The following is a 55,242-nucleotide window of genomic DNA, read 5'->3' as shown; positions in this document are numbered from 1 at the left end:
ATAGTCGTTTCAAGCGCTTGTCGCGCTGGGCTTTGAGTGACTCGATGAGTCGCTGCTGGGCCGCGGCTTCTGCAGGGTCATCCTCGCGGAATTTCTCCTCTGACTGGATGCGCATCTGCAGTTCGCCGACACTGAGTCGTTTCCCGAATTTCTTCTGGTTCTTACGAAGCTCCTGCATGAATGTCGTCACGTGTCCCTCCGTTTGCAGAATAGCTCGAAAAATAATACCATGTACCTGTGAAAAATCAATCTCCGTTCACCCTCACGAGCGACTACGAACCCTCCGGCGACCAGCCGCAGGCTATTTCAGCCATGATGAAAGGGCTTCAGGAGGGAAAGCGTGATCAGACGCTCCTCGGTGTCACCGGTTCCGGAAAGACCTACACGATGGCGAACGTCATCGCGAAGCACGGAAAAGCCACACTGGTCATCGCCCACAACAAGACGCTCGCCGCGCAGCTCGCCGCCGAGTACCGCGAATTCTTCCCGGACGCGGCGGTCCACTACTTCGTCTCCTACTACGACTACTACCAGCCGGAAGCGTACGTACCGGTCACCGACACCTATATCGAGAAGGAGGCGATGATCAACGAAGACATCGAGCGTCTGCGCCATGCGGCGACGCAAGCGCTCCTGACGCGTAAAGACGTCATCATCGTGGCGTCCGTCTCGTGCATCTACGGTCTCGGTAATCCGCAGGAATACGCGAAGTACATCGTGAAATTGGAGAAAGGCGAAGCGATGACGCGCGCCCATCTCACCCGCAAACTCATCGCAATGTATTTCGAACGCACCACGGGCGATCTCTCCCCAGGGACCTTCCGTGCACTCGGTTCCTACGTCGAATTCATGCCCGCAGGGGAACGCATCATCTACCGCATCGATCTTGCGGGCGGAAAGGTCTCGAAAATCGAGGTGATGGACCACATCACCCGCGCGATTACCGAAGAACTGCCTGAGCTTTTCCTCTTTCCGGCGAAACAGTACGTCACGCCGAAGGATGTTATGGATGCGGCGGTGAAGGATATCGAGCACGAATTGAAAGAGCGCCTCAAGGAGCTCGATCAGGAAGGGAAGATCCTCGAGGCGGAACGTTTGAAGCGTCGCACGCGTCAGGATCTCGCGATGATCAAGGAGTTCGGTTTCTGTTCGGGAATCGAAAACTATTCGCGCCACTTCGATCGCCGCGCACCGGGCGAGCCATCGTATTCCCTCCTTTCGTATTTCCCGCACAAAGCCGACGGTACGCCGGATTACCTCACCATCATCGATGAAAGCCACGTCACCGTGCCGCAGTTGGGAGCGATGTATGCAGGTGATCGTGCACGTAAGCTCACGCTCATCGAGCACGGCTTCCGCCTCCCCAGCGCGGTCGATAACCGTCCGTTGAAATTCGATGAGTTCCGCAAAGAAACAGGGCAGACCATCTATACCTCCGCGACACCAGGTGAATTCGAGATCAAGGAAGGCGGGAAGCCGGTCGAGATGATCATCCGCCCGACCGGTCTCATCGATCCGGAGATCGAAGTGCGCCCGATCGTGGCGAAAGACGGCTACGAAGGTCAGGTACGCGATTTCATCAAAGAAGCGGAAGTCGTCACCAAGCGCGGCGGCCGCTCCATGGTCACCGTCCTTACCAAGAAGATGGCCGAAGATCTCACGGAATTCCTGAAGGAGAAGGACATCAAGACGCGCTACATCCACTCCGATGTGAAGACCATCGATCGCATCGAGACGCTCACCGATTTCCGGAAAGGCGCGTTCGATGTCCTCGTCGGCGTGAACCTGCTTCGCGAGGGACTCGATCTTCCTGAAGTCGAACTCGTCGGCATCCTCGATGCCGATAAGGAAGGCTTCCTCCGTTCGGAAACGTCACTCATCCAGACCATCGGTCGTGCCGCCCGCAACGTCCTCGGCCGCGTCCTTCTCTATGCTGATATGCAGACCGGCTCCATGGAGCGCGCGATAGGGGAGACGAACCGTCGTCGCGAAATCCAGATCGCGTACAATAAAAAACACGGCATCACGCCGAAGACGGTCGCCAAGAAGATCCACGACATCATCGGGGACATCCAGAAGATGCGTGATCGTACCGTTGCGACGCTCGCCGAGAGCGACATGGCAGCGGCCGGGGGAGACATCAAAAAACTCATCAAGCAGAAGCGTATAGAAATGCACGAAGCAGCCGATCGCTTGGATTTTGAGACTGCCGCACTCCTCCGTGACGAAATATCGAAACTGGAGACGCGTAAAAAATAAAACTGGCTGCCAAGAGGGCAACCAGTTGAGGATGTTCAGTAATTATTTAGAGCTTCTTGGAATTCAGTATCCAAGTGTATGCAAGGTATTTTAGGAGGATCAGCATAACCAAGACAGATGCCGCGATTTTCATGGTGGTCACCCAGTCCGTATAAAAGCTGGCAGTTACCATGACGATTATGGCTGCAATGGAAGAGGTTACCATCATTCCTACCCAGACTTCGATGGGGATTTTTTTTACCATCACGTACTCCTTTGTCCCTTGGCTGATTTCTGATATAATAATAGCATCAAAACGTGTAAATGTCAATATGTTAGAAATCCTTAATAATAAGCCACTTTTTAGTCTCACGACCTTCGAGATCGGCGGGCCAGCAAAACACTACGTCGAGGTGAAAACCGAAGAGGAAATCCGTGACGCGCTCGGTTGGGCACGTGAACATGACGTTCCGTTCTTCATCCTCGGCGGCGGAAGTAATCTCCTCATTCCTGATGAAGGCTTCGACGGCCTTGTCATCCACATCGTGAGCAACCATTTCGGATTTTCCGGTGACATTCTTGAAGCGGACGCAGGATGCAATTTGCTCTCACTCATCAGCTCAGCATCTGAACAAGGTCTCGGCGGCTGGGAGAAGCTCTCCGGCATTCCAGGCAGCCTTGGCGGTGCGGTGCGCGGCAACGCAGGAGCCTTCGGTCCTGAGATAAAGGACTTCCTCGTCTATGCGCACGCAATCAATACTAAAACCGAAGACACGCACGAATTCGCGAATGCAGAGTGCGAATTCGCGTACCGACAAAGTTATTTCAAGAAGAACCCTGAGTGGATCATCACAAAGGTGCACCTGAAGCTTGAGAAAGTCGATCCGAACGAAAGCGTTGCAGCCATTGAGGCGACCATCCATGAGCGTGAAAAGCGCCACATCCAGAATGTCCGCGCTGCAGGTTCCTATTTCATGAATCCCATCGCACCACAGGCGATCGTCTCCATGTTTGAAGAAGAGAAGGGTGTCCAAAGCCGCGGAGGAAGAGTACCTGCAGGCTGGCTTATCGAGAAGGTAGGTCTCAAGGGAGCACAGATCGGTGGTGCACAATCGAGTGAGCAGCATCCCAACTACCTCGTAAACACCGGCAACGCAAAAGCGAGCGAAGTCCGTGAACTCGCCGATCGCATCAAAAGGGAAGTGAAAGAGAAATTCGATGTCGAGCTCGAAGAAGAAGCAGTTATCCTCAGGTAGATCAAAATGAAGCACCGCTCAGGCGGTTATAGTACGCGCATCGTTCGAAAGGAGGATCTTTCATGGACGAAAACGCAGACGGATCGACGATCCCGAGGCGTGGTACGTTGGCGAAGCATCATCGCGGCATGCCGCAGGTCGCCAAGGTAGGAGCACGTGTCGAGGTGGTCGATTCTGAGGATGTTGACGGCATAGAATGGTTTGCCGTCAGATTCGAGGGATCGATCATCAATCACTGGCTCCCGTCAGAATGTATCGCGAGCACTCAGGAACAGGCCGCCTAGGAAACCAGCGAGGACTCTTCCAAGGGTCCTCGTATGCTATAGTGGTCCCACGTACCCCCTATCTCAGACAGGGGGCCGTTTCGGGTATGGAAAAGAACAAGAAACACACTACGGAAGGCAGCATCATCGTGAAGGGCGCCCGCACGCACAATCTCAAGAACGTGAGTGTGGAGATGCCGCGCGGCACAATGATCGTATTCACCGGCCTTTCGGGCTCGGGGAAGTCATCACTCGCGTTCGATACCATCTTCGCGGAAGGTCAGCGCAAGTACGTCGAATCGCTCTCCGCCTACGCGCGACAATTCCTCCGCCAGATGCAGAAGCCGGATGTCGACGAGATCAGCGGCCTTTCACCGGCGATTTCCATCGACCAGAAGTCCCGCTCCAACAACCCGCGATCCACGGTCGCGACCATCACCGAAATCTACGACTACCTCCGCGTCCTCTACTCGCGCGTGGGTCATCCGCACTGCCCGATCTGTGATCGCGAGGTCCGCAAGCTCACGAATGAAGAAATCCTCGATTCCATCTTGAAATCCGTCGAGAAGACCTCGAAGGCACTCAAGAAAGCGAATCCTGAAGCGCTTACGTCAGGAGTTTCCAAGGCAAAAATCCGCATCGCCGCACCGATGGTCGTCGGCCGTAAGGGCGAGTACTACCAGCTCCTTTACGATATGCTCAACAAGGGCTTTGAGAAAGCGATCATCGACGGCAATGAGCACTCTCTCCGTCAGAGAGTGGAACTGAAAAAGAACTTCAAGCACGACATCGACATCATCGTCGATGAGATCTTCGTCAGCGAATTCAATGACGATCCGAAGGGAACCCGCGAACGCGCCTCCGAAGCGATCGAGCGCGCGCTCCACGAGGCCGAGGGGCTCGTAAAGATCTATGAGCCGGGAGGCGAAGGCAAGATCGTCTCCGCGAAGTTCATGTGCCCGTACGATGGCTTCTCATTTCCGGAAGTCGAACCGCGTCTCTTTTCATTCAACTCGCCGTACGGCGCGTGCCCGACCTGTAACGGTATCGGCACCAAGTACATCTGGAGCGATGAGCCGTGCGAGACCTGCAAGGGCGCGCGTCTGCGCAACGAAGCGCTTCACGTCTACCTGTACACGAAGGGGAAGGAGGAATCCCGTAAGAACATCGTCGAAGTGAGCTCGATGTCGATCGAGGACGCAAAGAAGTTTTTCGATGCGCTTCAGTTGAGTGAAAAAGAGATGGAGATCTCGAAGGCGGTCATCAAGGAGATCTCCAGCCGCGTCCAATTCATGCTCAACGTCGGCATCGAGTACCTCACCCTCGATCGTAAGGCAAACACCCTCTCCGGCGGGGAAGCGCAGCGCATCCGTCTTGCGTCACAGCTCGGCTCCGGTCTCGTGGGAGCGCTCTATGTCTTGGATGAGCCGACCATCGGTCTCCATCAGAGAGACAACGATCGCCTTATCGAGACACTCAAGCGTCTGCGCGACTTAGGAAACACCGTCCTTGTCGTCGAGCACGACGAAGACACCATTTTCGCCGCTGATTACATCGTGGATATCGGCCCCGGCGCCGGAACGCACGGTGGCAACATCGTCGCCGATGGGTGGCTGGAAGATCTCCTTACCGCGAAGACGAACAAATCCGGCTCGCGCACGCTTGCATACCTACGTGACGAAGTCCGCGTCGAAGTCCCGAAGGAGCGCCGCACGCAGGATAAGGGAAAGATCAAGATAAAAGGCGCGACGAAGTTCAGCATCCAGAATCAGGATGTCGAGATCCCGCTCGGCAAACTCGTCGTCATCTCCGGCGTCTCCGGCTCCGGTAAATCCACGTTCCTCTACGAGATCCTCCATCGCAACCTGCAGGCCCGTTTCGATAAGCGCTTCCGCACCGCGAAGCAGTACAACGTTGCAGAGTTTTCCGGCACCGAGTACCTCGGCCGCAGTATCTTGATAGATCAATCGCCGATCGGCCGCACGCCGCGATCGAACCCTGCTACCTACACCGGCGCATGGACGCACATCCGCGATCTCTTCGCGATGACGGAGGAGGCAAAAGCACGCGCATGGGGTCCGTCGCGATTCTCATTCAACCGCAAAGGCGGCCGCTGCGAAGCGTGCGAAGGGAACGGTATGGTCGCGGTGGAAATGCACTTCCTCCCGACGGTCTACGTCACGTGCGATGTCTGCAACGGCAAGCGATTCATGAAAGAGACGCTCGATGTGAAGTTCAAGAAGAAGAGCATCCACGACGTCTTGAAGATGACGGTGGAGGAAGCGACCGAATTCTTCCAAGACATCCCGGCAATCTCTGATCGTCTGCAGACCCTCATGGATGTCGGCCTCTCGTATCTCGAGCTCGGGCAGAGCGCGACGACGCTCTCCGGCGGAGAAGCGCAGCGCGTGAAGATCGCGTCGGAACTGTATCGTCCGCACCAGACGAAGACCATGTACCTCCTCGACGAGCCTACCGTGGGATTGCACTACGACGACGTCGCGAAGCTCATCGAGATCCTCCAGCGTCTCGTCGATCGGGGTAATTCCGTGGTCGTCATCGAACACAATCTCGATGTCCTGAAATCCGCCGACTATCTCGTCGATTTCGGTCCTGAAGGCGGTTCCAATGGCGGCAGGATCGTCGCGAAGGGCACTCCGGAGCAAGTCGCGGAAAAAACAGGCTCCCACACTGGCACGTACCTCAAGCGCGAGCTCGCGAAGCGTACGAAGAAGAAAAAATAAAAGGCCCGCTAGCGTGCGGGCCGCGGGCCTAGGACTTATTTCCTCCTATTAGGTTCAGATGAGTGTGCCCACGAGAGCTGTGATGCGTATTTGACCGCGATCCCAGCACCGATCATGGTAACGAGGATGTCCGGTCGGCTGATGTACGCGAGCCAGGTGTAGACCGGTGCCATCGACAGGACGCCCTTGGGCGTCAGGAACTGTCCGATGAGTATCACCAGGAAGACGCCTGTTGCGTACACGACGAGTCCGATGGCGACATCCCTCGCTCCTTCGAGCAGATTATTCATCTTTTTCCTCCGTTGGTTAGTCCCGCTGGCAGCATATGCTTCGCGCAGCCGTTGTCCAGCGGTACCTTGAAAAATGACTGCAAGCGGGTATAGTGCATTTTTAGATTGCTCCTACAGGGAAAGGGACCGCAGATGTCAGCAATCACGCTTGAAGACCCCCGGCTTTTGACGCCGATCCCGGAAATCCTCGCGTTCCTGCGAGGCGAACTGAGCGCGGTGTCAGACGAAGATGTGTTCATCAAGGCGTTCGAGAACAATCAGGTCTCCGAAGGCCGCGCTGCATACCGTATCTTCGTTGCCGGCGGATGCGCGTATCTGCCGCCGAGTGTCCAGTGCGAGTATCTTAAGCACGTACCGCTCGCGACTCTATGAGAAACGCCCGCAGCACTGCTGCGGGCGCGTCTTTTTCAGGCCGGTATGTACTGCTTGCCCCACGGGGCGACGAAGTACATGACGAGCGCGCTTACGAGCGCGACGCCCCAGTGCCACATCGTGAAGAGCGCAAGGACACCACCGCCGGCGAGCAGTCCGTATGCGCCGAAGAGGACGCACATGACGAGCAGCCACGCGATCCAGTCGGCCGATCCGGTCTCGAACTCGATCGTCATGTCCGGCGCCCACGCGATGACGAGTGCGCTCAGGAGCGCGACCAGCCACCAATCCGTGAGGAGTGCCATAAAGCCCATGCCGCTCCACATCGAGTAACCGAAGCCGAGCACCACGAGCGTTACCGCCCATACCAGCCATTTCTGTAGGTCCATTCCAATCTCCTTGGACGTTTACGGTCGTTCCCACTTCGGGACGACTTCTGCCGCAGATATACGCCCGCACGCGATTGGCGGCAAGTGGGGGATGTGGATGGTGAGCGCTAGAGCCGGAAAATGAAGATTCTGAAAAATAAGGTAACGCTTGATGTGCGGCGTCAAGTGTTGCACACTGAGTCGTCATGCAGAAAGATGACCTCCAAAAATTCGACCTTCCGGAAACACCGGGCATCTACCGCTTCCAGAAGGGCGGGAAGATTTTGTATATCGGCAAGGCAACGGTGCTGCGCGACCGCGTGCGCAGCTATTTCAATGCCGGCCTTCAGGAATCGCGTTCCACCGCCATCGCGGCCATGGTGCAGGAAGCCGACACCATCACGTGGGAAGAAGCGGATTCCGTACTCGAAGCGATGATCCTCGAAGCGAATCTCATCAAGAAGCACACGCCGCCCTACAACATCATCGACAAGAACAACCGCAGCTTCAACTACCTCGTGGTGACCGAAGAAGCATTCCCGCGCCTGCTCGTCGTGCGTGGTCGTGAATACTTCACCAACTGGCAGGGAGGGAAGGTGAAGCAGCTTTTCGGCCCGTTTCCGCAAGGCCTCGCGCTGCGCGAAGCGATGAAGCTCGTGCGTCGCATCTTCCCGTATCGCGATGACAAGTGCACCCCATGCTCGGAACAACTCAAGTCCGGCAAAGCCAATTGCCGTCCCTGTTTTAACAGGCAAATAGGGCTGTGCCCTGGCGTCTGCACCGGAGAAACCGATGCGCAGGAATACGCAATCACTATCCGCAACATCTGCCTTCTTTTCAGCGGCAAGAAGAAAACGCTCGTGAAGGAGCTCGAGAAGGAAATGAAAGTGGCTGCCAAAGAAGAACGATTCGAAGATGCCGAACGCGCACGCCGTCAGGTCGGCGCGCTGACCCACATCAACGACATCGCGCTCATCAAGGATGATTCCCGCATCTCCAGCGGCGGCAACATCCCGCAACGCGGCGCACGTATCGAAGCATTCGACGTCGCCCACACCTCCGGCACCGAAACGGTCGGCGTCATGGTCGCCGTCGAAGAAGGGGAACCGCTCAAAAGCGCCTATCGCAAATTCAAAGTGAAGGGATTCACCAACAACGATCCGGGAGCTCTGACTGAAGTCTTGTCGCGCCGATTACTTCATCCTGAATGGCAGTATCCGCGCGTCATCGTCGTCGATGGCTCGACGGCACAGATGAATGCCGCCAAGAAAGTGCTCTCCAAAGCGGGTATCACCATTCCGCTGGTGGGTGTCGTAAAGAACGAACGCCATCGTCCGGAACGTCTCATCGGCAATCTCAATGCCATACAATCGTTTGAACGTGACATCCTTCTCGCCAATTCTGAGGCGCATCGTTTCGCGATTACGTGGCATCGTAAGCGACGACAAGCGACCAGCATCGTCTAGGGGAACTATATAGATAGCTACCCTTAATTCCAATCGCATGAAGATTGTTGTATAGTCCGAATCCGCGTGGATAACTCTATTTACCGCATGTACCACCTTCGTCTACAATGGTGGTAATCGGAAACGATTTGAAAGGGGGAACCGCGGGATCGTTCAATTACTAGCAGTCGTGCGCGACAGTCAGATAACTGGCTGTTGTTTATGGTCTTTGAGAGTTGATATTTGCGTCCGACGGGACTTGAACCCGCAAATCCGAGGGGATGGTGGATTACAAATCCACTGCGTTTACCTAGTTTCGCCACGGACGCATGTATCACCTTTTGAAGGTGATCGCGGAAGCCCGCGAGGGGGAGGCACTATAAAACGTGTCAGCCGTACAAGTACTTGTTTTCGAAGACTTTAGGCCTAAAGTCGCAATAATAGGTTCTGTACCGGGATTCATGTCGTCCCGCCCTATCCGTTTTTAGGAGAGGCAATCCAGACCAACTACGCTAATGCCCCCACTTCGGGGGTATTCGCTTTTCCGATATTCAAAAAACCTATCCCTTACTCCCGGCGCAGGCGCTTGCACCTTTCGGTGGTTACGCCTTATCGGCGCATGGTCTTTTGGATCCTGTGCCGAGAGTAAGAAACAGGTTGTCTGTTTCGGTGCAAGCTATGACAACGGAGGTAGGCGACCAAGCCGCTCCGCAGCTGTCTACCAATATCGTAGCAAGGCTCTTTCGCTTGTATAGAGGGGGTTTATCCACAGGCAGAAGCGATATTTATTTCCAGCACTTGACAACCCTAAAGCGGGAGTATAGGATGGGGCTATGAATAACTTTAAGACCCTCGCCCAGTTCATGGCAGCTTTCCCCGACGAGGCGGCGTGCCGCGCCTACTTTGAACGTATGCGCTTTGCCAAGGGCGACTACTGCCCGCACTGCAAGCACAACCAAATCATGCGCTTCTCCGATGGCATCCGCTACCGCTGCCACAAGTGTCGTAAGGACTTCACCATCAAGACCGGTACGCTCTTCGGAGAGAGCAAAATCCCGATGCGTTCATGGTTCATCGCCATCTACCTCCTCACAACCCGCAAGAAGGGCATCTCCAGCATCGAACTCGCCTCACATGTCGGCGTTACGCAGAAGACGGCATGGTTCATGGATATGCGTATCCGCGCGTCTTTTAAGCAGTCCAAGGCTAAACTCCTTGGCGTTGTCGAGGTGGACGAAACGTACCTCGGAGGCAAGCACAAGCGCAAAGACGGCTTCCGCAAGAAGCAGGTGCTTATGGGCATGACAGAGCGCGGTGGCCGTATCCGCGTTGTTGCCGTTCCCGATCGTGGGACAGAAACCCTTTTGCCGACAATCCGCAAGCACATCCATCCTAAGACGAAGATTATGTCCGACGAGGCTCGCGTGTACTCGAAGCTGCCGAAGCTCGGCTATCAGTGGGGATATATCAAGCACGGGAAGAAGCACTGGGTACGCGGCACCGTCAGCACCAACTCTATCGAGTCATTCTGGGCGCTTTTCAAGCGTAACTATCACGGTACCTATCATTCGATGAGCAAGAAGCACCTCCAGCGATACGTCGATGAGGTGGCGTTCCGGTTCAACCACCGCACCAGCCCTATGCAGACGATATTCGAGGATACGACACGACGTATCGCCAAAAGTGGTAAAATGCCTTTGAGGAAACTCACGGCATGAGCAAGAAAGAAACACGCGGCCGCAAGCCCAAAATCCATAAACCCATTCCCGCCTCATTCGATGAGGTGCTTGGCGCACTCGCCAAGTCAGGCTATAAGAGCAAGAAGCAATTAAAAGGTAAGAAGAAATGATATGCAGTGGCTACTGTGGATTTTTGCAATTGTCGCTTTTATCGGTTTCTTAGCGCACCGCGCTGCGCTCGGCAGCCTTTCTGACCGGATAGACGATCTGGAAGAGAAGATAGATAAGCTTAGTAAGCCAAAAGAGGGCTACGACGAATTTGGCAATAAATGGACGCAGGAACGTAAGTAATTTATCGTCTAGGGTAGATAGGTATATAGTTCCCTCGTCTAGGATATTGACAAAATACGCCGAAATGGTGTATAATTATCCTAATGTCCACTGAGGGCAGGGATCCAGTGAATGGAGGCCGTAATGGCAACCACGCATGACATCGCAGTTCGCACCGCATTCGATCGCCTCACCGAAGAGGAGAAGGCGCTCGTCAAAGCGAACACCCCGCTCTACGAACAAGCGAAATTCAGGCTCGGTATGCTGATGGCGATGTCGCCGTCACAGATCGAAGCGTTCGATGCTCACGCCGTGCGGCGGCACTAAGCATCACGGACCGGTCGACATTCGACCGGTCCTTCTTTTTTGTGGGGTATACTTTAAAACGTGATCAGAATTTTCTAGATACGAGGCGCGGGAAGACAGGTGAGGAGGCGTACAAAATGTACGATGACGAACCTGGAGGGACCCGCAACGATGTAGATGGGAAATTCTGGCGCGTTTTTCATGGCTCGCACGGTTGTTGGCGTTCTAAGAGGTGGCGCATCAAGCGAATACGATCTCTCGCTGAAAACGGGAGGCGCGGTTTTGAATGCGCTTCCGGAAAACGAGTACGACGTGCGCGATATCTTCATCGACAAGAAAGGCTACTGGCATTCCCGTGGCATGCCGACGGAACCGCTCCGCGCCGTCACGCAGGTGGATATCGTCGTGAACGGTCTCCATGGTGGTGCCGGTGAAGACGGTCGTGTACAGCGCATCCTCGATCAAGGGTACATCCCGTATACCGGTTCCCGCGCCGCACCCTCCGCGCTCGCGCTCAATAAGATACAGAGCGCGCTCGTCTTGAAGCGTGCGGGCATACGGATGCCGCATTCGATCGGATTCACGCTCTCACAGCAGATGGATACGGGGGAAATGGCGAAGAAGGTCTTCTCACGGTTCGGTCCGCCCTACATCGTAAAACCAGGCAACGAAGGTGCATCACACGGTATCGCGCTCTCGGCGACGATCGTCAGTCTTCCCGACGTGCTCGCGGATGTCTTGGATGCATTCGGTTCCGCATTGGTAGAGGAATTCGTCATCGGCGATGAGGCGACCGTGGGAATCATCGAAGGTTTCCGTGGCGAAGATCTCTACGCGCTTCCGCCGGCACGTGTCGTCTATCCGGAATCCTCGCAGTACCTCCATTTCGATCATCACCGCTCGAGCGAGATCCGCCACTTGGTACCGAGTGATTTCACGGAGATGGAAAAACGAGCGCTCATGGATGCGGCGCGTGCGGCGCACCGCGCACTCGGCCTCAGGGATTCATCGCGTTCCGATTTCATCGTCACCCGCCGCGGTCCGTATCTCTTGGAAGTGAATTCGCTCCCCGGCTTGTATGAAAATGCAGCCATGCCACGGCTCTTGGAGAGCGTAGGGGCAGGCGTGAAGGATTACCTCACGCATCTCATCCATCGGTAACAAAAAACCGCAGGCATTGCTGCCTGCGGAGTTCTTCCTTACTCGCTGTGAGTGATCGTACAGTTGCTGGGGCTCTCGCCGAGTTTCTCGGCGGCGTTCCGTTTCGCCTGAGCGAAGCTGTGCTCCGAGCCGGCGACGGCACGCGAGCCGCCGCACTTGATCGCCACGATGTACCACGAATCCACGCGGACCGAGACCGAGTAGGTCTGGTCGTCCTCGCAGGTCCTGCTGGTGTTCTGCTCACATCGATCGATGGCCGCATTGCGGGCGCCGACCTCCGAGCTGCCGTAGGCCTTGCCGAAACCGAAATCGTTCACGGCGTAGCCGACCCACTGGGCATTCGCCGCGCTCGCAGCGAAAGCAGAAAGCATGAAAGCGGCCGAGGCCGCGATCAGAGTCTTCATCGTTTTTCTCCTCAAATGAACAACCAGAAGAAAACGTGTCCCTCTCCTGGCTGGGCGAGAGAATAGCATTTTCAGGGGAAGAATCAAGCCACATACAGGAAGATGCCGCAACCTCATCGGTTGCGGCATCGGGGCTAGTGCAAGAGCTCGAGCATGCGGGTCTGTCGCTTCGTTGCGCCGTCCTCGGCTTCGACGTTTATGTAATCGATACCGAGGCGCGCGCTGAAGACCGACAGTGATCCGTCGTCCGTCGGACGGCGGCTCTGCAGGACCACATTCACATCCGCGGCCCGCAGTTTCTCGAAGGTCTCCCGCTTCGTGACGAAGAAAAGATCATCAGGGTCCATGTCGGGATTCACATGATGATCAGATGCATCGCGGACATAGCTGCCGTGCGTGTACTGATCGATCGAGTAGCCGCCGCCGTCGCTGTTGTTATGCAGCGCGACGAGCGTGTTCCCGTTGAGATACGGCAGCCGCAGCTGCTGCAAAAGCGTATCCGCGAAACTGCGCAGAAGCATATGGGCGAGGATGGGGTAGTCCCCCCGTGCCGTGCCCAGGACCTTCCCGATACCCGCTTCCGTGAAGATGCGGTTCGGGTCGAACGTGTACGTCCTGCCGTCCAGTTGGAACGAGATGTTCCGCGCACCGTCGTGCTTCAGCTCGACGAGGCGTCCGCCGTATTTCCGGACCATCGCGATGCCGGCGTGGATGCTTTCCTCCTCATCATTGTGCATGCTGAAGTAGGTGTATCCGGTACCTTTCTCGTGCGTGATGATCCGTACCTTCGAAGTCCCGAGCTCGAACACCTGTTCGGTAGTCCGCATCTCGCGCGGCGCTTCCTCCGGCTTGTGGTTGTTCCAGAAGCAGAGTGCGCACGCGAGTACGCCCGTTACGAGGTTGATCATTGGGTGCTCCTCTTTTAGCCTGCGGGAGTATGCCACGGATTCGGGGGGAGGGGAAGGGGAAGGCAGTCCTCGTATATACTTATAGTAATGCGAATATCTGGCTGGATCTTCGGCCTCATCGCGATGCTATTTGCAATCTATTTTGCATTGAGCTTCTTTGATTACGGTCCGCAAAGATGTAAGTGGACATCTTCTGATACAAGAGTTTGCTATGATTCGAGATCACCTGAATATTTCAACGATCCCAAGTTGGAAATCGATACGACTGTACGAAGGTGTGACAAGTATCAGGGCTTTGTAGCGTTCGAATTTTTTGCAAAGCATCTATGCCTTTCTAAGCAGCGGTTTCAGACGGTTGTGTATCCCTTCACTTATCCGAATGAAAGGTGAGACTTGAGGAGGGGAGGGGCAAAGAAAAAGCCCCGCCTGGGTAGCGGGGCTGTAGGTGGACTAGGGTGCGACTTTCTCGACACGATCGAACTCGTAGTTCTCACGCGCATCCCTAGCGAGTTTCTCGACCTCGTCGAACGGCACGTTTTCATCGATGTCGACGGTCTTCGTCGGCACCGTGATTCCGTTGCCTCTGAACGGGTTCTGCGTCAGGTCGCGGTAGTACGCCTTGTACCTGATCTTCCCCTTGGGAGGGTGTTCGGGTAGTCCGGTCATGGGTAGCTCCTTTGTTTTACCGAGGACGAGTATACCTTTTGGGGGTGGTGGGGGAAGGGGGAGGGTGCTAGTGGCGGGTCGTCTGTAGCGCTATACTCATGGCCATGAACTACAGCCTCCCCCGAAAACCTAAGGTGTTCGTGAGCTTTGACTTTGACCACGACGAGGACCTCAAAATTCTCTTCTGCGGCCAGGCGAAGCACGATAAGACGCCTTTCGAGATTACCGATGTATCAGTGAAGCAAGCCCTCTTTGGGGACTGGAAGGAAAAGGCTCGTTTGAAGATTCGTGGGGCTGACCAGGTTGTTGTGATATGCGGCCAGCACACCCACACAGCGACTGGTGTTGCGGCGGAGGTGAAAATCGCGCAGGAGGAGAACAAGCCTTACTTTCTTCTTTGGGGACGGAGCGAGAAAGCCGCGAACAAGCCGACCACTGCACTTCCTACGGATAAGATATACGACTGGACGTGGCCTAATCTCGAAGCTCTTCTAAAGGGTGCCCGATAGTATGGCAAGTGACGACATTCTAAAGCGCCTGTTTGTTTCCGAGAGCGCGAAGTACGGTGACAAATACATCGAGCACCTCTTGGAACAATACAAAATCTACGTCGAATCCTCGGAGAAGATAAGTGACCGACGCCAGAAGTCCAACGAATTTTTCCTCGCACTCAACACAGCTCTCGTCGGACTGCTGGGATTCATGTCGACACGGAGCAGTGAAGACACGGTGCTGATGTTATTGGTGTTCTCGTCGATTGCAGGGGCGGTCATGTGTTATTTCTGGTACGAAATCATCAAGTCCTATCGAAATCTTAATACCGCCAAATTCCAGGTCATTCATGCAATCGAATCTCGACTGCCGCTCTCCCTCTACGATACAGAATGGGAAGCGCTCGGCCGAGGAGAGGATACGTCGAAATACTGGCCCTTCTCACACATAGAGCTGTCGATTCCGTGGATTTTCATTGGCCTTTACGCACTCCTCTTTCTCTCCAGTCTCTGTGCGTAGGACGAGAACCCGTTCAAGGTGATCATGGAAATCCAATTGCGCCGGTTGGATTTCTATGACCCGCTCCGCCTTCCACGAGTGGTCACAGATAATTCGTTTGCCGTCGCAAACGAATTTCCGCGACCCCGACTCGGCTGTTTTGCCTACTGACAAAACATGCCTCCGTCCTCCACAAAAGCGAAAAGACAGTGCGCAGGCACTGTCTTTATCGTCTTTTGTGGACCCTACAGGACTCGAACCTGCCACCCCCTCATTGCAAATGAGGTGCTCTACCAGATGAGCTAAGGGCCCTTCAAGTGGATTTATACCAGATATCTTTCGGAAGGGGAATAGTAGTGGCCGGTGCATTGCTGCACCGGCCGGAAGTTCAGTCTTCTTCGGGATCGAGGTGCTCGGACGAGACCTCCTCGTCGGAATCCGGCTCTTTGATGATATGGCCGTATTCCTCGGCCAACTGGCGCGCTGCCAGTGTCGAAGCGCGGGCGGCTTGATCGGAATCCATGTGCTCAGTTGCCTGAGCGATGGCCTCCTTCATTGCCGCGAGGATCTGTTCCGCCGCCTCGTGATCGTCCGCGTACTCCTCATCGTCTTCTCCCATGGATTCCTCCTTTGCTGGGATATTAATATAATACCATATTTCTAGACAAAAGCAATACGTGGCTTCGCGCACCGAGTGCGCTTGCGCTTTAGGGGAGTTGTCCTATACTTGCCGCGAATGTAAGTTTTTCCCATCTTGTGCAGGTGTCCACCGACGCAGAGGGACGGAGAAGGTTGGTTTACATTTCATACTAGAAGAATTGGACGAATACATGGCGAAGAAACTCTATGTCGGCGGCCTTCCGTACTCTACGTCGGAAGATCAGCTCCGCGACGCTTTCGCGCAGGCCGGATCCGTTTCGTCGGCTATCATCATCATGGACAAGATGACTGGCCGCTCGAAGGGCTTCGGTTTCGTTGAGTTCGGTAATGATGACGATGCCCAGAAGGCAATCGACATGTGGAATGGCAAGGATTTCGGTGGCCGTTCCCTTACCGTCAACGAAGCGCGCCCTATGGAAGCTCGCCCTCGCCGCGAAGGTGGTGGAGGCGGTGGATGGGGCGGTGACCGACGCAACAGCTGGTAATGCCAGTTGATGCTTAGTCTCCTTTCAGAAAAGCCCGCAGCAATGCGGGCTTTTCGCATGCCATCTGTGCGTATCCACTGAAATCATATTCTCCGGGGTCGTGTAATTTTCTGCTGAAAAATCGCTCCGTCACGCATACATCGCTGCTGCGATGTTGCGCGACCCCGCCTCGCAGCCAAGCTGCTCCGGCCTTGCGACGGGGCCCCAACCCCGTCTCACGCGAGGTTCTCACGACGCCATGTCCCATGATGCCTTCACCGTACTATCCACACGCATACAAGAAGAGTGCCTAATGCTCGCTATAATGCATGCAATGAATAGCTGGCTCTATCGGGCACTTGGTTGGGGAGTGGCGATTTACGCGATCATGTATCTCGCATGGTCGGGATTGGTGATCTACGGTTACTCGCTCGGATTCCTTTCGCTCGCTATCCGTCTCGCGATCCTGTTCGGTATCACTTCGCTCGCGGCGAAATCGCTCCGCTTGATGGATTGGAAAGACATCCTTCCGTACTCGGTTGTGTGGGCGCTTACCGCGATCGTGCTTGATGCGATCTATCTCGTACCATTCGCTGGTTGGGCACTCTACGGCACGTGGAGCGTGTGGCTCGGCTACGCACTCATCGTGGTCTTTCCGCTCATCCGTCCGTATCTTCGCGCTCGAGGTAATCAGCGTCTTTCATAACTATGTCTGCTCTGTCGCCCTTTTCGGGCGCTGCATACGAGCGCGGTAACGCGCTCGCGACACATCGGTTTCTCATGCGTCTCGCGATGGGTGCCGGCAACGTGTTCGCGTGGATTTTCATATTCCGTGGCTTCTATCTGGTGAGCGGAAGCACCGAAGCATCGATCTTCGCGGTCGCGATCATGTACGCCTTGATGCAGGGGATCGTATTCATCCTCACGCCGCTCTCCGGTTTCGCGCTGCGCAACGGTATGCGCCGCGCCCTCGCGTACGGCACGCTTATCGCTTCCTTCGCCTTCGCGTGCATGAGCGTCGTCTTCGCGCCGCAGATCGGCTCGGGCGAATTCGCGTTCGGCATGATCGTAAGCTTCGTCATCCTCATGGGGATCCATCGCGCGCTCTATTGGATCCCGTACCGCACCGAGATCGCGGATACCGGTACCTATGTAAGCGCCTCGAAAGGCGAGGAAATCATCCTCGCGTTCGTTCCGCTTATCGCGGGACTCATGATCGAGACGATCTGGCTCGGTCCTGAAGCGCTTCTGGCGCTTGCTGCATTCGTCGCACTTGCCGCCCTCATCCCGCTTATCCGTATCCCTGAATCGTACGAAGGATTCGAATGGGGATTCCTCGAGACCTTCGCCGCGCTTTTCTCACGCTCCAACCAGACGCTCTTTACGCTCTCGCTTGCCGATGGCATCCAGGGCGCGGCACTTCTCCTTATCTGGCCGCTCGCGGCGTTCATCATCATCGGCCAGTCGTTCCTCGGTTTGGGACTCATCCTTACGCTCACGCTTATCGTGACGCCGTTTTTCCGCACCGGCGTCCGCAGGCTTCTCAAGCGTCATCGCGCCGAACGCTCGACACCGATTCTCGCTACATTGGTCTTCTCCAGCTGGTTGCTCCGTCTTGCCGCGGCATCGCCGCTCCAGATCCTGGCGGTCGACGTCTATGCGCACTCCAGCTCCTCGCCGAAGCGCTTCAGTATCGATCATGCCGTACATGACCAGAGCGCCGATGGTGCGCACTATGTCGATGAATACACGGCACTGAAGGAAATGGGACTGGCCCTCGGCCGCATCATCGCATGTCTCATCCTCGCATTCGTGGCGCTCTACGTGCATGCAGCGGCAGCCTTCGGTGCCGTCATTATTCTTGCGGCTTTCGCTTCGGTCGTTTCGGTAGTCATTTCGCAGCGCTCCTCGCGAGCGATATAGTGCGTAAATGCAGCACATTCTCGGGCCGAAGTTCTTCTCCCGCACCGCGGACCTCGTCGCGCCTGATCTCTTGGGTAAATTCCTCGTACGTGAACACGGTGGCAAGCGTGAGGCGCACATGATCACGGAAACAGAGGCGTACGATGGCTTCGATGACAAGGCATCGCATGCCGCAAAAGGGAAGACGCCGCGCACGGAGGTTATGTATGGCCCGCCGGGGCACTGGTACGTCTATTTTATCTACGGCATGTACGAAATGCTCAACATCGTCTGTGACCCGAAGGGGCATCCCGGTGCGGTTCTCATCCGCCGTGTTGAAGGTATCGATGGTCCGGGGAAGCTTACGCGCGAGCTGAATATCACACGATCCCTGAATGCGAAACCCGCTACCAAGGGTAACGGGCTGTGGATCGAAGATCGAGGAATCCTCATCCCGAAAAGCGGCATGCGGATGACGCCGCGCATCGGCGTCGCGTATGCAGGAGATTGGGCCGCGAAGGAATGGCGATTCGTCATGATCTCTCACGACAAAAGAAAAAGGACGCCGAAATAATGGCGTCCTTCCGCAGCTCAATGCTGCTCGTCGACCGATTCGATTTCCTCAGTGGAATCCGTACGGCCAGACTCTTCATTCAAACGTGCTGCTTGTTCCAGTAGCGAACCTTCGGGAATCGAATGTCCTGCTCGTGCTGCCAACACCATGAGTTGGGCAACCACATAGCTGTTCATATCTCACTCCTTTGTCTTGGAACTCGCGGTATCGTACTCCCATTTCCCGATATGACAAGAGGGGAAACGGGTTTTCCCGCCATTTCTGGGGAAAACAAAAGCGCGGACTCAATACGTACCGCGCCTTTCGTTCTCATCAGAACGAGAAACTACGCTGGAACGGTCGGCGGAATTTCTCCACCTGCCGTTGTGCGTAGTCCCGACGGTGCTTAAGAATCGCTTCGACCGCCAATCTTCTAGCGGCTTCGCGACGTTGTGAACTGATTGAGGGAAGCTTTCCCCACCGGGCGTTTATGCTCCATCGAGATACTTCGAAGACCGTCGAGAGGGCGACGTAGTCTTTCGAAGAACAACGGAACTGGATCAGAATCTGCGAATCAGGCAGCTTCACGATTGCCTCGGCACAGTCCACACTTTCTATCGTCGGAAAAAAGTTCATGCGCACCTCCCAGAGGGCTGAAAAACGCGCACTAACGCTTCACTACGACTATAATATCACAAAAATATATAAAGTCAAGCAGCAAGAAAAAGCGCTTAACTAGGCGAAAAGAGAGTCGATGACTTCCTTAACGACAGCCCCGTCAGCGTTACCGCCTAGTTCTTTAATAACGGCGCCCATGAGCTTGCCTTTGCCGGCAGCATCGACATTCATTTCTGCTTTCTTCGCTTCGGCGACTTTGAGGATGTCTTCGCGTGATGCCATCTGCGGCAGGTACGCTTCGATGATTGCGAGTTCCTTTGCTTCCTTTTCCGCCATCTCAGGGCGTCCACCTTTCGTGAATTGATCGATCGAATCCTTGCGCTGTTTGCCAAGCCTCTTGAGGATCGTCATCACCATGGCGTCGTCGATAGGATCAGTCGGCTTCTGGCCCTTGGCCACGAGCTCGTTGGTGCAGGCAGCAATAGCGCCGCGAAGTGTCTGGACCTTGATATCGTCCTTGGCCTTCATGGCCTCCTTCATGTCGTTCTTGATGGTGTCGATAAGCATGCCCCCACAATAGCAGAAAAAAGGAAAACGGCACCCGCATATTGCGGATGCCGCCTGAGTCAGATACGTCCATGCCTCGCCATGAATGGCTTGGCGATGTGTCGGTCGAAGAACTTGATTCGTCGCTTGTTGGCCCGTGTTTCCGAGTGACGGAAGATGATCATCGGAATGCCGAGGGCACGCCGTATTTCCTGCAGGTGTATCCGGGCGGTGCGGCTGTTTGCCTCATCGAACGGATGCAGGAATATCAGCGTGTCGTGGAGTGCGATGGATATCGCATCCCGCTCTTCGAATGATCGCTCTCGGTACCGTATCACTATCCGTTCGACCATTTTCATCCAAAGCCGCAGGTACTTCTCAGGCTGTCCGATGGGAAGGGCGTCCTCGGAATCCTCGAACGGATCCCTGAACGACGATCCGGTGCGGTAGGTGAAGTAGTGCGGGTGGTCACAGATCGCTGCATTGGTTATGGCTGGATGCGTGATCTTTGGATACGAGGAATGGTCTACGTCAGATTCGATGGTAAAGCGTGCGATCTTCAAATACCGATCAAAATACTCCGTGTCGATATCCGGATTGACCTTGCTCAAGAGACAGCTTTCACGTGCGAACACCACCGGATCGATGCGCATATCAGCCCTGCTCTCGGTATTGATATTCATGCCGAGCATCGTAGGCGCATGGCGATCATGGATGAGTCTGAAGTATTCGGTGCGAATGTCCTCCCATTGGGTGAGGGTTTGTCTCTGCAATTCTTCGAGCCGTCGTTCGACTTCTGTCAGCATGATTCCTCCTTGTGAAGAACGAACTGGCTCAACCATAGCAGAGTCCTGATGAAGATGCATCGTGGTAAAATCGCCCCATGGAATTCATCATCATCGCGCTTCTCCTCGTCAATCTGGCCGTGGTCGGCTTCATCTTCCTCCGCAAACCGGCACCGCAGCAGGACTCCCAGAGCATGATCCTCCTCCAGAACCGCATCGACGCCCTCTCGCAATCCATGGATGCGAAACTGGGGGAAGGCACGCGGACGATGTTCGATAGCATGCGGGCGCAGTTCGGCGAGTCCCAGCGTCTCGCGACCGACATCCGCGATCTCGTGCATAAGCAATTGACCGAAGTCGCCCGCGGCGTCGCCGAGACGAACGCGTCGACGAAGCAGGTCTTCACGATCGCGGAGCAGCTCCAGAACCTCGAGAAGGTGCTTAAGAACCAGAAGCAGCGCGGCAATCTCGGTGAGGCAGGCTTGGAACTCATCCTCAACAACATCCTGCCGCCGGATCGCTTCAAGATGCAGTATGACTTCGCCAACGGCGAGACGGTCGACGCCGCCATCTTCGTGAAAGAAGGCATCGTTCCGGTCGACGCGAAGTTCCCGCTCGAGAATTACGTCCGCCTCCTCGATGAGAAGGACGACGAGAAGCGTGGCGAATACGAAGATGCCTTCAAGAAGGATCTCAAGAAACGTATCGATGAGACCTCGAAGTACATCCGTCCTGAGGAGGGTACTCTCGGTTTCGCATTCATGTATATCCCGGCCGAATCGATCTATTACGACCTCGTCACCGGCAGTGTCGGAGCCATCAATGCGCGCAACCTGCTGGACTACGCGCAGAATGAGAAGAAGGTCATCATCGTCTCGCCGACGACGTTCTTCGCCTACCTGAATTCCGTCCTCTACGGCTTCAAGGCGTTCAAGATCGAGAAGGACGCCGAGCAGATCAAGAAGAACGTGGAGAACCTGATGAAGCACATCGCCGCGTACGACGTCTTCTATAAGAAGGTAGGGACCTCGCTCTCGACCACGGTGAACCACTACAATGCCGGTTACAAGGAGCTGGCCAAGGTGGACAAGGACATCCTGAAGATCACCGGCAGTAGCTCTGGTCTTGAGCCAGAAGGGGTTGAAAAGCCGCTTTTGGCTGAATAGGGCCGGAATATTGCGCTTTTAAGCCCCGTATCGTATACTCCGGCGACTTATGGCAAAAGTAGCAGTAATCCAGTCGGGCGCCCACCAGCACGTCGTCAAGGAAGGCGATGTTATTTCCATTCAGAACGTCCAGGGCAAGTCGGGTAAGGGCACCAAGATCGACTTCGATACGGTCCTCCTCGTCGCGGACGGCTCCTCGGTCAAGGTCGGCACTCCGGCGGTTTCCGGCGCGAAGGTCTCTGCTGAGATCATCGATGAAGGTCTCGGCGACAAGGTCGTGGTCATGAAGTACCGCCAGAAGTCCCGCTACTACAAGAAGAAGGGCCACCGCCAGCCGTTCACGAAGGTTAAGATCACCTCTCTCTAAGAAAAGAAAAGGGCCCGCGAAAGCGGGCTCTTTTAATGTCGATTCTCGAAGGCGTTGCGCAAGGTTTCCGGATCGGCGTACTCCAATTCCGATCCGGTCGAGAGTCCGCGGCCGAGCATGGAAATCGTAATGCCGGTCACATTCTCCTGGATCTCTTCTTTGACACGGATGGCCGTCGAATCACCTTCAGGATTCGCGGGAAATGCCAAGATGACTTCGGAGAGACCATCGTCACGACGTTTAGGAAGCGAATCGAGCAGCTCCTTCACGCGTAGGCCGGTCATGCGATCCGATGCGAGGGAGAGAAGGCCCCCAAGGACGAAATAGCGTCCACGGAACATGTGGCTTCGCTCAAGCGCCGCCAGATCGGCATCCGAAGCGACGATCGCGAGCAGCGAGACGTCGCGCTCATGGCTCGAACAGATCGAGCAGAGTCCTTTCTTTCCCGAGTGATACCGCTGACACGAAGGGCACTGCGCCACTTCGCTCCCAAGCTCGCGTATGCTCTCCATGATCTCGCGGCGTATCGCCGGCGAGGTGCGCAGAAGATACTGCACGAAACGCTGCGCCTGACGCGGGCCGATGCCGGGGAATTTCTGGAAAAGAGTGGTCAATCGCTCTATCGGATCCATTCGAGCAGTCTAACAGAACGAGAACTATTCGGCCTGATATGCATCGAGGGTCTTCGCAGCGCCGACGGGCGCGAGACTGAGCGCTGGCGCAGCAGCGCCAGACAGCGACCCGAGAGGCATGTCAGGCCGAATATTCGATAAAATTTTAGTTAGAACGGCTGCTCCTCCATGCCGCTCACGCTCGCTTCAGGGGTGAAATCACCGAAATCGGACTTCTCGACCGACTTGAAGGTGGTCTTCTCGCTATCGAACATGAGATCGACTTTACCGACCGGGCCGTTGCGGTGCTTTTCGATGAGGATTTCAGCGACGTTGTTCTTCTCGTCAGCGCCACGGGAACCCATCATGTCTTCGCGGTGGATGAACATGACGACGTCGGCGTCCTGTTCGATGGAACCAGAGTCGCGCAGGTCGGAAAGTCGTGGGCGGCCGCGGCGTTGCTCGACAGCACGGGAGAGCTGGGAAAGCGCGATGACCGGCACATCCAATTCACGCGCCATACCCTTGAGACCGCGGGAGATCTCCGTAACCTGCTGCACGGTCGAGACATTCGCGCCAGTGAGCGACGGCGTAATGAGCTGGAGGTAGTCGATGACGACAAGGCCGAGACCCTTTTCCATTTTCATGCGTCGCGCGACCGAGCGGATCGAAAGGACCGTGTTGCCGGCCTTATCGTCGATGAAAATCGGCGCTTCGGAAAGTTCCGCGATACCCGCCTGTAAGCGATCGTACTCCTCATCCTTGTTGATCTTACCCGTGCGCAGCTTCCACGCATTGACTCCCGCCTGCGCCGCGAGCATACGATCGACGAGCTGCTGCGAACTCATTTCAAGGGAGAAGATGCCGACCGGCGTGTTGTGCTTCACCGCCGATTGGCGGGCGATATCCAGTGCGAGGGCGGTCTTACCCATGGAAGGACGGGCGGCGAGGATGACGAGGTCTGACTTCTGGAAGCCGGAAAGCATGGTGTCCAGCGCCGGGAAGCCGGACGGTACGCCGCGCAGCGCATCCGTATGTTTCTGGAGACTCTCCAAGCGCTCCCACGCCTCGGTAAGCTCCTCTTTGATGACCGAGAACTTCTGGAGCATCGGGGCGTTGGAAACCGCGAAAATAGCCTGTTGCGCCTCATCCAAGACCGCAGCGATCTCGCGGTCTTCCTGGAAACCGAGTTCGCCGATCTTCGCTGCAGCATCCAACAGCGAGCGGAGTACGAATTTCGACTGCACTGCTTCTGCGTAGTGACGAGCTGATCCGGGAGAAGCGGCGCTGCCGGCGAGTTCGGAAAGATAGGCGCGACCGCCCATGTCGCTGAGCTGCTTCCGCTCGCTCAATTTACCCGCGACGGTAACGACGTCGATCGGTTCTCCCTTTCCGTAGAGCGTGAGCATCGCATCGTAGATAGTGCGATGCTTCGCCGCGTAGAAGGAATCGACATGCACGACATCGGCACAGTCATAGATCGCGCTTTGATTGATCATCAAGGCACCAAGGAGTGCTTTCTCCATTTCAAGATCCTGCGGCGGGACTCGTACCGAACTCATGCACTGAATTGTAGCACCGGCACCTGAAAGAGGTGGCAGCCATGCATACCTCGCATCTGGGATTAACCTGTGATATGACTGTGGACAAGGGAAATCGGTTGACCCGTAGAGGGAATCGTGGCTATTTCGCATCCGGGTCAGGGAATGCTCCAAAAGGAGGACGATTGAGGGTAGGGGGTATTCCCGGGAGAGTTGACAGGTTTGGACGGCTTTGATATAAGGTACATCATAGTGATGACAAAAAGTCAATCTATGCAATCGTTTCAACCGAAGTCAGTAACAAAGGACCTGCTTGCGGGCCTTCCGGATCGCGTCCGTCGCGTCCTCATCGACCGCTTCGGCCTCCAGGGAGGTGGCAAAGGCCGCACACTCGAGGCTATCGGCAAGGAATACGGCATCACCCGTGAGCGCATCCGCCAGATCGAATCCGGCGGTATCGCTGCAGTGCGCGATTCCGAGAGCTACGCAGAGCACGCAAAGACCCTCGAAGAGCTCAAGAAGGCTGTTCAGGAACTCGGCGGTGTCCTTGCTGAAGATACTATCCTCTCCCATGTCCCGAAGAACGAAGCTGAGCGCAATCATGTGCTCTTCGTCCTCACCGTGGGCCATCATTTCAATGACAAGCGCGAAGATGCGAACTTCCACCGCCGCTGGCACGTGGATGCATCCCTCGCTGAGGCGGTCGAAACCGCACTCTCCGATCTCTATGATGCCGTCGAGGCAAGCGTGCTCCTTCCGGAGGACGAATTCCTCGCGCAGTTCGGCAAGTCCCTCAAGGACGCCGGCGTGAAGAACCGCGACGAAGAGACCATGCGCCGCTGGTTGCGCATCTCGAAGCGTCTCGGTCGCAATCCGCTCGGCGAGTGGGGTCGCACCGAATCCCCGCACGTCCGCATCAAGAACACCCGCGATTTCGCGTACCTCACGCTTAAGCGCCATGGCTCTCCGATGCACTTCACCGAAGTCGCCAAGGGCATCCGTGATCTCTTCAAGCGTGAAGCACATCCGGCAACGACTCACAACGAGCTCATCAAGGATGGCCGTTTCGTCCTCGTCGGCCGCGGTCTCTATGCACTCAAGGAGTGGGGCTATGCTCCGGGCGTCGTCCGCGAAGTCATCCGCAACGTCCTCGAGCGCGATGGCGCACTCTCGCGCGATGAGATCATCGATCGTGTGAAGCGCGAACGCTACGTGAAGGATGCGACCATCGTCGTCAATCTCCAGCACAGCGAGTTCAAGCGTCAGCCGGACGGGAAGTACGCTCTCGCCCGCTAACGGCACTCAACACGCCATAGAGTTTCCTCGGGTCGCTGTCTGCACCTGCTGGTGCAGCGCTCACTCTCGCGCCGTCGCGCTGCGAGAGACCCTCGGAAACCCTATGGCGTGTTTCTTTTGTTGATTGCTCCGAGAACGGTGGAAAAAAATTGATATAGTAATGGAATGGCCGAAGAGGCACACGGGAAATCAGTACTTGATTCGCTGTTCGACACGCTCGCGTCGGGAGCCCAGAAGGGCATCGACAGCCTGATGCCACATGATGATCATGGACATGGCGGACATGCGCATGCACCAAAAGGCTGGCGTGCTTGGTTCAGTGTTTTGGCATGGTGGGAGTGGGCAGGTGACAAAGGCATTTCCCGTGGCACCTTCCTCACCGCGAATTTCCTTGGAGGCATGCTGGCATGCACCATGCTCGTGCCGCAATTTCCTGCGCTCGTTTTCGGGTGGATTCTCCTTGCAGGACCGATCCTGTTGCCGGCGGGTCTTGCCTATGGATTCTGGGGGGCTTGGAACTGGTATGTACGTTCCTACTTCATATTCATGAATACGAAGCCGGTTCTTCTGGAGGTGAAGATGCCGACGGAAGTGACGAAATCTCCTCGTGCCATGGAGTTGGCACTCACGGGCCTGTGGTTCCGACTTTCGACGACCACCGTAATTGATAAGAAATGGAAAGGAGGAACAATGCCGTACTACTCATTTGAACTCGTATCCGATGGCGGACAGGTGCATTTCTATGTATGGCTGCAGCGCGATTACCTTCGCAACGTCTTCGAGACGAACATGTACGCGCAGTATCCGGAGGTGGAGATCGTAGAGGTAAGTGATTATGCGGTCGATTTCCATTTCGATGACGATAAACATAATGCGTTCGTCGGTGATTACATGCTTGAGTCGCATGACATCTCGCGTCATGACCCGCGAGTAAATGCGTACCCCATCAAGACCTATGTCGATTTCGAGCTCGATAAGGATCCGAAAGAAGAACTGAAAGTCGAACCGATGGCGCAGGTGCTGGAAGTACTGAGTTCGCTCCAGCAAGGCGAGCAGGCGTGGGTGCAGATCGTCATTAAGGCACATCCGGGGGACGGATGGAAAAAACTCGTCGAGAAAGAGATTCAGGATCTCCGCAAGAAAGCATCACTCAATCCGGGGCGTTCGCTTGATGATCATGATGATGAGGACAAGTACGGTTTCCCGCGCCCGACGTGGGCGCAACAAGAGCTCATGCGCTCGATGGAGCGTAATCTCTCAAAGCTCGCATATGACACCGGTGTGCGCATGGTTTTCATCGGTCCGAAAGATAATTTCCGCGGGCCTACCGCGACTGCTGTGCGTTGGATCTGGCGCCCCTATGCCAATCCGAATTGGGGGGTCATGCTCCGACCGCGCAATGCACATAACGACTTCGATTGGCCGTGGCAGGATTACCACGATCACCGTCATTACCACGAGATCCATCGCTATCTTGATGCATATCGTCGTCGTCAGATGTGGAATCCGCCGTGGGAGGATGTGCGTAACATCATGAGCGTCGAAGTCCTTGCGACGATGTGGCATCCGCCATCCCGCACTATCCGCGCCCCTGGTCTCCAGCGAATCCCATCATCCAAGTCCGAACCGCCGGCAAATCTTCCGATGTAATCTATGGATTTCTCCCGTATCAAACGCCATCTTGAGCGACTCGTTGCAGCTGCGAACAAGGTAGATGAGGAGGTAAGCGTGAACTGGCGTGAGCAGGCGAACCGCCGCTCCGTCATCATCCTTATCGCGATCGGTTCGATCACGCTTCTTTCCTACGTATTCCTTATCGCGCCGCCAAGCAGCTTCCCGACCGGCAACCTTATCGCGGTTCCCGAAGGTGCGAGCGCCAAAGAAGCGGGGCAGATGCTTGAAGCGCAGGGTGTAGTGCGAAACGGGACTGCATTTTCGATCGCGGTCACCATCCTCGGCGCGGACCGCGGTGTCCGGGCCGGAGATTATCTCTTCAAGGAGCCGCGCGATCTTTTCTCGGTCGCCCGTGCGATCACCACCGGAGCGTTCGGACTGGAACCGATCCGTATCCGCATTCCTGAAGGCGCGACCACCAAGGAGATGGCGAAGATCTATTCCGCACAGCTGCAGCGCTTCGATGCGGAGAAATTCGTCGAGAAGGCACAGCCGGATGAAGGCTTCCTGTTTCCGGACACCTATTTCTTCCTCCCGAATGCGACGGAAGATATCGTCATCAAGGCCATGCGGCAGAATTTCGATACGAATATCGCACAGCTAGCAGGCGAGATCGAAAGCTTCGGCAAACCGCTCCGCGAAGTGGTCATCTTGGCATCCATCCTCGAGAAGGAGGCGTTCAACCACGAAGATCGCCGCAAGATCGCCGGCGTCCTCTGGCGCCGCATCAAGATCGACATGGCGCTGCAGGTGGATGCGGCGTTCCTCTATTCCATCGGCCGCGCGACCTTTACGCTCACCAAGGAAGATCTCGCGAATGAAGAAGACCCGTACAACACCTATGTCCACAAGGGTCTGCCACCAGGCGCTATCGGCTCTCCATCGCTCTCGTCGCTCGAAGCGGCGGTGACCCCGATCGATGGTGGCTACCTCTTCTATCTCGCCGACCGCAACCACGTGACGTACTACTCCAAGACGTATGCCGAGCATCTGCGCTTGAAGGCGTTGTATATCGATTGATAGCACGGTAGTCTCTCGACATGCAGAAGGTATTCGTCGGAATCTCAGGAGGCGTGGACAGCGCCGTATCAGCCGCGCTCCTCAAAGAGCAGGGCTATGACGTCACCGGTGCCTTCATCAAGATCTGGCGGCCGGAATTCATCGAATGCCCCTGGCAGAAGGAGCGTCTGGATGCGATGCGTATCTGTGCGCACCTCGGGATACCGTTCAAGGAGATCGATTTGAGCGATGAGTACAAGAAAGAGGTGATCGACGATATGATCGCGAACTACACGGCAGGACGCACGCCGAATCCGGACGTGCTCTGCAATCGCCACATCAAATTCGGCGCGTTCAAGAAATGGGCACATGCAAACGGCGCCGACCTCGTCGCGACGGGACATTACGCCCAGGTGATCAGGAATGGGGATCGATTCGAATTGCACCGCGGCAAAGACACGAATAAGGACCAGAGCTATTTTCTGTGGCGTCTTACCGAGAAAGATCTGGAAACCACGCTCTTTCCGATCGGAGGATTCACCAAGCCTGAAGTGCGTGCGCTCGCGGAGAAATTCGATCTGCCGGTCGCCGCAAAGAAGGACAGCCAGGGCCTCTGTTTCGTCGGCGAAGTCTCGATGCGTGATTTCCTCGCACGCTATATCGAATTGAAGAAGGGGAAGGTGATCGACGAACACGGGGTCGTCATCGGCGAACACGATGGCGCAGCGCTCTATACGCTCGGCGAGCGTCACGGGTTCCGTATCGAGAATGCGACCGCATCCGAAGTGCCGCACTACATCGTCGCCATCCACGCAGAACGGAATGTACTAACCGTCTCTGCCGATAAGGAAAAGGCGAAACGCGAGAGCGTCGGTCTTGTAGATCTCAGCTGGGTTAACGGCGAGCCGGGAGACATCAGTGCTGAAGCGCAGGCGCGCTATCGCGAAACACCGGTTGCGATCCGTTTCGAAGAAGGAGTCGTGCATTTCAGCGAAAAGCATCTCGCACCACCGGGACAATCACTCGTCATCTATGACGGTAACCGCCTCATCGGCGGCGGGGTTGTGGATGTCTCGTAACGAACGCGGTTGGCGTGTCGTATAATCCTCGGTATGGGAAGCGTCTTTGTGCGCATCCATATCGCATGAATACGCTTATTACTAAGGCCGACGGAGAACAAGAGCCGTTCGATCCGCGTAAATTGGACGCTTCGCTCCAGAGAGCAGGCGCGGCTGATGAGGCGCGTGCACACATCCTGAAGCGCATCGAGCGTGAGCTGACCGAGGGAATGCGTACGGAAGATATCTATGAGCACGCCTTCGAATATCTGCAGGAAGAAGGATCTCCTGCAGTCGCCGCCCGCTATTCGATCAAGCGCGCGATCTTCTCGCTCGGCCCATCAGGATTCCCGTTCGAACAATTCCTCGCGGAAGTCCTGAAGGCACACGGCTGGAGGACGCGTACCGGCGTCGCCATGACGGGTCGTTGTGCACCGCACGAAGTCGACGTTCTTGCTGAAAAAGGGAACCGCCGCGTCGGCATCGAGGCGAAATTCCACAATGTCGCCGGCGGAAAGACCGATATCAAGGATGCGCTGTATGTAAAAGCGCGCTACGAGGATCTTGCGCGCGCCCCCGAAGCGTCTGCTCGCGTTGATGAAGGCTGGCTCGTCACGAACACGCGCTTCACCCGCAATGCGATCCGATACGCACAGTGCTCGAACCTCACGCTTCTGGGCTGGGATTATCCGCATAACCGCGGGCTTCTCGAAATGATCGAATCAGCCCGCGTCCATCCGCTGACGGCTCTGACCACGCTGACCGATGGCGAGAAGCGTCGCCTCCTCGATAATCGCATCGTCCTATGCAAGGACGTGCAGGCAAAGCATCTTCTTGAGGAATATGGCGTAAAGCCGGGCCGCATCCCGCAAGTATTGGAGGAGGCCAAGCATCTCTGTTCACCGTTTGCGGGGGAGCGGCAATTCACAGCAGGCATCCAAGCCGTGCATCACTAGCCGTATACTGCTTGCATGATCTACGTCGATCCCATGATCATCATGTTCGGAAAGCTCCTTCTGGCGGCTTTCCTGGGTGCCCTTATCGGTACCGAACGGGCGCTCGTCGCCAAGCAATCGGCTGGTATGCGCACGTTTGCGCTGGTCACCATGGGCGCCGCCGCATTCACCATCATCGGTTCGTATGTCGATGCGGCAGCGATCGGTCTCTCGAATTTCGATCCGATGCGCATGGCCGCGGCGATCGTCATGGGCGTCGGCTTCATCGGTGCCGGCGTCATGTTCCAGCGCGAAGACGGTGTACATGGCGTAACGACGGCCGCAGGGTTGTGGGTCGCGGCCGCCATCGGTGTCATCATCGGATTCGGTCTCTATCCGCTTGCCCTCTTCGCGACCGCGATCACGGTCCTCATCTTCTTCGGTTTGTGGTACGTGGAGCACCGCTTCATCGATTGGTATCAAGGGAAATAATCATTTCATGATTATTTCTTTCTCCGGCCACGCATAAATCGTTGTTACGATTTTGCGCGACCCCGCCTCGGCGCCAAACGCCTCCGGCCTTGCGAAGCTTCGCTTCTCACCCTTTCGCCTCGTGCTGCTGCACGAGAAAATAACCGTTCTGTTATAATCAGTGCATGTCAGGTTTCTATAAACCGGATCGCAAACCGGATTGGAATTACGGTGGTCCGCGGTGGCGCCTTTCGCGCTCCAAGATCGATCTCTTCACGAACTGCCAGCGTTGTTTCTACATCGATAACAAGCTCGGCACCGCCCGTCCGCCGGGATTCCCGTTCAATCTCAACTCGGCAGTCGATGCGCTTCTCAAGAAAGAGTTCGATATCCATCGCGCGGGAAAGAAACCGCACCCGATCATGAAGGAGTACGGAATCGATGCGGTGCCGTTCGAGCATCCGAAAATGGATGTCTGGCGTGAGAACTTCAAGGGAATCGACTACCTGCATACGCCGACTGGACTTCTGGTGTGCGGTGCGGTCGACGATGTGTGGATCGGCAACGACGAGAAGCTTATTATCGTCGATTACAAATCGACCAGTAAGGACGAGAAGATCGAGGCCTTGGACCAGGACTGGCACGATGGCTATAAACGCCAGATGGAAACGTACCAGTGGCTTTTCCGCAAGAACGGATTCGCGGTTTCCGATACCGGTTATTTCGTCTATGCGAATGCCAGCAAGGATCGTGCCGCATTCGATGCGGTTCTTGAATTTGATGTGACGCTCGTGCCGCACACGGGTGATGATTCATGGGTGGAAGACACGCTCTTTGCCATCAAGGAGTGCTTGGAGAGCGATTCCTTGCCTGAGAAAAGCGATGATTGTGATTACTGCATCTACCGTGAGACCGTCGGAAGGAAGCTCATGGCGTTTGCGGGGAAGGCGGCACCTAAAACGGAGAAAGCTGCGAAGCGCGCAGTCCCGGCCTCCGATGCAAACGCGGCGATGGGAACACTCGGCCTATGAACCCCGTTAGAAATTGCTGACCCGCAGTACTGTCGATTATGAAAACGACCCGGATCTCAATAAATATGCAACCGTCTCTAAGGCGTGTTCGACGTCAGCGTCATATTTCTAACGGGGTGAAATCCTTTGCAGACAAAGTACGCGACGTCGTGAGGAAGATCCCCGAAGGGAAGACCATGACCTATAAGGAAGTCGCAACGAAGGCGGGAAATGCCAAGGCGGCGCGCGCCGTCGGTGCGGTCATGCGCACTAATTATCTCGAAGATGTTCCGTGCCATCGCGTCGTGCGATCCGACGGCGGCTTGGGGAACTACAATCGCGGAGGAAGGGATCGCAAGCGTGAGATACTTCGTCGCGAAGGCGCGATCGCATAACAACAGGATTCGGCGTTTTGTCAATTTTCCGGCTCCAGTGGTAGAGTCCGAATATGTCTGGGAAACCACTCCTTCAAAAGGGTCCTTTTGCTCCTGCCAAGCCGCAGGAACACGTTCTTCATGGCCACCGCCGTGTGGACGAGTATGAATGGCTTCAGGACGCCAAGGACCCCGCTGTTCTTGAGCACCTGAAGAACGAAAATGCCCACGCGGAGCGCAGCATGCGTGCATCGCAGAAGCTTCAGAAGCAGCTCTATAAGGAGATCCGTGCCCGCATCACGGAGAACGATATGTCGGTACCGGTGAAGCAGGGGCCGTACACCTATTACGTGCGCACCAAGAAAGGAAAACAGTACGCGATCCACTGCCGACGTGAGGGCGAGCGCGGAAAAGAGCAGATCATCCTCGACGAGAACTCTCTCGCGAAAGCATCCGAGTATTTTTCTTTAGGAGACATCGAAGTGAGTCCGGACCATCGTCTCGTCGCATACTCGATCGACACGAAGGGCAACGAAGACCACACGATGTACATCAAGAACCTCGAGTCGGGGGAGATTTTCGGTGAGACGATCAGTTCAGTCGCCGATATGGAATGGTCTGAGGATGGGCAGTACATCTTCTACTCGAAGGAAGACCATCCGCATCCGCCGCGAAGGATCTATCGACATCGTCTCGGTACCGATCAGTCGGAGGATGTCCTCATCTACGAAGAGAAGGATCCGCAGTGGTACGTCGCACTCGGGAAGAGCCGCAGCCGCGAGTTCCTGTTCATCTATGCGGCGAACTACACGATGACCGAAGCGCGCTTTATCCCGGCGATGGAACCGCTCGCGGAGCCGCAGCTTATCGCCGAGCGCCGCGCGAAGGTGCGCTACTACGTGGAACATCACGCGGGCTTTTTCTACATCACGACCAACGAGAATGCGGTGAACTACAAGATCATGCGCACGCCGGTGCAGAAGCCGCACAAGATCAACTGGAAGACGTGGCTCAAGCACGATATCTCACGCTCCATCAGCGGTCTCGCCCCGTTCTCATCGTTCCTCGCGCTCATCATCCGCGAGAACGGTTCCGAAGAGGTGTATATCTCGTCACCTGAAGGCGAGCGGGAGAAGGTGGTCTTTCCTGAAGAAGGCCATACGGTCGCATTCTGGGACAACATCGAGTACGAATCGACGACGGTGCGCATCACGTACGATTCCTTCATCACGCCGCGTACCGCCTTCGATTACGATGTCGTTGCCAAGGCATTCACCGTGCGCAAGAAGCAGGAGGTGCCGTTCTATCACAAGAACAACTACGTCTCGAAGCGTGTCTGGGTGAAAAACGGCGACGTGAAGATCCCGGTCGTCCTCGTCTATAAGAAGAACGTCAAGAAGAAGGCGCCGCTCCTTCTCGAGGCGTATGGTTCATACGGTATTTCCAACGACCCCCACTTTTCTGTCGCACGACTCTCGCTCTTGGAACGCGGTTGGGTCTTCGCGCTCGCACATCCACGCGGCGGCGGCGAAATGGGATGGAAGTGGCACAAGGATGCACACCTCATGACGAAGCATCGCACCGGCGATGACTTCATCGCAGTCGCGAAATACCTCGTGAAGCAGGGCTACACGACACGCGAGAAGCTCGCCATCACGGGCGGCTCTGCCGGCGGCATGCTCATGGGGCAAGTTTTGAACCGTGAGCCGGAACTCTTCGGCGCAGCCGTCGTCTACGTCCCGGCGGCGGATCTCATCACCTCGCTTCTCGATGAGAATCTCGGCGGTACGCGCCTCCATTACGACGAGATCGGCAACCCGCGCATCAAGAAGCAGTATCACTACATCTTGAAACAATCCCCGTACGAGAACGTCCGCGCGACGGACTATCCGCCGGTACTCGTGCGCGCCTCGATGCAGGATATCCGCACACCATACTGGGAAGCGGCAAAGTGGGTCGCACGCCTTCGTGCACACAAGACCGATACCAATCCGCTTCTTTTCAAGATCGAGACCGAAGGCGGACACTTCGGCAAGAGCGGCCGCTACGAATGGATCAAGGAACGCGCATTCGATTACGCATTCTTGCTGGAAACGATGAAGGAAAGACGGTAGTATTCCGCCATGAAGACGCTCAACGACGTCCGCACGGCATTCCTCGAGTATTACCGCGAACGCGGACACGTCATCCTTCCATCTGCCTCACTCCTTCCTCAAAACGACCCGACGACGCTCTTCACGGGCTCCGGCATGCAGCCCTTGGTGCCCTATCTCTTGGGTAAAGACCATCCGGAAGGCACGCGTTTGGCGGATTCGCAGCGCTCATTCCGCGCAGAAGACATCGACGAGGTGGGGGACAATCGTCATACCACCTTTTTCGAGATGCTCGGCAACTGGTCGTTGGGGGATTATTTCAAGGAAGAACAGCTCCCATGGGTTTTCGGATTCCTGACCGACGCGGTAGGTCTCGATCCGCAGAAGCTCTACGCCACCGTGTTCGCCGGTGATGAGAAAAACGGCCTTGCAAAGGATACCGAAGCTGCTGAAATCTGGAAAAAACTCTTCGCTGAGAAAGGAATCGAAGCGAAGGATATCGAGATGGGTTCTGAAGCCGACGGCTCGCGTCTCGGTATGCGCGGTGGACGCATCTTCTACTACGACGCCAAGAAGAATTGGTGGTCGCGCGCAGGAACTCCCGACACAATGCCGGCAGGGGAACCGGGCGGACCGGATTCCGAACTGTTCTATGATTTCGGTACGGAGCACGATCCGAAATTCGGTGCTGAATGCCATCCGAACTGCGATTGCGGCCGCTTCATGGAGATCGGGAACTCGGTGTTCATGCAATTCCTCAAGACTGAGAACGGATTCGAGCTGCTTCCGAAGCGTAATGTCGATTTCGGGGGCGGACTCGAGCGCATCGTTGCAGCAGCCAATGACAATGCCGACGTCTTCGCGACCGATGTCTTCAGTGATGCGATCGCGCTCTTGGAGAAATTCTCCGGAAAGGAATATCGCGACGATCGCTACATCCGATCATTCCGCATCATCGCCGACCATGTCCGTGCCGCCACTTTCATGATCAACGACGGCGTGAAGCCATCGAACACCGAACAGGGCTATGTGTTACGCCGCCTCATCCGCCGCGCTTCGCAGCACGTGATGAAGCTCGGCCTTGCCGATTCTCAGGCAGACGACAGCATGCTCGTGCGTGCCGCAACCATCTACATCGAGAAATACCAGGCGGCATATCCTGAATTGCAGGGTGATGCCCCGTTCCAGCACATCAAGAACACGATCTGGGAGGAGGAAAAGCAGTTCGCGAAGACGCTCTCCCTCGGCATGAAGGAATTCGAGAAGATGACCGAAGGAAATATCAGCGGTGAACAGGCGTTCACGCTCTTTACGACGTATGGATTCCCGTTTGAGATGACCCAAGAGATCGCCAACGAGCGGGGCCTCTCCGTCGACGAGTTCGCCTTCAAGGAGCTTATGAGAAAGCACTCCGAACTTTCCCGTTCTGGCTCGGAGCAGAAATTCAAGGGCGGCCTTGCAGACGCGTCGGAAGCCACAACCCGCCTCCACACGACGCATCATCTTCTTCTCAAAGCGCTCCAGATCGTCTTGGGCGATCACGTGAAGCAGCGCGGCTCGAATATCACGAGCGAACGCCTCCGCATCGACTTCTCGCACGGCGAGAAGATGACCGATGAACAAAAGAAAGAGGTCGAACGCATCGTGAACGAACGCATCAAGGAAAATCTCCCGATGACCCGCTCCACCATGCGCAAGGAAGAGGCGGAAAAGCTGAACGCACAGCACGAATTCGGCGCGAAGTATCCTGACGTCGTTTCCGTCTACTCCCTCGGCCCTGTCGGCGCGACGGAAGAAGATCCGCAGTTCGACAAAGCGTTCTCGATCGAATTCTGCGGCGGACCTCACGTCACCAATACCGCCGAAATCGAAAAGGGTGGCACCTTCAAGATCCAAAAAGAAGAGGCCGTCGCTGCAGGAATACGACGTATAAAAGGAATACTCCAGTAAAAGGGAAGGGACGGTTGCGGGATATGTTCCTGGAGGGGCCCCGCAGCTGGCGAGGACCTGCCCGTTTTTTCACTAGGAAAAACGGGTTTACCCGGAAGGAGCATATCCCGCATCCGGACCGCAGCTCTATCAGGAGCGTGTATAATTCTGGCAATGTTTTCCAAACGATCGGCAGGGAAACCGGTCCTCATCGCTGATGTCGGCGATGGTTCATTCGCGCTCGCGATAGCGACGCTCTCAGACGGCGTGCCCGCTCAGATCCTCCGCTCGATTCGCACGATACTTCCCATCGAAGACCGCACGCGTGAACAAGCAGCGGCAGCGATCGCAAAATCGCTTGAAGAATCCCTTACCGCCTTTCTGGCACCTACCAACGTCGCCCTGATTCCTGAAGACATCCATATCATCGTCCGCAGTCCATGGACCCGATTCCGCACTGCACGATCGGAACAGGCATTTACCGAAGCGCGTCCTATCACGAAGGATCTCATCGCCGAAGAGGCCCGGAAGGCGCTCGCACAGCCGTCCGAGCTCGAGAAAGCGAACTCCCTTGAAGCCGGCGTCCTCCAGGTCTTCCTTAACGGCTACCACACCAACAAGCCGGTCAATAAAAAAGCCCAATCCATTGCCGTGGTCGCATATGAAAGCGATCTGGATGCATCGTTTAAGGCGACGCTCATCGGTATTTTCGGAAAATTACTGCCGGGAAGGACTCCATCCCTTCATTCGAGCATGCGCACGCTCCTTGCCGTCATGCATGAGCACTTCCCGGAATTAGAACGTTTCGTCCTTTTCGATATCGGGAGCACCACCACCTCATGTACGGTCGTGCGAAAGGATGCGATCACCCAGCATGAGGTTGTCTCCGAGGGAGTCTCGACATTCATCAAGCGCGTAGCGCCCACGGGACTCCCCGAGGAAACCCTTGGCCTTCTGCGCATGCTCTCGAATGACACCTGTTCGACTGCAGCCTGCCAGTCGATCAAGGATTCTTTGGCGAAAGCGGAGCCGGAATTAGTACGCGCGTACGGGGAAGTGTTCACCAAGCTGTCCGGTATCCGACGTCTGCCGAATGGCGCCATCTTGAACGCTCCGGCGGAAATCTCGCCATGGCTCCAGGGCTTTTTCTCACGTATCGACTTCTCCCAGTTCACGGCGACGACCCAGCCACTGACCGTTGAGCCGCTTTCGCCTGAACACCTCAGCTCCGTGGTCCACTGGGACGCGGGTGTGACCGCCGATACCGGGATCGGAATCGCGGCCGGCGCTGTGAATATCCTGACGCACGCTCCGTGATTTCGCGGTATACTGGCCTGTGTTTCCGCTATGCCACGCAATTACCGACAGGACATACGTTCACCGCACGAAGAAAGCATAGAAGACATCGACGAACCACGCATGGCACCTGAGAGATCAATCCGCAATATCGGACCTTCGCAGTCCCGCGTCCGTCTGCAACGCCACTCGGCAGGCCGCCACACGCCTCCACCGACTCACGAACGACATCACTCCGAACCCAAGCGAGGGAAGTGGGGTGTCTGGCTCGCGGCAGGGATTTCGCTCGTCATCCTTGGCGGCGCAGCGGCGCTCATTTTGTTCCCCTCGACGTCCGTCGCCGTGACCCCGCACACCCAAGTGGTGCCCTTTGATGCATCAACATCGTTCACCGCATATCCGGAAGGGAGCGCGACACCGAATATGATCCGCTACAGCGTCGTCTCGCAGGTCTTCGAGGACTCAACGGTCGTCTCGGCGAACGGTATCGAGAAAGTCGACGAAAAAGCCACCGGTTCGGTCACGGTCTATAACGAATATTCCGATAAGCCGGTGCGTCTCATCAAGAATACGCGCTTCCAGGCAGCAAATGGCCTCATCTACCGTATCCCCGCATCGGTGGATGTACCGGGTAAGACCGCCGCGGGCCCTGGAACGATTCAGGTAACCGTATTCGCGGACCAGACCGGGGATAGCTACAACCTTCCACCACAGGACAAGCTCACGCTCCCCGGCCTCAAATCCACCGCCGATATGTATAACGGCGTGTATGCGAAATCGACGGCGCCATTTACCGGAGGTTTCTCAGGTGAACGACCGGCCGTTGCTCCGGCGACTCTTGATGCAGCTCGATCGGAAGTCCGTGGTCGACTTAACGAAAAGGCCCAGCAGCTTGCAACTACTGCACCGGAAGGATCCATCGCGTTCCCCGGCCTCGCGAACATCTCGTTTGAATCCCTTGCACCTACCCAGGAGCCGGGCGGAGGAGTCCGTATCCACGAGAAGGCCAGCGTGGTCATGCCGGTTTTCGCGGCGGACGCCTTCGCGACCGCCATCGGTCAGGCGGTGAGCGCAAGTGCCGAAGGCCAGAAGATGGATATCCGCTTCAGTCCTGGCATAACCGGGACGGCCTCTACCACCTTGGCACTGGGTGAGATGGGCCAGAAACCCCTTGTTTTCAGCCTTTCCGGCGCCGCCCAGCTTGTATGGAATATCGATACCCAGGCGCTTACCCAGGCCTTGGCAGGTAAGGAGGAGTCTTCGTTCCAGCCGATCATCCAAGGCTTCCCAGCGGTCGAGGAGGCGCGGGCCCGAATCACCCCGTTCTGGCAGAAATCCTTCCCGCAGGACCCAGCCAAGATCAAGATCGAGATCCAGGACCCGCCTCAGCCGTTTTAGCGCTTGACCCCGTTAGAGAACCTCTCCATTCGAGACTAACCATGAAAAATCGCTTATCAATACCATTTGGCCCGCAGCACAGCCCTGAATTCTCTAACGGGGTTGACTCTGCGGATAATCGCTGATAATCTTTCGAGCGCAGATATGGGGGAACCGGACGTCGTAGAAGGGATTGTGGAAGAGGCCCTTCCGAATACGTTATTTCGGGTCAAACTGCCGGACGGCGAGCTGAAGCTTGCCTACCTAGCCGGTAAGATGCGTTTACATAGGATTAAGGTGTTAGTCGGAGATAAAGTTTCTCTCCAACTGGATCCCTATGGTGGGCGAGCTCGGATTACGCGTCGGTTCTAGCAGATCTGTTTTTCAAACCTATGCGCGTTAAAGCTTCCGTAAAGAAGATCTGTCTCAAGTGCCGCCACGTCCGTCGTCGCGGGGCTTTGTGGGTCATCTGCGAGAATCCTCGCCACAAGCAGCGCCAGGGCTAAATTTCAACCATGTTACGTATCGCAGGAATCACCATCCCGGAAAAGAAGCGCCTCGACATCGGCCTTACCGCCATTTACGGCGTCGGTCGTCCGCGCGCAAAGGCTACGCTTGAAGCGCTCGGCATCGATCCGGGAATGAAGCCTGATGCACTTTCTGCAAAGGACGAGGCTGCGCTCCGTGAAGCCATCGAGAAGTTCACCGTCGAAGGAGAGCTCCGCCGCAGCATTTCCGCGAACATCCGTCGCCTCAAGGACATCAAGTCGCACCGCGGCGTCCGTCACATGAAGAAGCTTCCGGTCCGTGGCCAGACTTCGAAGACCAACTCCCGTACCGTCCGCGGTAACGTCCGCAAAACAATGACATCCGGCCGCCGTAAGCTGGAGAAGACATAAACCCGGATAGAGCACCGAGAGAACACCAACACCAATCACTATGGGAAAGAAACGAATCATTCGAAAATCAGGAGGTACCGTCGATCAGGGACTCAAGTCCCGATCTCTTGCGCGCACCGCGAAGAAGTCGCTCGCATCGGGTACGCTCCACATCCACGCGACCTACAACAACACGAAGGTCACGTTGGCAGACAAGGAGGGCAACGCGGTCGCGTGGTCTTCGTCTGGCGCACTTGGTTTCTCCGGTGCAAAGAAGGGAACTCCGTTTGCAGCAGCCAAGGTAGGGGAGCTTCTCGGTGAGAAGGCAACCATGATGGGCTGCAAAGAGGTTGACGTCGTCATCCGTGGTGTTGGTGCTGGTCGTGAATCCGCGCTTCGTGGTTTCGCCGGCAAGGGCATCGAAGTCACCCGCATCGCCGACGATACTCCGGTTCCTCACAACGGTCCGCGCCCGCCTAAGCCGCGCCGCATCTAATATCTATGTTGCAGATCAAATCCAAGTACAAGATTGCGAAGCGCCTCGGATCGGCGATCTTCGAGCAGACGCAGACGCAGAAGTTCGCGCTCGCTGAAGCTCGCAAGAGCACGAAGAAGCCGCGCGGTCGCAACAAGTCCGACTACGGCCGTCAGCTCCTTGAGAAGCAGAAGGTCCGCTTCACCTACGGTATTTCCGAGAAGCAGCTCTCCAACTATGCAGAGGGCGCATTCGAGACGAAGAATCCACCGGAAACCTTGCACCGCACGCTTGAGACCCGCTTGGACAGCGTCGCCTACCGTTCCGGCTTCGCGAGCACCCGCCGCGCTGCTCGCCAGATGGTCTCTCATGGCCACTTGCTCGTAAACGGCACCCGCATCACCGTCCCGTCGTACCGCGTCAAGAAGGGTGACACCATCACGGTCCGCGAGGGCTCCCGCCAGTCGCCGCTGTTTGCTCACATGAGCAGCAACGAAGGTTCGGCTCGTGCCATTCCGACGTGGATTTCCGTTGACGCACCGACCATGGTTGCGAAGGTGGAAGGGGAACCGAGCTATGTAGCCACGGAAATCCCCTTGGATTATCCAGCTGTATTTGAGTTTTACAGCAGGTAGTGGTATACTATTTATAAGCGCTTTACTAGTGTCGCGCCCCTTTTTATATGCTCGATTACCATATCGCACTCCCGTCGAAGCCGCGTGTCGTCTCTGAAGCAGAGCGCAGCGGTACCTATGAAATCGACGGCCTTTATCCGGGTTACGGCTATACGCTCGGCAACTCGCTCCGCCGCATCATCCTCTCGTCCCTCCCGGGCGCTGCAGTCACGTCGGTAAAGATCCCCGGCGTTGCGCACGAATTCTCCACGATCGAAGGCGTGAAGGAGGATGTGGTTACGCTTCTTCTTAATGTCCGCAAGATGCGTCTCCAGCTCTCCTCGGATGAGCCGCAGACCCTTACGCTTTCCGTAAAGGGCCCGAAGACCGTGACCGCTGCTGATTTCCAGCTCCCAGGTCAGGTTGAGATCCTCAATCCGGAACAGCACATCGCCGAAGTGACCGGCAAGGTCACGCTCGAGATGGAAGTCCGCGTCGAACGCGGTTTGGGCTACGTCCCGAAGGAGGTCCACCAGAAGGAGCGCGTGGACATCGGCACTATCGCACTTGATGCGATCTTTTCTCCGATCCGCCGTGTGAACTACGAAGTCGAGAACATGCGCGTCGGTGATCGTACCGATTTCAACCGTCTCCGCATCCTCATCGAGACCGATGGCACCATCTCTGCTCGTGAAGCGCTTGAGAAGTCCATCGAGACCATGATCCACCAGCTCCGCGCGGTCGTCGGATTCAAGGAGGAGGAAGTCTCCGAAGAGCAGGTCATCGAGGAAGTTGATGCCGTCCTCCGCCGCGACGACAAGTCGCAGGATTCCGAGATGCTCAAGACCCGTATCACGGAGATGAATCTCCCGCAGCGCGTCGAACAGGCACTTGATAACGCATCCATCCGCACCGTGGGCGGCCTCGTCCGCAAGCGTGAGGATGATCTCTTGGCGATCGAAGGCCTCGGCCAGAAAGGTCTCCAGGATATCAAGCGCGCACTCTCAAACCTTGGACTTACGCTCCGTTCGCAGTAAGATACGGTCCTCACAACCTTTATGAAGCACCACAAGAAACGCCGAACATTCAACCGACCTAAGAACCAGCGCGTTGCGTTGCTTAAGTCGCTTGCGCGCTCCTTGGTGCTTGAGAACGGCATCACGACCACTTCTGCAAAGGCAAAGGAACTCCGTCCGTTCATCGAGAAGCTCGTCACCGAGTCGAAGAAGGGCACGGTCGCCAGCCGCCGAACCGTCATGACCCGCATCGGTTCTGCTGAGGCGGTTAAGAAGCTTCACGACGAGTATTCGAAGCGCTACGCATCGCGTGCAGGCGGATACACCCGCATCGTACGCCTCGGTCGCATCGGTAAGCGCGTCGCGGACATGTCTCGTATTGAATTCGTCGCATAATTTGTATGGCTACTACACCTATCCAGCGCACCTACGAGATCGACGCAGCAGGCAAGACCATCGGTCGTGTCGCTTCTGAGGCTGCAAAGGCACTCATGGGCAAGACCTCGGCTGATTACACCCCGCACATCGCATCGATCGTGAAGGTGACCGTCAGCAATGCGAAGAAAGTCCGCACGACGGAGAAGAAGCGCCTCCAGAAGAAGTACACCAAGTACTCGGGTCATCCGGGCGGCCTCAAGATCGAATCCCTCGGCTCCCTCATCGGTCGTCAGGGCAACGGCGCGGCTATCCGCAAGGCAGTGCAGCGCATGCTTCCTCGCAACACGATGCTTACCGGCCGCTTGAAGCGTCTGACAATTACAGACTAACCGTCTTGGCAATCACCTTTAATCCTATGGCAGACAAGAAATACTTCGAAGCAGTCGGTCGTCGCAAGACAGCATCCGCACGTGTCCGCATCTCGAGCGCGAAGACGACGTCGTTTACGATCAATGATCGCGCAGCGTCGGATTATTTCCCGCTCACGATCATGCATGAGACGATCAATGCTCCGTTCAAGACCGTCGGTGGCGCCTACGCGGTCACCGCAGTCGTGAAGGGCGGCGGTCTCAAGTCGCAGGCTGAAGCGGTCCGTCTCGGTGTCTCCCGCGCACTCCTCGAAGTCGACGCACTCTTCCGCAAGGATCTGAAGCTCCAGGGCTTCCTCAAGCGTGATCCACGCGCAAAGGAGCGCAAGAAGTTCGGTCTCAAGGCCGCACGCCGTGCTCCGCAGTGGTCCAAGCGCTAATCTCCAAGAAAGACCGCGAAAGCGGTCTTTCTCTTTTGCAGAGAACCTGAAATGCTATACTGCCGGCGTATGTTTTCTTCCCATGAACACGAAGATATCGATTTTGAACCCGAGGATGAGCTCGGGACTGTCGGCGCTGCAAAAGCGAAGATGCAGAAACTTAAGGATGAGCTGGCTGAGGTAAAGAAGGAGCGCCAGGAATATCTCGATGGCTGGCAGAGAGCGAAGGCCGACCTCATCAATGCGAAAAAGGACGCCGCGGAGGCCCTCCAGCGTGCCGCAAATGCGGGGAAAGACTCGTTCGTCGAGGAATTGATCCCTGCGCTTGATAGCTTCGATATGGCCATGCGTAGCGATGCGTGGAAGAACGTCGATAACGCCTGGAGAATCGGCGTCGAGAGCATCTACAGCCAATTACAAGGTGTTTTACAAGCGCATGGTATCGAGATATACGGAAAAGAGGGTGAGGATTTCGATCCGTCGATCCACGAAGCCATCGAAGAGCGCGGGGGAGGTGAATCGCACACGATAGCCAAGGTTCTTCGATGCGGATACCGGACGAAATCGCGCATACTGCGTCCGGCACAAGTGACAATCTACCGATAATATTTGACAAAGAGATAAAAATGCGTTATATCTGCAACACTTTCATTACAAAAGTAATGTAACCAATTGTTCTTATGGCAAAAATCCTCGGAATCGATCTCGGAACTACCAACTCGGCGATGGCCATCGTCGAAGGCGGCGAGCCACGCATCGTTGAGAACGCTGAAGGCGCCCGCACGACCCCCTCGGTCGTCTCTATCTCAAAAAACAACGAACGCCTCGTCGGTCTTCTTGCGCGACGTCAGGCGGTAACCAACCCGAAGAACACGGTCTATCAGATCAAGCGCTTCATCGGCCACACCTTTGACGAGGCGAACGTGCAGAAAGACAAAGCGGTCGTCCCGTTCGAGATGCAGAAGAGTGCGAATGGCGGCATCGAAGTGAAAATGGGCGACAAGTGGTCTTCTCCTGAGGAGATCTCCGCGATGATCCTCCAGAAACTGAAGGCAGATGCCGAAGCGAAGCTTGGCGAGACGATAACCGAGGCGGTTATCACCGTTCCCGCGTACTTCAACGACGCGCAGCGTGCCGCAACCAAGGATGCAGGACGCATCGCCGGACTTGATGTGAAGCGCATCATCAACGAACCGACCGCGGCTGCGCTCGCCTACGGCTTCAACAAGAAGAAGGACGAGAAGATCGTCGTCTTCGACTTCGGCGGTGGAACCTTCGATATCTCAGTGCTCGAGGTGGGCGATGACGTCATCGAAGTGCGCTCGACCGACGGGGACGCGCATCTCGGCGGCAAAGACATCGACCAGACCATCATCAATTGGCTCGCGGAGGAGTTCAAGAAGGAGAGCGGCATCGACGTCCGCAATGACCCTTTGGCGCGCCAGCGACTCGATGAGGCCGCAGAAAAGGCGAAGATCGAACTGTCGACCGCAGTGGAAACTGAAGTCAACATCCCATTCATCACTTCCGATGCATCGGGTCCACGCCACCTCCTCGTGAAGATGACCCGCGCGAAGCTTGAAGAACTCTCCGACGAATTCGTGAAGCGTGCGATGGACATCACCAAGCGCGCGATGGATGCGTCACCGTTCAAGGTAGGGGATATCCACGAAGTCATCCTCGTCGGTGGTCAGACACGCATGCCGGCTATCCAGAGTGCGGTGGAGAAATTCTTCAACAAGAAGCCGAACATGAGCGTGAATCCGGATGAAGTGGTCGCTCTCGGTGCCGCGATCCAGGGCGGCATCCTTCAGGGAGACGTGAAGGACGTCCTTCTCCTTGATGTCATCCCGCTCTCGCTCGGCATCGAGACGCTTGGCGGTGTCGCGACGAAACTCATCGAACGCAATACGACGATCCCGACCTCGAAGTCGCAGGTCTTCTCGACCGCTGCTGACAATCAGCCGTCAGTCGAGATCCATATCGTCCAAGGCGAGCGCCCGATGGCAAACGACAACAAATCCCTCGGCAAATTCAATCTTGATGGCATTCCGCCGGCTCCGCGCGGCACGCCGCAGATCGAAGTCACGTTCGATATCGACGCGAACGGTATCCTCAGCGTGAAAGCGAAGGACAAGACCTCCGGCAAGGAACAGTCCATCCGCATCGAACAGCGTTCCGGCCTCACTGATCAGGATATCGAGAAGATGCGCGCAGATGCCGAGGCGAATGCCGAAGCAGATAAGCAGAAGAAAGAGCTTATCGAACTCCAGAATGCCGCGGATCAAGTGGCCTACGCGGCAGAAAAGGCACTTAAGGAGCACGGTGATAAGGTGAGCGAGGATATCCGCACCAATGTGCAGTCGAAGATCGACGCGCTCAAAACAGCACGCAACGGCACCGACGCTGACGCGATGAAAAAAGCCACCGAAGAACTCTCGACGGCCATGAGCGCGATCGGCGAAGCCATGCAGAAAGCTCAGCAGAGCGATCAGAAGCCGCCTGAACAGGGTCCAGAATCATCGCAGAGCGGTCCACAAGCCTAAACTTTGAAAGGAGAGAGCGCAGATATGTGTTTCTTGCGGTCTTCGCAGGCCCGACGGGGCCGAGACTGAGCGCTGCGCCAGCAGGCGCAGACAGCGACCGCAAGAAATACATATCAAGCGAACGTAGTAGATGAACGGCAGCGCTTGCCGCGCTGGTAACCGCGGCTATAATGCACCGCATGAAAGATTACTACTCGATCCTCGGCGTTTCGAAATCAGCAAGCGAAGAGGAGATCAAGAAGGCGTTCCGCACGCTGGCACACAAGTATCACCCTGATAAGAAAGGAGGTGACGAAGCGAAGTTCAAGGAAGCGAGCGAGGCGTACGCAGTACTCTCCGATAGGAAGAAGCGCGCCGAATACGATACCTACGGCAGGACATTCTCCGGTGGCGCATCCGCAGGAGGTTTTGATTTCTCGAATTTCGCCGGCTTTGAAGGATTCCAGAACGGCGGCGTCGAATTCGATCTCGGGGATATCTTCAGCGATGTCTTCGGTGGTGGCGGACGCCGTACGCGCCGCGGTCGCGACATCTCGATCGATGTCGAGATCCCGTTCCGTGATGCCATCTTCGGCACCGAACGCCGCATCCTTATCTCGAAACTCGGCCAGTGTGATACATGCTCCGGCACCGGCGCCAAGAAGGGCTCCGGCACCGTCACGTGTGCGGCGTGCAACGGAAAGGGTCAGATAAAGGAAAGCCGCAATACCTTCTTCGGCACCTTTACCTCTGCGCGCAGCTGTCCGACCTGCAAAGGCCGCGGCGAAGTCCCGAAGGAAACCTGCACCGCGTGTCACGGCGAGGGCGTACTCAAGAAGCAGGAAGAGGTACACGTCGTCATTCCTGCAGGAGCGGAAAACGGCGAGATGATCCGCATGCCGGGCCGCGGCGAAGCGGCTACCGGAGTCCCTGCAGGGGATCTCTACGTGAAGATCCATGTCCGTCAGGACAAGCTTTTCACCCGCGACGGCATGAATCTTGTCACCGCGCTTTCCATCAAGCTCTCCGATGCGCTCCTCGGCTCCGAATACCGCATCCAGACGCTCGACGGCGAAACGACGCTCGCGATCCCGCAAGGCGTAAGTCAGGGCGAATTCCTCCGCATCCGCGGCAAGGGCGTACCTTCGCATCGCGGTGGGCGTGGCGATCTTCTGGTGCGCGTTGATATCGAATTCCCGAAGAAGCTCTCCAAGAAAGCGAAAGAGGCGATCGAGCAGCTCCGTAAAGAGGGAATCTAGTTGTTCACGCTCGTTCCATCCGCGTGTGAACGGGCGCGATATACTTATTTGATGGATGTGAGTTCGGTAACGGGGGCTTTTACCGGAGTCCCGTATGATTGGTTCGCGCTCGGCGGATTCCTTCTCCTTATCGCACTTGATTCGCTGCGCAGCGGCATCGGCCGCGCCTGTGCGATCTCGCTCGCGCTTCCGATGTCGACACTGTTGTATGCGCTCGTGCCATCAACCGTCGGCCTTGGTGCAGTTTCAGTACTGAACGCATCTCCAAATATGCAGCTCGCCACCTTCGGCGCGATCGCCTTCATCACCTACCTCATCGTTCGTCGCATTGCACTTGAATACATAGAAAGTGGAACCGGAGAGCCGATCCAGGCACTGCTTGCAGGCGGCGCTGCAACCGCGGTACTTATCGTCGTCTGGCTGCAGTTGCCTATGACAAGCGAGATCTGGCAGCTCAGTCCCAAGATCCAGGCTGTTTTCAGCGAGCAATACCGCCTTATCTGGCTCATAGGCTCCTACGCAGCCCTCGCATTCGCACGGGGATAACTGGACAAAAACTCAATAATGTGATATACTTTCCCTAGGTCCGCATTTCGCGGACACAGGTTCATTTCAACGAGGGAGATAACCGATGAGTGGACTGGAGACGATGCAGCTGACGCTGCGTCTTTTCTCGGATCATGTACTCGCTCTCGATGCTATCCGTCTCGGATACATCTCAAGCGCTCTCATGATCCTCGGGTATTGGATATATATCCGCCATGCGCTCGTCGATGGATTCGATCCGAACCCATCGACGTGGTTCATGTTCGCGTACGGCACGACACTCCTCACGGTTCTCGAGTTCGATAAGGACGCAGAGTGGTACCTGCTGCTTACACCGATCGCCTGTGCGCTTCTCAGTATCTGGGTTGCGCTCATCTGCTGGCGGCGAGGAACGCTGCGGTGGCCGGATGCATGGGAGGATCGCATTGCGTTCATCCTCGACATCCTGCTCACGATCGCCTATGTAAGCGCATGGTGTATCGCCACCTATGGACTCATCGAGACATTCACCGAGGCCGATAGGGAAGAGGCCGCACATCTCTTCCTCATTTTCTCGAACATGACGACCGTGACGGCGTTCGCGCCGCTCATAATCGCAACGTTCAGGAATCCGAGCGAAGAATACGCGCCCGCATGGACGGTGTGGACACTGTCCTACATCACGCTGGGCATCGCGACCCTCCAAAGCGAAGGCACGATGCTCACGGAACTGATGATCTATCCGGTACTCTGCACAATTCTGCACGGGCTCGTCGCTGTCTTGGCGCGAAGCTCGATGCGACGCGTTGTCGCATAAACTCAACAGCCGTATCCGTTGGATACGGCTGTTTTCTATTTGCTGGAAAATTATGGTCCGGTATAGTTTGTCGTTATGAAGAAGATTTCGGTTCGCGAAAGCGGCATACATGGCAAAGGCCTTTTCGCCGACGAACCGATCAAGAAGGGGGAGAAGATCCAATACATCAACGGTAAGCGTGAAAAGAAGGTTACCAAGAGCGAGCGAGACTCCCGTGAAATCGAACATTGGATCGGTACCGGTAAATTCTCATGGATCAATACCGAGGGGACGCCGTTCCGTTACATCAATCATTCCTGCGAACCAAGCGCCGCGATTACCGGGACAAAGACGGTGGTTGCGCTGGAGGATATACCGGAAGGAGGTGAGATCACCATCGACTATTCGATGACCGACGCTGATCCGTACTGGAGCATCACCTGTCACTGTGGAGCAAAGACCTGTCGCAAGGATATCCGCGCCATCTATACCGTACCTGAGGATGTATTCCGCAAGCACATGCCGTACGTACCGCGGTACTTCCAGCGCGCATACATCCGCAACCACATCCACACCCGCATGCGCAAACAGGGGAAAGGCGTCAAACGCGCACCGAAGGCGTGATACGCTGATTGTCATGGAGTCGCGAAGCACAACGCTCGCTCGTCTCGTCATTATCGGCGTCGTACTCTCCGTCGGCGCGCTTTTCTATAAGTACGTTGCCTCGGATAGTTATCCGGTCTTCGTCAGCGAGACCGAGACAGTCAACGCACGCCAGGCAGCACCTGCAATAGCCGCGGATGCACGGCAGTGCGATTGGGATACCGCCCCGCTTCTTTTCGTCTCCGACAACGTATTCTCGCCGCTCATCTATTACTCGCACGTATTCCCGATGGTCGCCTGTGCGATCTTAGCCTTGCTTATTTGGCGACAAGGACATGGGCAGCAGCTGCTCAATAAGATATTCATATTCCTCTCGCTGTCCTTCATCGCATGGTCGGCGTTCGATCTCATACTCTGGGCTGATGCGAATCCCGACATCATCATGTTCTTCTGGTCGGCGCAGATATATCTCGACCTCCTGATATATCTGAGCGCCGCATATCTCTTGTATGTATTCGTTCGCGGGGATGATGTGCCGGATACGTGGAAGTCATTCGCGGCAGCCCTCTTGGCGCCCGTCATAGTGCTTGCACCCACCGCATTGAATCTCACCGGTTTTGATTACACTAACTGCGACCGCGAAGCCCTTGAGGGTGTTTTGTGGTACTACGTGTATCTGGTTGAGCTTCTTATTGTGATCGGAATGATCGTGTTCGGCACACGCAGCATCATCCAGGCGGAAAGCGGTGAACGACGCGTACAGATATTCTCACTAGGAGCAGGACTCACGCTCTTCCTGCTTGCGTTCTCATGGGGCAACATCATCGGAAGCCTGTCTGAAGACTGGGCGGTCGCACAATACGGCCTCTTCGGAATGCCGATCTTCCTCGGCGCCATCACGTATCTTATCGTGCAGTTCCAGGCATTCGAGGTCCGCGTCATCGCGACGACCGCATTGGTCGTAAGCCTCTGGATACTCCTGTTCTCCGTACTCCTTCTCGAGACCATCGAAAGTGCCCGACCGGTTATCGGCATGACGCTTCTTTTCTTCGCACTTATGGGAGGCCTCTTGGTCCGCAGCGTCCGTAGGGAAATCGAGCAGCGGGAGCTCATCGAAAAACAAGAACGCGAACTCAAAGTCATCAACCGACAGCAGGAAAGCCTGCTCGCCTTCATCAGCCACGAAGTGAAGGGATATCTCGCCAAGAGCCAGGGCGCATTCGCGGGAATCATGCAGGGTGATTATGGTCAGGTAAGCCCGCAGCTCCACAGCATGGCCGAAAACGGTCTTGCCGATATGCGAAAAGGGGTCGACATGGTCGCTGACATCCTCGATGCATCGAATCTCCGCAAAGGAACCGTTGCGTACGACAAAAAACCGTTTGATCTGAAGGCAAGCATCGAAGAAGTGGTACACGATCTGCTTCCAGCAGCGCAAAAGAAGAACATCACATTGGATTTCTCTGCAGCATCGGGAGATTACAAACTCACAGGCGATGAAGCGAAAATCAGACGCCACGTCATCCGTAATCTCATAGATAATTCCATCCATTACACATTACAAGGCGGCATCCATGTGAGTCTTTCACGGAATGCACAGACAATTCACTTCTCCGTAAAGGATACCGGCGTCGGTATCACGAAGGAGGATATGAAGAACCTCTTTACCGAAGGCGGACACGGCAAGGAATCGACGAAAGTGAATGCGGATTCGACCGGCTACGGCCTCTTTATCGCGAAGCAGGTCACCGAAGCCCACGGCGGCAAGATCTGGGCCGTTTCGAAGGGCAAAGGCACGGGGTCGGAATTCATCGTCGAGATACCTGCGTAAGAGGTGAACGGTAGCGCTTTTCCTGCTATCATGGCGACCATGCAACGCCTTTTGACAGGCCTTCAACCCTCTGGTGCACTCCACATCGGTAATTACTTCGGCGCACTCAAACCGTTTGCGGACATGTACGGCAGCTACGAAAGCTACCTCATGGTGGTCGACTATCACGCACTCACCTCGCTCAAGAACGGCGATGAACTGCGTACCAACATCCGCAACGTCGTCCGCGACTATCTCGCCGTCGGCATCGATCCCTCGAAGGCGACCATCTTCCAGCAATCGCAGGTGCAGGAACACACGGAGCTCGCTTGGATTTTGGAATGTCTCGTCAGCGTATCCTTCTTGGAACTCGGTCACGCGTACAAAGACAAAGTAGCGAAAGGACTTGAACCGAATGCCGGACTTTTCACGTATCCGATGCTGATGGCGGCGGATATCCTCCTTTACGACACTGATGTCGTACCGGTAGGTGAAGATCAGCGTCAGCATCTCGAATATGCGCGCGAGGCAGCTTCGAAGTTCAACATCGCATTCGGCGAAACACTCAAAGAACCGAAGGAATTGATCCAGAAATCAGTCGCCATTGTTCCCGGAACCGATGGTAAGAAGATGTCGAAGAGCTACGGCAATACCATTCCGCTTTTCGGTACGAAAGACGAGATCACCAAGGCGGTGATGAGTATCGTGACCGATTCAGCGGGGGATAGGCCGGAGAACGTCTATGCGATCCACAAGCTCCTGAAGACGGAAGCCGAGCTTGCGCCACTCTACGAGGCGAATAAGGGCAAGTACAAGGCACTCAAGGATGCGCTTATCGAGGATCTTGAGGCGTTCATCGCCCCGATGCGCGAGAAGCGTAACGCCATATCTGACGAAGAAGTCAAGAAAGTACTGGATGAAGGTTCCACAAAGGCCCGTGAGAAAGCGGCTTCCAAAATGAAGGAGATCCGTGCTAAAGTCGGCGTCTCACTGTAGATATGACACGCGTACTTATCGGGGACCTCAAAAACCACGTGGGCGAGACGGTAACCATCAATGGCTGGGTCTCCGTACGCCGCGATCAGGGAAAGATGGTCTTTTTCGATATCCGCGACCGTTCGGGAACCATCCAGGGGGTGGTATTGCCGAAATCTGAAGCGATTGCCGTTGCGAAGGAGACCAACGTGGAGAGTGCGGTTTCCATGACCGGTATCGTCAACCAGCGACCGGAGAAGAACATCGTGGCTGAGAAGCAGAATGGCGATATCGAACTTCAGATCGAAGGCATCGAAATTTTAAATGCGGCGCATACGCTCCCGTTCGAACTGCATGTCGAACTCAATCTCGACACGCACCTCGACAACCTTCCGCTTACGCTCAAGAGCGAACGCACGCGCCAGATCTTCACCCTTCAAGCGAGCATCCTCGATGAATACCGCAATTCTCTTAAATCTCGCGGATTCACGGAATTCGTCGCTCCCGCGATCGTCGGCGGTGATGCCGAAGGCGGTGCAGCCGTTTTCAAGCTCGAATACTTCAAGGAGCAGGCTGCGTACCTCGCGACTTCACCGCAGTTCTACAAGCAGATCATGACCGGCGCGTTCGAGCGTGCATTCACGATCGCAAAGGTCTTCCGCGCGGAGAAGAGCGCGACCACGCGTCATATTTCCGAGATCACCCAGATGGACTTCGAGATGGCGTTCATCAAGGACGAAACCGAAGTCATGAAAGAACTGCAGACGACTATCCAGGACGTCGTGAAGGCAGTGAGGGAGAAGCATGCGGACATTTTCAAGGCATTCAAGGTAGATGTGCCGCTCGCGCCTGCCGAATTCCCGGTCTTTACGCTTCAGGAGGCACAGGCAATCGTCGCGAAGGAATACAATCGCACCATCGAGGACACTGATGACATGGCGCCGGAAGACGAGCGTCAGATCTGCGAATACGCGAAGGCGAAATTCGGCTCCGACTTCGTATTCATCACGCGTTTTCCCACGAAGAAGCGCGCATTCTATACCTACGAAGATGCATCCGAGGCACCGCTCTCACGCGGATTCGATCTTCTGTTCCGTGGACTCGAAATCAACAGCGGTGCGCAGCGTATCCATAACTACGACTCTCTCATCGCCCGCATCAGGGAGCGCGGCATGGATCCGGAGAAATTCGAATACTATCTGCAGGCATTCAAATACGGCATCCCGCCGCACGGCGGCTGCTCGACCGGATTGGAGCGCTTCACCGGCCGCATGCTCGAGCTCGCGAATATCAAGGAATCGACCGCATTCCCGCGCGATATGACGCGAATCGACGGCCGTCTTTCTTCTGAATAGATGCTAGACTATCCGGAATGTCTCCGGAATTCTCCATAGAAACCGAGCATTTCGCCGGGCCGCTCGAGACGCTGCTTGATCTCATCGAGAAGCGCAAGATGTCGGTCTCGAAAGTCTCACTTGCCGAAGTGTGCGACGCGTATCTTGCCTACGTCGAAAAACTTCCGGAACTACCGCTTTCCGAAACCTCACAATTCGTTCTCGTTGCCTCGACACTGCTCCTCATCAAATCCCGCTCGCTTTTGCCGACAGTCGAGCTTTCCGATGATGAAGAGCATTCGATCGAGGAACTCGAGCGACGCCTGCAACGACTCGCTGCCATACGAAAGGCCACAAAACTGCTGCGCGGCGTCTGGGGCAGGAATCCGTATGTTTTCGCACGACGCGCACCGGATATCGCCAAAGCGATCGGCATGCAACGTGCCACCTTCGCGCCGGGCGAGGCGAAGGGCGAGACGATTCTCCGCGCCGCGCAGAAACTCCTTAATTCGCTGCCGAGCGTAAACAAGCTCGGTGAAGCCGTCGTTGCACCGGTCTTGGCACTTGAAGATGTGATCGTGAATCTGAAAAACCGACTTGCGACCGCAGCGCGCACCCGCTGGAGCGAGATATCCCGTGGCGCGTCGCGCGTTGACAAGATCGTCCACTTCCTCGCCGTCTTGGAGCTGGTACGTCACGGCTCCGTTTCCGTGACGCAGGATCGGCTTTTCAGCGATATACTGATCGAATCAGACGAAGTCGAAGGTCTCCCACGCTATGGCTGAACTCCACAAACAGATCCAAGCGCTGCTTTTCTCGGAAGGCGGTTCGCTCACGTATAAATCGCTCGCACGGTCTTTGGACGTGAGCGAAGGGGATATACGGATGCATCTCGATGCACTTGCCCAGAAACTGGAGGGCACCGGACTCGGCATCGTGCGCTCAGATACGGAAGTCTCACTTGCGGTCGTGCCGGAAGCACGTGACGCTGTCGTAAAGGTCATCAAGGAAGATGAGGAGAAGAACATCGGCGAAGCGGGACTGGAAATCCTCGCGATCCTCCTCTACGAGGGCCCGTCGACGCGTGCGCAGATCGACTACATCCGCGGCGTGAATTCTTCATCCACCATCCGCACACTTCTTACCCGTGGCCTTATCGAACGCGCGGGAAATCCCGAGGATGGCCGCGAATATATCTACCGGACGACAACGGAACTGCTCGCACATCTCGGTGTGGGTAACCGGGAAGAGCTGCCGGAATATGGTACAATCGCACCCGAACTCTCTGCATTCAAGGCAGGACTGAACGATCATGGAGCCACAGCAGGAACAGAACCAGCAGGCGGACACGCAGCCTGAGCTGCACTACATTCCGGAAACACCGACTCCGGAACCGGTAGTGCAGACACCAACGCCGACCCAGCCGGTCCTTCTTGCCGCGCCACCGCTTCGCCAGATGCTCGTCGGCGGCTCCTTCCTTGCGGTAAGCATCCTCACCGGCATGGCGCTCGTGACCGCGTATCTGCCACCGTTTGATGTCTCCACGCCGCAAGTACAGGTAGCGGCGGCACATTCGACGCAGCCGGACGCATTTGAAGGAATCCAGCTTTCCGCGAAGGGTGTCTACGTCATCGACGGCACGAATGATCGCGTGCTGTATTCCAAGAATCCTGACGCCCAGCTTCCGCTCGCCTCTATTACGAAGGTCGTGCTCGCACTCGCGGTTTCCGAAGTCCTTCCGATGGATGGCACCGTAATGATCTCGCGAGCAGCCGTCGAAAAGGGAGGAGGAGGGCTTACCTATGGTGAGGAATGGAAGGTGCGCGAACTGCTCGATTACCTCCTCATCGCCTCTTCGAACACCGCCGCGGAAGCGCTTGCTGAGGCAGCAGAAGAAGGCATCCGTGCGAAATATCCTGAGGCACCGGCAGAACGGGTGGTCATCTGGCGCATGAATAAACTCGCCAAGGACCTCGGCATGGAGTCGACCTATTTCCTCAATCCGAGCGGACTTGATGAGAGCATCACGCAAGCAGGCGCACTCGGCTCCGCCAAAGACATCGCGACCCTCTTTTCCTATGCACTCCGCACCGATCGAGAA

General features: G+C 56.1%; 64 protein-coding genes and 2 tRNA genes (1 of these 66 only partly in view). 51 read left to right on the top strand and 15 right to left on the bottom strand.

Going from position 1 to position 55,242, the window contains the following annotated elements:
• Nucleotides 1-190, bottom strand: partial view of a hypothetical protein gene (locus tag JNK62_04170; GenBank protein MBL8158700.1) — the 5' portion only. It extends 17 nt beyond the left edge of the window; 190 of the gene's 207 nt are visible here — the first part of the coding sequence; its start codon is at nt 188-190; its stop codon lies beyond the left edge, outside the window.
• Nucleotides 191-237: 47 nt separating this feature from the next.
• Here JNK62_04170 and uvrB point away from each other — a divergent pair, with 47 nt between their 5' ends.
• The 4 genes from uvrB (at nt 238) to uvrA (ending at nt 6,501) form a co-directional block, all read left to right on the top strand.
• Nucleotides 238-2,259, top strand: coding sequence for an excinuclease ABC subunit UvrB (gene uvrB, locus JNK62_04165; protein MBL8158699.1), 2,022 nt, complete (start codon nt 238-240; stop codon nt 2,257-2,259).
• 311 nt (nt 2,260-2,570) lie between these two features.
• The gene (gene murB, locus JNK62_04160; protein MBL8158698.1) at nt 2,571-3,494 is read left to right on the top strand and encodes a UDP-N-acetylmuramate dehydrogenase; all 924 of its coding nucleotides are present in this window, start codon (nt 2,571-2,573) and stop codon (nt 3,492-3,494) included.
• Between the two features lie 62 nt (nt 3,495-3,556).
• Nucleotides 3,557-3,778: a hypothetical protein gene (locus JNK62_04155; protein ID MBL8158697.1), complete on the top strand. Its 222-nt coding sequence runs from the start codon at nt 3,557-3,559 to the stop codon at nt 3,776-3,778.
• A gap of 86 nt (nt 3,779-3,864) precedes the next feature.
• A complete protein-coding gene (gene uvrA, locus JNK62_04150) occupies nt 3,865-6,501 on the top strand; it encodes an excinuclease ABC subunit UvrA (protein ID MBL8158696.1) in 2,637 nt (878 codons plus the stop codon).
• 35 nt (nt 6,502-6,536) lie between these two features.
• On the opposite strand, the gene JNK62_04145 is transcribed toward uvrA, so the two are convergent.
• On the bottom strand, nt 6,537-6,791 hold the full coding sequence (locus JNK62_04145) for a hypothetical protein (GenBank protein MBL8158695.1): 255 nt from the start codon (nt 6,789-6,791) through the stop codon (nt 6,537-6,539).
• Nucleotides 6,792-6,923: 132 nt separating this feature from the next.
• Here JNK62_04145 and JNK62_04140 point away from each other — a divergent pair, with 132 nt between their 5' ends.
• Complete coding sequence (locus JNK62_04140) at nt 6,924-7,163, top strand: hypothetical protein (protein MBL8158694.1); 240 nt, start codon at nt 6,924-6,926, stop codon at nt 7,161-7,163.
• A gap of 35 nt (nt 7,164-7,198) precedes the next feature.
• Here JNK62_04140 and JNK62_04135 read toward each other — a convergent pair whose 3' ends face one another.
• Nucleotides 7,199-7,552: a hypothetical protein gene (locus JNK62_04135; GenBank protein ID MBL8158693.1), complete on the bottom strand. Its 354-nt coding sequence runs from the start codon at nt 7,550-7,552 to the stop codon at nt 7,199-7,201.
• A gap of 185 nt (nt 7,553-7,737) precedes the next feature.
• Between JNK62_04135 and JNK62_04130 the strand changes: the two genes are divergently transcribed.
• Nucleotides 7,738-8,997, top strand: coding sequence for a GIY-YIG nuclease family protein (locus tag JNK62_04130; GenBank protein ID MBL8158692.1), 1,260 nt, complete (start codon nt 7,738-7,740; stop codon nt 8,995-8,997).
• A gap of 223 nt (nt 8,998-9,220) precedes the next feature.
• On the opposite strand, the gene JNK62_04125 is transcribed toward JNK62_04130, so the two are convergent.
• Nucleotides 9,221-9,305: transfer RNA gene (locus JNK62_04125), tRNA-Thr, on the bottom strand.
• A gap of 504 nt (nt 9,306-9,809) precedes the next feature.
• On the opposite strand from JNK62_04125, the gene JNK62_04120 reads away from it, so the two are divergent.
• The 4 genes from JNK62_04120 to JNK62_04105 all read left to right on the top strand — a co-directional run bounded on the left by JNK62_04120 (nt 9,810) and on the right by JNK62_04105 (nt 12,452).
• Nucleotides 9,810-10,694: an IS1595 family transposase gene (locus tag JNK62_04120; protein ID MBL8158691.1), complete on the top strand. Its 885-nt coding sequence runs from the start codon at nt 9,810-9,812 to the stop codon at nt 10,692-10,694.
• A gap of 132 nt (nt 10,695-10,826) precedes the next feature.
• Nucleotides 10,827-11,006: a hypothetical protein gene (locus tag JNK62_04115; protein ID MBL8158690.1), complete on the top strand. Its 180-nt coding sequence runs from the start codon at nt 10,827-10,829 to the stop codon at nt 11,004-11,006.
• Nucleotides 11,007-11,129: 123 nt separating this feature from the next.
• Nucleotides 11,130-11,312, top strand: a complete 183-nt coding sequence (locus JNK62_04110; protein ID MBL8158689.1) for a hypothetical protein — start codon at nt 11,130-11,132, stop codon at nt 11,310-11,312.
• Nucleotides 11,313-11,492: 180 nt separating this feature from the next.
• Entirely contained in the window at nt 11,493-12,452 is a 960-nt protein-coding gene (locus JNK62_04105; protein ID MBL8158688.1) for an ATP-grasp domain-containing protein, read from the top strand.
• A gap of 38 nt (nt 12,453-12,490) precedes the next feature.
• Here JNK62_04105 and JNK62_04100 read toward each other — a convergent pair whose 3' ends face one another.
• From JNK62_04100 to JNK62_04090, 3 genes are all read right to left on the bottom strand, one after another.
• Nucleotides 12,491-12,856 carry a hypothetical protein gene (locus tag JNK62_04100; protein MBL8158687.1) on the bottom strand — a complete coding sequence of 122 codons (366 nt, stop codon included), beginning with the start codon at nt 12,854-12,856 and terminating at the stop codon, nt 12,491-12,493.
• A 134-nt stretch (nt 12,857-12,990) separates the two neighbouring features.
• Nucleotides 12,991-13,764, bottom strand: a complete 774-nt coding sequence (locus JNK62_04095) for a protein tyrosine phosphatase (protein ID MBL8158686.1) — start codon at nt 13,762-13,764, stop codon at nt 12,991-12,993.
• Nucleotides 13,765-14,214: 450 nt separating this feature from the next.
• The gene (locus JNK62_04090) at nt 14,215-14,430 is read right to left on the bottom strand and encodes a hypothetical protein (protein ID MBL8158685.1); all 216 of its coding nucleotides are present in this window, start codon (nt 14,428-14,430) and stop codon (nt 14,215-14,217) included.
• A gap of 104 nt (nt 14,431-14,534) precedes the next feature.
• Between JNK62_04090 and JNK62_04085 the strand changes: the two genes are divergently transcribed.
• On the top strand, nt 14,535-14,939 hold the full coding sequence (locus JNK62_04085; protein MBL8158684.1) for a hypothetical protein: 405 nt from the start codon (nt 14,535-14,537) through the stop codon (nt 14,937-14,939).
• A 1-nt stretch (nt 14,940) separates the two neighbouring features.
• Nucleotides 14,941-15,441: a hypothetical protein gene (locus tag JNK62_04080; GenBank protein ID MBL8158683.1), complete on the top strand. Its 501-nt coding sequence runs from the start codon at nt 14,941-14,943 to the stop codon at nt 15,439-15,441.
• 218 nt (nt 15,442-15,659) lie between these two features.
• Here the strand turns inward: JNK62_04080 and JNK62_04075 are convergent.
• Both JNK62_04075 and JNK62_04070 read right to left on the bottom strand, forming a co-directional pair.
• A tRNA-Ala gene (locus JNK62_04075) sits at nt 15,660-15,732 on the bottom strand.
• A gap of 76 nt (nt 15,733-15,808) precedes the next feature.
• Complete coding sequence (locus tag JNK62_04070; GenBank protein MBL8158682.1) at nt 15,809-16,039, bottom strand: hypothetical protein; 231 nt, start codon at nt 16,037-16,039, stop codon at nt 15,809-15,811.
• Between the two features lie 211 nt (nt 16,040-16,250).
• On the opposite strand from JNK62_04070, the gene JNK62_04065 reads away from it, so the two are divergent.
• The 4 genes from JNK62_04065 (at nt 16,251) to JNK62_04050 (ending at nt 19,020) form a co-directional block, all read left to right on the top strand.
• Nucleotides 16,251-16,565: an RNA-binding protein gene (locus JNK62_04065; GenBank protein ID MBL8158681.1), complete on the top strand. Its 315-nt coding sequence runs from the start codon at nt 16,251-16,253 to the stop codon at nt 16,563-16,565.
• 313 nt (nt 16,566-16,878) lie between these two features.
• Complete coding sequence (locus tag JNK62_04060) at nt 16,879-17,250, top strand: hypothetical protein (protein ID MBL8158680.1); 372 nt, start codon at nt 16,879-16,881, stop codon at nt 17,248-17,250.
• 2 nt (nt 17,251-17,252) lie between these two features.
• Nucleotides 17,253-18,467: a hypothetical protein gene (locus JNK62_04055; protein ID MBL8158679.1), complete on the top strand. Its 1,215-nt coding sequence runs from the start codon at nt 17,253-17,255 to the stop codon at nt 18,465-18,467.
• Nucleotides 18,468-18,474: 7 nt separating this feature from the next.
• Complete coding sequence (locus JNK62_04050; protein ID MBL8158678.1) at nt 18,475-19,020, top strand: DNA-3-methyladenine glycosylase; 546 nt, start codon at nt 18,475-18,477, stop codon at nt 19,018-19,020.
• Nucleotides 19,021-19,037: 17 nt separating this feature from the next.
• Here the strand turns inward: JNK62_04050 and JNK62_04045 are convergent, their stop codons facing one another.
• The 4 genes from JNK62_04045 to JNK62_04030 form a co-directional block, all read right to left on the bottom strand.
• The gene (locus tag JNK62_04045) at nt 19,038-19,196 is read right to left on the bottom strand and encodes a hypothetical protein (GenBank protein MBL8158677.1); all 159 of its coding nucleotides are present in this window, start codon (nt 19,194-19,196) and stop codon (nt 19,038-19,040) included.
• A gap of 136 nt (nt 19,197-19,332) precedes the next feature.
• Nucleotides 19,333-19,635 carry a hypothetical protein gene (locus JNK62_04040; GenBank protein ID MBL8158676.1) on the bottom strand — a complete coding sequence of 101 codons (303 nt, stop codon included), beginning with the start codon at nt 19,633-19,635 and terminating at the stop codon, nt 19,333-19,335.
• Between the two features lie 99 nt (nt 19,636-19,734).
• Nucleotides 19,735-20,184, bottom strand: coding sequence for a GatB/YqeY domain-containing protein (locus JNK62_04035; protein MBL8158675.1), 450 nt, complete (start codon nt 20,182-20,184; stop codon nt 19,735-19,737).
• A gap of 59 nt (nt 20,185-20,243) precedes the next feature.
• Nucleotides 20,244-20,969 (bottom strand): Fic family protein, encoded by a 726-nt coding sequence (locus JNK62_04030; protein MBL8158674.1) that lies wholly within the window; start codon nt 20,967-20,969, stop codon nt 20,244-20,246.
• A 77-nt stretch (nt 20,970-21,046) separates the two neighbouring features.
• Between JNK62_04030 and JNK62_04025 the strand changes: the two genes are divergently transcribed.
• Both JNK62_04025 and rplU read left to right on the top strand, forming a co-directional pair.
• On the top strand, nt 21,047-22,114 hold the full coding sequence (locus tag JNK62_04025) for a DNA recombination protein RmuC (protein MBL8158673.1): 1,068 nt from the start codon (nt 21,047-21,049) through the stop codon (nt 22,112-22,114).
• A gap of 49 nt (nt 22,115-22,163) precedes the next feature.
• Nucleotides 22,164-22,481: a 50S ribosomal protein L21 gene (gene rplU, locus JNK62_04020; protein MBL8158672.1), complete on the top strand. Its 318-nt coding sequence runs from the start codon at nt 22,164-22,166 to the stop codon at nt 22,479-22,481.
• Nucleotides 22,482-22,513: 32 nt separating this feature from the next.
• Here the strand turns inward: rplU and recR are convergent, their stop codons facing one another.
• A complete protein-coding gene (recR, locus tag JNK62_04015; protein MBL8158671.1) occupies nt 22,514-23,113 on the bottom strand; it encodes a recombination protein RecR in 600 nt (199 codons plus the stop codon).
• A gap of 149 nt (nt 23,114-23,262) precedes the next feature.
• Nucleotides 23,263-24,654 (bottom strand): replicative DNA helicase, encoded by a 1,392-nt coding sequence (gene dnaB, locus JNK62_04010; protein ID MBL8158670.1) that lies wholly within the window; start codon nt 24,652-24,654, stop codon nt 23,263-23,265.
• A gap of 234 nt (nt 24,655-24,888) precedes the next feature.
• Between dnaB and JNK62_04005 the strand changes: the two genes are divergently transcribed.
• The 33 genes from JNK62_04005 to JNK62_03845 form a co-directional block, all read left to right on the top strand.
• The gene (locus JNK62_04005; GenBank protein MBL8158669.1) at nt 24,889-25,929 is read left to right on the top strand and encodes a hypothetical protein; all 1,041 of its coding nucleotides are present in this window, start codon (nt 24,889-24,891) and stop codon (nt 25,927-25,929) included.
• A gap of 165 nt (nt 25,930-26,094) precedes the next feature.
• Nucleotides 26,095-27,579 (top strand): hypothetical protein, encoded by a 1,485-nt coding sequence (locus JNK62_04000; protein MBL8158668.1) that lies wholly within the window; start codon nt 26,095-26,097, stop codon nt 27,577-27,579.
• Nucleotides 27,580-27,582: 3 nt separating this feature from the next.
• On the top strand, nt 27,583-28,623 hold the full coding sequence (gene mltG, locus JNK62_03995; protein MBL8158667.1) for an endolytic transglycosylase MltG: 1,041 nt from the start codon (nt 27,583-27,585) through the stop codon (nt 28,621-28,623).
• 20 nt (nt 28,624-28,643) lie between these two features.
• Entirely contained in the window at nt 28,644-29,681 is a 1,038-nt protein-coding gene (gene mnmA, locus JNK62_03990; GenBank protein MBL8158666.1) for a tRNA 2-thiouridine(34) synthase MnmA, read from the top strand.
• Nucleotides 29,682-29,746: 65 nt separating this feature from the next.
• Complete coding sequence (locus JNK62_03985; protein MBL8158665.1) at nt 29,747-30,616, top strand: restriction endonuclease; 870 nt, start codon at nt 29,747-29,749, stop codon at nt 30,614-30,616.
• A gap of 15 nt (nt 30,617-30,631) precedes the next feature.
• The gene (locus JNK62_03980) at nt 30,632-31,087 is read left to right on the top strand and encodes an MgtC/SapB family protein (GenBank protein MBL8158664.1); all 456 of its coding nucleotides are present in this window, start codon (nt 30,632-30,634) and stop codon (nt 31,085-31,087) included.
• Nucleotides 31,088-31,251: 164 nt separating this feature from the next.
• Nucleotides 31,252-32,097 (top strand): PD-(D/E)XK nuclease family protein, encoded by an 846-nt coding sequence (locus JNK62_03975; GenBank protein ID MBL8158663.1) that lies wholly within the window; start codon nt 31,252-31,254, stop codon nt 32,095-32,097.
• A gap of 65 nt (nt 32,098-32,162) precedes the next feature.
• Nucleotides 32,163-32,471 (top strand): MGMT family protein, encoded by a 309-nt coding sequence (locus JNK62_03970; protein MBL8158662.1) that lies wholly within the window; start codon nt 32,163-32,165, stop codon nt 32,469-32,471.
• Between the two features lie 53 nt (nt 32,472-32,524).
• The gene (locus JNK62_03965) at nt 32,525-34,564 is read left to right on the top strand and encodes a S9 family peptidase (protein ID MBL8158661.1); all 2,040 of its coding nucleotides are present in this window, start codon (nt 32,525-32,527) and stop codon (nt 34,562-34,564) included.
• 9 nt (nt 34,565-34,573) lie between these two features.
• Entirely contained in the window at nt 34,574-36,493 is a 1,920-nt protein-coding gene (locus JNK62_03960; protein ID MBL8158660.1) for an alanine--tRNA ligase, read from the top strand.
• A gap of 153 nt (nt 36,494-36,646) precedes the next feature.
• Nucleotides 36,647-37,789, top strand: a complete 1,143-nt coding sequence (locus JNK62_03955) for a hypothetical protein (GenBank protein ID MBL8158659.1) — start codon at nt 36,647-36,649, stop codon at nt 37,787-37,789.
• Between the two features lie 30 nt (nt 37,790-37,819).
• Nucleotides 37,820-39,166 carry a baseplate J/gp47 family protein gene (locus JNK62_03950; GenBank protein ID MBL8158658.1) on the top strand — a complete coding sequence of 449 codons (1,347 nt, stop codon included), beginning with the start codon at nt 37,820-37,822 and terminating at the stop codon, nt 39,164-39,166.
• 144 nt (nt 39,167-39,310) lie between these two features.
• A complete protein-coding gene (gene infA / locus JNK62_03945) occupies nt 39,311-39,517 on the top strand; it encodes a translation initiation factor IF-1 (protein MBL8158657.1) in 207 nt (68 codons plus the stop codon).
• A gap of 20 nt (nt 39,518-39,537) precedes the next feature.
• Nucleotides 39,538-39,651 carry a 50S ribosomal protein L36 gene (rpmJ, locus tag JNK62_03940; GenBank protein MBL8158656.1) on the top strand — a complete coding sequence of 38 codons (114 nt, stop codon included), beginning with the start codon at nt 39,538-39,540 and terminating at the stop codon, nt 39,649-39,651.
• Nucleotides 39,652-39,660: 9 nt separating this feature from the next.
• Nucleotides 39,661-40,044: a 30S ribosomal protein S13 gene (rpsM, locus tag JNK62_03935; protein ID MBL8158655.1), complete on the top strand. Its 384-nt coding sequence runs from the start codon at nt 39,661-39,663 to the stop codon at nt 40,042-40,044.
• A 40-nt stretch (nt 40,045-40,084) separates the two neighbouring features.
• Nucleotides 40,085-40,519, top strand: a complete 435-nt coding sequence (rpsK, locus tag JNK62_03930; GenBank protein MBL8158654.1) for a 30S ribosomal protein S11 — start codon at nt 40,085-40,087, stop codon at nt 40,517-40,519.
• 5 nt (nt 40,520-40,524) lie between these two features.
• Nucleotides 40,525-41,133: a 30S ribosomal protein S4 gene (gene rpsD / locus JNK62_03925; GenBank protein MBL8158653.1), complete on the top strand. Its 609-nt coding sequence runs from the start codon at nt 40,525-40,527 to the stop codon at nt 41,131-41,133.
• A gap of 47 nt (nt 41,134-41,180) precedes the next feature.
• Nucleotides 41,181-42,149: a DNA-directed RNA polymerase subunit alpha gene (locus JNK62_03920; GenBank protein MBL8158652.1), complete on the top strand. Its 969-nt coding sequence runs from the start codon at nt 41,181-41,183 to the stop codon at nt 42,147-42,149.
• A 21-nt stretch (nt 42,150-42,170) separates the two neighbouring features.
• Complete coding sequence (gene rplQ / locus JNK62_03915) at nt 42,171-42,524, top strand: 50S ribosomal protein L17 (GenBank protein ID MBL8158651.1); 354 nt, start codon at nt 42,171-42,173, stop codon at nt 42,522-42,524.
• 5 nt (nt 42,525-42,529) lie between these two features.
• Nucleotides 42,530-42,895, top strand: coding sequence for a 50S ribosomal protein L13 (gene rplM / locus JNK62_03910; protein ID MBL8158650.1), 366 nt, complete (start codon nt 42,530-42,532; stop codon nt 42,893-42,895).
• Between the two features lie 26 nt (nt 42,896-42,921).
• Nucleotides 42,922-43,314 (top strand): 30S ribosomal protein S9, encoded by a 393-nt coding sequence (gene rpsI, locus JNK62_03905; GenBank protein ID MBL8158649.1) that lies wholly within the window; start codon nt 42,922-42,924, stop codon nt 43,312-43,314.
• Nucleotides 43,315-43,383: 69 nt separating this feature from the next.
• Nucleotides 43,384-43,920 carry a nucleotide exchange factor GrpE gene (locus JNK62_03900; protein ID MBL8158648.1) on the top strand — a complete coding sequence of 179 codons (537 nt, stop codon included), beginning with the start codon at nt 43,384-43,386 and terminating at the stop codon, nt 43,918-43,920.
• Between the two features lie 74 nt (nt 43,921-43,994).
• A complete protein-coding gene (dnaK, locus tag JNK62_03895) occupies nt 43,995-45,860 on the top strand; it encodes a molecular chaperone DnaK (protein MBL8158647.1) in 1,866 nt (621 codons plus the stop codon).
• Between the two features lie 179 nt (nt 45,861-46,039).
• Nucleotides 46,040-47,098: a molecular chaperone DnaJ gene (gene dnaJ, locus JNK62_03890; protein ID MBL8158646.1), complete on the top strand. Its 1,059-nt coding sequence runs from the start codon at nt 46,040-46,042 to the stop codon at nt 47,096-47,098.
• Between the two features lie 51 nt (nt 47,099-47,149).
• Nucleotides 47,150-47,644, top strand: coding sequence for a hypothetical protein (locus JNK62_03885; GenBank protein ID MBL8158645.1), 495 nt, complete (start codon nt 47,150-47,152; stop codon nt 47,642-47,644).
• An 85-nt stretch (nt 47,645-47,729) separates the two neighbouring features.
• Nucleotides 47,730-48,440, top strand: coding sequence for a hypothetical protein (locus JNK62_03880; protein ID MBL8158644.1), 711 nt, complete (start codon nt 47,730-47,732; stop codon nt 48,438-48,440).
• Nucleotides 48,441-48,515: 75 nt separating this feature from the next.
• Nucleotides 48,516-49,043 (top strand): SET domain-containing protein-lysine N-methyltransferase, encoded by a 528-nt coding sequence (locus tag JNK62_03875; GenBank protein ID MBL8158643.1) that lies wholly within the window; start codon nt 48,516-48,518, stop codon nt 49,041-49,043.
• A 13-nt stretch (nt 49,044-49,056) separates the two neighbouring features.
• Complete coding sequence (locus tag JNK62_03870) at nt 49,057-50,853, top strand: hypothetical protein (GenBank protein ID MBL8158642.1); 1,797 nt, start codon at nt 49,057-49,059, stop codon at nt 50,851-50,853.
• Nucleotides 50,854-50,892: 39 nt separating this feature from the next.
• A complete protein-coding gene (gene trpS / locus JNK62_03865; GenBank protein MBL8158641.1) occupies nt 50,893-51,828 on the top strand; it encodes a tryptophan--tRNA ligase in 936 nt (311 codons plus the stop codon).
• Between the two features lie 2 nt (nt 51,829-51,830).
• Nucleotides 51,831-53,162 (top strand): aspartate--tRNA(Asn) ligase, encoded by a 1,332-nt coding sequence (aspS, locus tag JNK62_03860; protein MBL8158640.1) that lies wholly within the window; start codon nt 51,831-51,833, stop codon nt 53,160-53,162.
• A gap of 17 nt (nt 53,163-53,179) precedes the next feature.
• The gene (locus tag JNK62_03855; protein ID MBL8158639.1) at nt 53,180-53,926 is read left to right on the top strand and encodes a segregation/condensation protein A; all 747 of its coding nucleotides are present in this window, start codon (nt 53,180-53,182) and stop codon (nt 53,924-53,926) included.
• A complete protein-coding gene (locus JNK62_03850) occupies nt 53,919-54,500 on the top strand; it encodes an SMC-Scp complex subunit ScpB (protein MBL8158638.1) in 582 nt (193 codons plus the stop codon). Before JNK62_03855 ends, JNK62_03850 begins: the two co-directional genes overlap by 8 nt.
• A partial coding sequence (locus tag JNK62_03845; protein MBL8158637.1) for a D-alanyl-D-alanine carboxypeptidase occupies nt 54,454-55,242 on the top strand: 789 nt, incomplete at its 3' end. The genes JNK62_03850 and JNK62_03845, both read left to right, overlap by 47 nt.

It is taken from the genome of bacterium (assembly GCA_016789445.1).
GTDB lineage: Bacteria > Patescibacteriota > Minisyncoccia > Phycocordibacterales > UBA2100 > UBA10103.
This window is presented reverse-complemented; position numbering and strand designations above follow the sequence as displayed.

Excerpts from the sequence above, each read along its gene's own strand:
- JNK62_04000 (MBL8158668.1), top strand. The coding sequence starts at position 26,095 with ATGGCCGAAGAGGCACACGGGAAATCAGTACTTGATTCGCTGTTCGAC.
- JNK62_04060 (MBL8158680.1), top strand. The coding sequence starts at position 16,879 with ATGAATAGCTGGCTCTATCGGGCACTTGGTTGGGGAGTGGCGATTTAC.
- JNK62_03885 (MBL8158645.1), top strand. The coding sequence starts at position 47,150 with ATGGATGTGAGTTCGGTAACGGGGGCTTTTACCGGAGTCCCGTATGAT.
- JNK62_04145 (MBL8158695.1), bottom strand. The coding sequence starts at position 6,791 with ATGAATAATCTGCTCGAAGGAGCGAGGGATGTCGCCATCGGACTCGTC.
- JNK62_04105 (MBL8158688.1), top strand. The coding sequence starts at position 11,493 with ATGGCTCGCACGGTTGTTGGCGTTCTAAGAGGTGGCGCATCAAGCGAA.
- JNK62_03965 (MBL8158661.1), top strand. The coding sequence starts at position 32,525 with ATGTCTGGGAAACCACTCCTTCAAAAGGGTCCTTTTGCTCCTGCCAAG.
- JNK62_04035 (MBL8158675.1), bottom strand. The coding sequence starts at position 20,184 with ATGCTTATCGACACCATCAAGAACGACATGAAGGAGGCCATGAAGGCC.
- JNK62_04050 (MBL8158678.1), top strand. The coding sequence starts at position 18,475 with ATGCAGCACATTCTCGGGCCGAAGTTCTTCTCCCGCACCGCGGACCTC.
- rpsI (MBL8158649.1), top strand. The coding sequence starts at position 42,922 with ATGGCAGACAAGAAATACTTCGAAGCAGTCGGTCGTCGCAAGACAGCA.
- trpS (MBL8158641.1), top strand. The coding sequence starts at position 50,893 with ATGCAACGCCTTTTGACAGGCCTTCAACCCTCTGGTGCACTCCACATC.
- JNK62_04095 (MBL8158686.1), bottom strand. The coding sequence starts at position 13,764 with ATGATCAACCTCGTAACGGGCGTACTCGCGTGCGCACTCTGCTTCTGG.
- JNK62_03960 (MBL8158660.1), top strand. The coding sequence starts at position 34,574 with ATGAAGACGCTCAACGACGTCCGCACGGCATTCCTCGAGTATTACCGC.
- JNK62_04140 (MBL8158694.1), top strand. The coding sequence starts at position 6,924 with ATGTCAGCAATCACGCTTGAAGACCCCCGGCTTTTGACGCCGATCCCG.
- JNK62_04065 (MBL8158681.1), top strand. The coding sequence starts at position 16,251 with ATGGCGAAGAAACTCTATGTCGGCGGCCTTCCGTACTCTACGTCGGAA.
- JNK62_04130 (MBL8158692.1), top strand. The coding sequence starts at position 7,738 with ATGCAGAAAGATGACCTCCAAAAATTCGACCTTCCGGAAACACCGGGC.
- rpsM (MBL8158655.1), top strand. The coding sequence starts at position 39,661 with ATGTTACGTATCGCAGGAATCACCATCCCGGAAAAGAAGCGCCTCGAC.
- dnaK (MBL8158647.1), top strand. The coding sequence starts at position 43,995 with ATGGCAAAAATCCTCGGAATCGATCTCGGAACTACCAACTCGGCGATG.
- JNK62_03880 (MBL8158644.1), top strand. The coding sequence starts at position 47,730 with ATGAGTGGACTGGAGACGATGCAGCTGACGCTGCGTCTTTTCTCGGAT.
- JNK62_03950 (MBL8158658.1), top strand. The coding sequence starts at position 37,820 with ATGCCACGCAATTACCGACAGGACATACGTTCACCGCACGAAGAAAGC.
- JNK62_04025 (MBL8158673.1), top strand. The coding sequence starts at position 21,047 with ATGGAATTCATCATCATCGCGCTTCTCCTCGTCAATCTGGCCGTGGTC.
- dnaB (MBL8158670.1), bottom strand. The coding sequence starts at position 24,654 with ATGAGTTCGGTACGAGTCCCGCCGCAGGATCTTGAAATGGAGAAAGCA.
- JNK62_04115 (MBL8158690.1), top strand. The coding sequence starts at position 10,827 with ATGCAGTGGCTACTGTGGATTTTTGCAATTGTCGCTTTTATCGGTTTC.
- JNK62_03975 (MBL8158663.1), top strand. The coding sequence starts at position 31,252 with ATGTCAGGTTTCTATAAACCGGATCGCAAACCGGATTGGAATTACGGT.
- JNK62_04070 (MBL8158682.1), bottom strand. The coding sequence starts at position 16,039 with ATGGGAGAAGACGATGAGGAGTACGCGGACGATCACGAGGCGGCGGAA.
- dnaJ (MBL8158646.1), top strand. The coding sequence starts at position 46,040 with ATGAAAGATTACTACTCGATCCTCGGCGTTTCGAAATCAGCAAGCGAA.
- JNK62_04085 (MBL8158684.1), top strand. The coding sequence starts at position 14,535 with ATGAACTACAGCCTCCCCCGAAAACCTAAGGTGTTCGTGAGCTTTGAC.
- JNK62_03920 (MBL8158652.1), top strand. The coding sequence starts at position 41,181 with ATGCTCGATTACCATATCGCACTCCCGTCGAAGCCGCGTGTCGTCTCT.
- JNK62_03870 (MBL8158642.1), top strand. The coding sequence starts at position 49,057 with ATGGAGTCGCGAAGCACAACGCTCGCTCGTCTCGTCATTATCGGCGTC.
- JNK62_03875 (MBL8158643.1), top strand. The coding sequence starts at position 48,516 with ATGAAGAAGATTTCGGTTCGCGAAAGCGGCATACATGGCAAAGGCCTT.
- uvrA (MBL8158696.1), top strand. The coding sequence starts at position 3,865 with ATGGAAAAGAACAAGAAACACACTACGGAAGGCAGCATCATCGTGAAG.
- rplQ (MBL8158651.1), top strand. The coding sequence starts at position 42,171 with ATGAAGCACCACAAGAAACGCCGAACATTCAACCGACCTAAGAACCAG.
- JNK62_04055 (MBL8158679.1), top strand. The coding sequence starts at position 17,253 with ATGTCTGCTCTGTCGCCCTTTTCGGGCGCTGCATACGAGCGCGGTAAC.
- murB (MBL8158698.1), top strand. The coding sequence starts at position 2,571 with ATGTTAGAAATCCTTAATAATAAGCCACTTTTTAGTCTCACGACCTTC.
- recR (MBL8158671.1), bottom strand. The coding sequence starts at position 23,113 with ATGGATCCGATAGAGCGATTGACCACTCTTTTCCAGAAATTCCCCGGC.
- mnmA (MBL8158666.1), top strand. The coding sequence starts at position 28,644 with ATGCAGAAGGTATTCGTCGGAATCTCAGGAGGCGTGGACAGCGCCGTA.
- JNK62_03855 (MBL8158639.1), top strand. The coding sequence starts at position 53,180 with ATGTCTCCGGAATTCTCCATAGAAACCGAGCATTTCGCCGGGCCGCTC.
- rplU (MBL8158672.1), top strand. The coding sequence starts at position 22,164 with ATGGCAAAAGTAGCAGTAATCCAGTCGGGCGCCCACCAGCACGTCGTC.
- rpsD (MBL8158653.1), top strand. The coding sequence starts at position 40,525 with ATGTTGCAGATCAAATCCAAGTACAAGATTGCGAAGCGCCTCGGATCG.
- JNK62_03980 (MBL8158664.1), top strand. The coding sequence starts at position 30,632 with ATGATCTACGTCGATCCCATGATCATCATGTTCGGAAAGCTCCTTCTG.
- JNK62_04100 (MBL8158687.1), bottom strand. The coding sequence starts at position 12,856 with ATGAAGACTCTGATCGCGGCCTCGGCCGCTTTCATGCTTTCTGCTTTC.
- rplM (MBL8158650.1), top strand. The coding sequence starts at position 42,530 with ATGGCTACTACACCTATCCAGCGCACCTACGAGATCGACGCAGCAGGC.
- JNK62_03850 (MBL8158638.1), top strand. The coding sequence starts at position 53,919 with ATGGCTGAACTCCACAAACAGATCCAAGCGCTGCTTTTCTCGGAAGGC.
- JNK62_04040 (MBL8158676.1), bottom strand. The coding sequence starts at position 19,635 with ATGAACTTTTTTCCGACGATAGAAAGTGTGGACTGTGCCGAGGCAATC.
- rpsK (MBL8158654.1), top strand. The coding sequence starts at position 40,085 with ATGGGAAAGAAACGAATCATTCGAAAATCAGGAGGTACCGTCGATCAG.
- JNK62_04120 (MBL8158691.1), top strand. The coding sequence starts at position 9,810 with ATGAATAACTTTAAGACCCTCGCCCAGTTCATGGCAGCTTTCCCCGAC.
- JNK62_04110 (MBL8158689.1), top strand. The coding sequence starts at position 11,130 with ATGGCAACCACGCATGACATCGCAGTTCGCACCGCATTCGATCGCCTC.
- JNK62_04005 (MBL8158669.1), top strand. The coding sequence starts at position 24,889 with ATGACAAAAAGTCAATCTATGCAATCGTTTCAACCGAAGTCAGTAACA.
- JNK62_03985 (MBL8158665.1), top strand. The coding sequence starts at position 29,747 with ATGAATACGCTTATTACTAAGGCCGACGGAGAACAAGAGCCGTTCGAT.
- JNK62_03955 (MBL8158659.1), top strand. The coding sequence starts at position 36,647 with ATGTTTTCCAAACGATCGGCAGGGAAACCGGTCCTCATCGCTGATGTC.
- JNK62_03900 (MBL8158648.1), top strand. The coding sequence starts at position 43,384 with ATGTTTTCTTCCCATGAACACGAAGATATCGATTTTGAACCCGAGGAT.
- JNK62_04030 (MBL8158674.1), bottom strand. The coding sequence starts at position 20,969 with ATGCTGACAGAAGTCGAACGACGGCTCGAAGAATTGCAGAGACAAACC.
- infA (MBL8158657.1), top strand. The coding sequence starts at position 39,311 with ATGGGGGAACCGGACGTCGTAGAAGGGATTGTGGAAGAGGCCCTTCCG.
- JNK62_03970 (MBL8158662.1), top strand. The coding sequence starts at position 32,163 with ATGCAACCGTCTCTAAGGCGTGTTCGACGTCAGCGTCATATTTCTAAC.
- JNK62_04135 (MBL8158693.1), bottom strand. The coding sequence starts at position 7,552 with ATGGACCTACAGAAATGGCTGGTATGGGCGGTAACGCTCGTGGTGCTC.
- JNK62_04080 (MBL8158683.1), top strand. The coding sequence starts at position 14,941 with ATGGCAAGTGACGACATTCTAAAGCGCCTGTTTGTTTCCGAGAGCGCG.
- JNK62_04090 (MBL8158685.1), bottom strand. The coding sequence starts at position 14,430 with ATGACCGGACTACCCGAACACCCTCCCAAGGGGAAGATCAGGTACAAG.
- JNK62_04045 (MBL8158677.1), bottom strand. The coding sequence starts at position 19,196 with ATGAACAGCTATGTGGTTGCCCAACTCATGGTGTTGGCAGCACGAGCA.
- rpmJ (MBL8158656.1), top strand. The coding sequence starts at position 39,538 with ATGCGCGTTAAAGCTTCCGTAAAGAAGATCTGTCTCAAGTGCCGCCAC.
- mltG (MBL8158667.1), top strand. The coding sequence starts at position 27,583 with ATGGATTTCTCCCGTATCAAACGCCATCTTGAGCGACTCGTTGCAGCT.
- aspS (MBL8158640.1), top strand. The coding sequence starts at position 51,831 with ATGACACGCGTACTTATCGGGGACCTCAAAAACCACGTGGGCGAGACG.
- JNK62_04155 (MBL8158697.1), top strand. The coding sequence starts at position 3,557 with ATGGACGAAAACGCAGACGGATCGACGATCCCGAGGCGTGGTACGTTG.